Annotated in this window: 52 protein-coding genes (2 of these 52 cut by a window edge); 21 read left to right on the top strand and 31 right to left on the bottom strand. The window is 63.6% G+C overall.

Annotation, left to right across the window (positions count from 1 at the left end):
• The 10 genes from G3N59_RS20260 to G3N59_RS37085 all read right to left on the bottom strand — a co-directional run.
• Positions 1-637, bottom strand: partial view of an FAD-binding oxidoreductase gene (locus tag G3N59_RS20260; RefSeq protein WP_205984411.1) — the 5' portion only. 656 nt of this gene lie to the left of the window's left edge; 637 of the gene's 1293 nt are visible here — the first part of the coding sequence; its start codon is at positions 635-637; the stop codon falls past the left edge of the window.
• A gap of 71 nt (positions 638-708) precedes the next feature.
• Positions 709-2316, bottom strand: a complete 1608-nt coding sequence (locus tag G3N59_RS20255; RefSeq protein ID WP_205984410.1) for a DUF3138 family protein — start codon at positions 2314-2316, stop codon at positions 709-711.
• Positions 2317-2469: 153 nt separating this feature from the next.
• Complete coding sequence (locus G3N59_RS20250; RefSeq protein WP_205984409.1) at positions 2470-3381, bottom strand: ABC transporter permease subunit; 912 nt, start codon at positions 3379-3381, stop codon at positions 2470-2472.
• Positions 3378-4346: an ABC transporter permease subunit gene (locus tag G3N59_RS20245; RefSeq protein ID WP_205984408.1), complete on the bottom strand. Its 969-nt coding sequence runs from the start codon at positions 4344-4346 to the stop codon at positions 3378-3380. The genes G3N59_RS20250 and G3N59_RS20245 overlap by 4 nt, the downstream gene beginning before the upstream one ends.
• Before the next feature lie 16 nt (positions 4347-4362).
• Complete coding sequence (gene potA, locus G3N59_RS20240; protein WP_205984407.1) at positions 4363-5514, bottom strand: polyamine ABC transporter ATP-binding protein; 1152 nt, start codon at positions 5512-5514, stop codon at positions 4363-4365.
• 308 nt (positions 5515-5822) lie between these two features.
• Complete coding sequence (locus G3N59_RS20235; protein WP_205984406.1) at positions 5823-6938, bottom strand: polyamine ABC transporter substrate-binding protein; 1116 nt, start codon at positions 6936-6938, stop codon at positions 5823-5825.
• Between the two features lie 79 nt (positions 6939-7017).
• Positions 7018-8460: an aspartate aminotransferase family protein gene (locus tag G3N59_RS20230; RefSeq protein WP_205984405.1), complete on the bottom strand. Its 1443-nt coding sequence runs from the start codon at positions 8458-8460 to the stop codon at positions 7018-7020.
• A gap of 18 nt (positions 8461-8478) precedes the next feature.
• Positions 8479-9813, bottom strand: a complete 1335-nt coding sequence (locus G3N59_RS20225) for a glutamine synthetase family protein (RefSeq protein WP_205984404.1) — start codon at positions 9811-9813, stop codon at positions 8479-8481.
• A 31-nt stretch (positions 9814-9844) separates the two neighbouring features.
• Entirely contained in the window at positions 9845-10651 is an 807-nt protein-coding gene (locus G3N59_RS20220; RefSeq protein WP_205984403.1) for a gamma-glutamyl-gamma-aminobutyrate hydrolase family protein, read from the bottom strand.
• A 295-nt stretch (positions 10652-10946) separates the two neighbouring features.
• Positions 10947-11171: a hypothetical protein gene (locus G3N59_RS37085; RefSeq protein ID WP_224013171.1), complete on the bottom strand. Its 225-nt coding sequence runs from the start codon at positions 11169-11171 to the stop codon at positions 10947-10949.
• A gap of 427 nt (positions 11172-11598) precedes the next feature.
• Here G3N59_RS37085 and G3N59_RS20215 point away from each other — a divergent pair, with 427 nt between their 5' ends.
• The 3 genes from G3N59_RS20215 to speB all read left to right on the top strand — a co-directional run bounded on the left by G3N59_RS20215 (position 11599) and on the right by speB (position 14856).
• Positions 11599-12168, top strand: coding sequence for a cupin domain-containing protein (locus G3N59_RS20215; RefSeq protein WP_205984402.1), 570 nt, complete (start codon positions 11599-11601; stop codon positions 12166-12168).
• 127 nt (positions 12169-12295) lie between these two features.
• On the top strand, positions 12296-13786 hold the full coding sequence (locus G3N59_RS20210; RefSeq protein WP_205984401.1) for an aldehyde dehydrogenase: 1491 nt from the start codon (positions 12296-12298) through the stop codon (positions 13784-13786).
• Positions 13787-13893: 107 nt separating this feature from the next.
• Positions 13894-14856 carry an agmatinase gene (gene speB, locus G3N59_RS20205; protein WP_205984400.1) on the top strand — a complete coding sequence of 321 codons (963 nt, stop codon included), beginning with the start codon at positions 13894-13896 and terminating at the stop codon, positions 14854-14856.
• A gap of 39 nt (positions 14857-14895) precedes the next feature.
• On the opposite strand, the gene G3N59_RS20200 is transcribed toward speB, so the two are convergent.
• Positions 14896-15339 carry a MarR family transcriptional regulator gene (locus tag G3N59_RS20200; protein WP_205984399.1) on the bottom strand — a complete coding sequence of 148 codons (444 nt, stop codon included), beginning with the start codon at positions 15337-15339 and terminating at the stop codon, positions 14896-14898.
• A 179-nt stretch (positions 15340-15518) separates the two neighbouring features.
• Here G3N59_RS20200 and G3N59_RS20195 point away from each other — a divergent pair, with 179 nt between their 5' ends.
• The 3 genes from G3N59_RS20195 (at position 15519) to G3N59_RS20185 (ending at position 18364) form a co-directional block, all read left to right on the top strand.
• Positions 15519-17066, top strand: coding sequence for a DHA2 family efflux MFS transporter permease subunit (locus G3N59_RS20195; RefSeq protein ID WP_241023636.1), 1548 nt, complete (start codon positions 15519-15521; stop codon positions 17064-17066).
• Between the two features lie 71 nt (positions 17067-17137).
• Positions 17138-18079: an AEC family transporter gene (locus tag G3N59_RS20190; RefSeq protein WP_205984398.1), complete on the top strand. Its 942-nt coding sequence runs from the start codon at positions 17138-17140 to the stop codon at positions 18077-18079.
• A gap of 81 nt (positions 18080-18160) precedes the next feature.
• Positions 18161-18364, top strand: coding sequence for a glycine zipper 2TM domain-containing protein (locus G3N59_RS20185; protein ID WP_205984397.1), 204 nt, complete (start codon positions 18161-18163; stop codon positions 18362-18364).
• 78 nt (positions 18365-18442) lie between these two features.
• On the opposite strand, the gene G3N59_RS20180 is transcribed toward G3N59_RS20185, so the two are convergent.
• From G3N59_RS20180 to G3N59_RS20170, 3 genes are all read right to left on the bottom strand, one after another.
• The gene (locus tag G3N59_RS20180; RefSeq protein WP_205984396.1) at positions 18443-19288 is read right to left on the bottom strand and encodes a carbohydrate ABC transporter permease; all 846 of its coding nucleotides are present in this window, start codon (positions 19286-19288) and stop codon (positions 18443-18445) included.
• Complete coding sequence (locus tag G3N59_RS20175) at positions 19285-20208, bottom strand: sugar ABC transporter permease (RefSeq protein WP_205984471.1); 924 nt, start codon at positions 20206-20208, stop codon at positions 19285-19287. The genes G3N59_RS20180 and G3N59_RS20175 overlap by 4 nt, the downstream gene beginning before the upstream one ends.
• A gap of 174 nt (positions 20209-20382) precedes the next feature.
• Positions 20383-21615 carry a sugar ABC transporter substrate-binding protein gene (locus G3N59_RS20170; protein WP_205984395.1) on the bottom strand — a complete coding sequence of 411 codons (1233 nt, stop codon included), beginning with the start codon at positions 21613-21615 and terminating at the stop codon, positions 20383-20385.
• A 287-nt stretch (positions 21616-21902) separates the two neighbouring features.
• On the opposite strand from G3N59_RS20170, the gene G3N59_RS20165 reads away from it, so the two are divergent.
• The 4 genes from G3N59_RS20165 to G3N59_RS20150 all read left to right on the top strand — a co-directional run bounded on the left by G3N59_RS20165 (position 21903) and on the right by G3N59_RS20150 (position 27091).
• Positions 21903-22676, top strand: coding sequence for an SDR family oxidoreductase (locus G3N59_RS20165; protein WP_205984394.1), 774 nt, complete (start codon positions 21903-21905; stop codon positions 22674-22676).
• A 52-nt stretch (positions 22677-22728) separates the two neighbouring features.
• Complete coding sequence (ugpC, locus tag G3N59_RS20160; protein ID WP_205984393.1) at positions 22729-23793, top strand: sn-glycerol-3-phosphate ABC transporter ATP-binding protein UgpC; 1065 nt, start codon at positions 22729-22731, stop codon at positions 23791-23793.
• 87 nt (positions 23794-23880) lie between these two features.
• Positions 23881-24753, top strand: coding sequence for a MurR/RpiR family transcriptional regulator (locus G3N59_RS20155; protein ID WP_205984470.1), 873 nt, complete (start codon positions 23881-23883; stop codon positions 24751-24753).
• Positions 24754-24889: 136 nt separating this feature from the next.
• The gene (locus tag G3N59_RS20150) at positions 24890-27091 is read left to right on the top strand and encodes a tetratricopeptide repeat protein (protein WP_205984392.1); all 2202 of its coding nucleotides are present in this window, start codon (positions 24890-24892) and stop codon (positions 27089-27091) included.
• A gap of 7 nt (positions 27092-27098) precedes the next feature.
• Here the strand turns inward: G3N59_RS20150 and G3N59_RS20145 are convergent, their stop codons facing one another.
• The 3 genes from G3N59_RS20145 to G3N59_RS20135 form a co-directional block, all read right to left on the bottom strand.
• On the bottom strand, positions 27099-28565 hold the full coding sequence (locus G3N59_RS20145) for a cytochrome P450 (RefSeq protein WP_205984391.1): 1467 nt from the start codon (positions 28563-28565) through the stop codon (positions 27099-27101).
• A 109-nt stretch (positions 28566-28674) separates the two neighbouring features.
• A complete protein-coding gene (locus G3N59_RS20140) occupies positions 28675-29514 on the bottom strand; it encodes an IclR family transcriptional regulator (protein ID WP_205984390.1) in 840 nt (279 codons plus the stop codon).
• Between the two features lie 2 nt (positions 29515-29516).
• Entirely contained in the window at positions 29517-30341 is an 825-nt protein-coding gene (locus tag G3N59_RS20135; RefSeq protein ID WP_205984469.1) for a helix-turn-helix domain-containing protein, read from the bottom strand.
• Between the two features lie 334 nt (positions 30342-30675).
• Between G3N59_RS20135 and G3N59_RS20130 the strand changes: the two genes are divergently transcribed.
• The 7 genes from G3N59_RS20130 to G3N59_RS20100 all read left to right on the top strand — a co-directional run bounded on the left by G3N59_RS20130 (position 30676) and on the right by G3N59_RS20100 (position 37844).
• Positions 30676-31635, top strand: coding sequence for an MBL fold metallo-hydrolase (locus tag G3N59_RS20130; RefSeq protein WP_205984389.1), 960 nt, complete (start codon positions 30676-30678; stop codon positions 31633-31635).
• Positions 31636-31663: 28 nt separating this feature from the next.
• A complete protein-coding gene (locus G3N59_RS20125) occupies positions 31664-33376 on the top strand; it encodes an FAD-dependent oxidoreductase (protein ID WP_205984388.1) in 1713 nt (570 codons plus the stop codon).
• Positions 33377-33472: 96 nt separating this feature from the next.
• A complete protein-coding gene (locus tag G3N59_RS20120) occupies positions 33473-33712 on the top strand; it encodes a DUF2783 domain-containing protein (RefSeq protein ID WP_205984387.1) in 240 nt (79 codons plus the stop codon).
• 129 nt (positions 33713-33841) lie between these two features.
• The gene (locus G3N59_RS20115; RefSeq protein WP_205984386.1) at positions 33842-34735 is read left to right on the top strand and encodes an Mrr restriction system protein; all 894 of its coding nucleotides are present in this window, start codon (positions 33842-33844) and stop codon (positions 34733-34735) included.
• Positions 34736-35026: 291 nt separating this feature from the next.
• On the top strand, positions 35027-36241 hold the full coding sequence (locus G3N59_RS20110) for a cyclic nucleotide-binding domain-containing protein (protein WP_205984385.1): 1215 nt from the start codon (positions 35027-35029) through the stop codon (positions 36239-36241).
• Between the two features lie 89 nt (positions 36242-36330).
• Positions 36331-37131: a flagellar motor protein gene (locus G3N59_RS20105; protein WP_205984384.1), complete on the top strand. Its 801-nt coding sequence runs from the start codon at positions 36331-36333 to the stop codon at positions 37129-37131.
• Positions 37132-37151: 20 nt separating this feature from the next.
• Complete coding sequence (locus tag G3N59_RS20100) at positions 37152-37844, top strand: OmpA family protein (RefSeq protein WP_205984383.1); 693 nt, start codon at positions 37152-37154, stop codon at positions 37842-37844.
• 9 nt (positions 37845-37853) lie between these two features.
• On the opposite strand, the gene hydA is transcribed toward G3N59_RS20100, so the two are convergent.
• The 5 genes from hydA to G3N59_RS20075 all read right to left on the bottom strand — a co-directional run bounded on the left by hydA (position 37854) and on the right by G3N59_RS20075 (position 45033).
• Positions 37854-39311 carry a dihydropyrimidinase gene (gene hydA / locus G3N59_RS20095; protein ID WP_205984382.1) on the bottom strand — a complete coding sequence of 486 codons (1458 nt, stop codon included), beginning with the start codon at positions 39309-39311 and terminating at the stop codon, positions 37854-37856.
• Between the two features lie 50 nt (positions 39312-39361).
• The gene (locus G3N59_RS20090) at positions 39362-40867 is read right to left on the bottom strand and encodes an NCS1 family nucleobase:cation symporter-1 (protein ID WP_205984381.1); all 1506 of its coding nucleotides are present in this window, start codon (positions 40865-40867) and stop codon (positions 39362-39364) included.
• A 54-nt stretch (positions 40868-40921) separates the two neighbouring features.
• Positions 40922-42199, bottom strand: coding sequence for an NAD-dependent dihydropyrimidine dehydrogenase subunit PreA (preA, locus tag G3N59_RS20085; RefSeq protein WP_205984380.1), 1278 nt, complete (start codon positions 42197-42199; stop codon positions 40922-40924).
• A 64-nt stretch (positions 42200-42263) separates the two neighbouring features.
• On the bottom strand, positions 42264-43658 hold the full coding sequence (locus tag G3N59_RS20080; protein ID WP_205984379.1) for an NAD(P)-dependent oxidoreductase: 1395 nt from the start codon (positions 43656-43658) through the stop codon (positions 42264-42266).
• A 109-nt stretch (positions 43659-43767) separates the two neighbouring features.
• Entirely contained in the window at positions 43768-45033 is a 1266-nt protein-coding gene (locus tag G3N59_RS20075) for a Zn-dependent hydrolase (protein WP_205984378.1), read from the bottom strand.
• Between the two features lie 445 nt (positions 45034-45478).
• Here G3N59_RS20075 and G3N59_RS20070 point away from each other — a divergent pair, with 445 nt between their 5' ends.
• A complete protein-coding gene (locus tag G3N59_RS20070) occupies positions 45479-46198 on the top strand; it encodes a TetR/AcrR family transcriptional regulator (protein WP_205984377.1) in 720 nt (239 codons plus the stop codon).
• A gap of 18 nt (positions 46199-46216) precedes the next feature.
• Here the strand turns inward: G3N59_RS20070 and G3N59_RS20065 are convergent, their stop codons facing one another.
• Positions 46217-46699, bottom strand: coding sequence for an Lrp/AsnC family transcriptional regulator (locus tag G3N59_RS20065; protein WP_205984376.1), 483 nt, complete (start codon positions 46697-46699; stop codon positions 46217-46219).
• 394 nt (positions 46700-47093) lie between these two features.
• Between G3N59_RS20065 and G3N59_RS20060 the strand changes: the two genes are divergently transcribed.
• Positions 47094-47726, top strand: a complete 633-nt coding sequence (locus G3N59_RS20060) for a LysE family translocator (protein WP_205984375.1) — start codon at positions 47094-47096, stop codon at positions 47724-47726.
• A 22-nt stretch (positions 47727-47748) separates the two neighbouring features.
• Here the strand turns inward: G3N59_RS20060 and G3N59_RS20055 are convergent, their stop codons facing one another.
• Positions 47749-48903 carry a DUF2242 domain-containing protein gene (locus G3N59_RS20055; RefSeq protein WP_205984374.1) on the bottom strand — a complete coding sequence of 385 codons (1155 nt, stop codon included), beginning with the start codon at positions 48901-48903 and terminating at the stop codon, positions 47749-47751.
• A gap of 399 nt (positions 48904-49302) precedes the next feature.
• Complete coding sequence (locus G3N59_RS20050; protein WP_205984468.1) at positions 49303-50457, bottom strand: branched-chain amino acid ABC transporter substrate-binding protein; 1155 nt, start codon at positions 50455-50457, stop codon at positions 49303-49305.
• 416 nt (positions 50458-50873) lie between these two features.
• Here G3N59_RS20050 and G3N59_RS20045 point away from each other — a divergent pair, with 416 nt between their 5' ends.
• A complete protein-coding gene (locus G3N59_RS20045; RefSeq protein ID WP_205984373.1) occupies positions 50874-51545 on the top strand; it encodes a GntR family transcriptional regulator in 672 nt (223 codons plus the stop codon).
• Between the two features lie 116 nt (positions 51546-51661).
• On the opposite strand, the gene G3N59_RS20040 is transcribed toward G3N59_RS20045, so the two are convergent.
• On the bottom strand, positions 51662-53017 hold the full coding sequence (locus G3N59_RS20040; protein ID WP_205984372.1) for an APC family permease: 1356 nt from the start codon (positions 53015-53017) through the stop codon (positions 51662-51664).
• 310 nt (positions 53018-53327) lie between these two features.
• The gene (locus G3N59_RS20035) at positions 53328-54158 is read right to left on the bottom strand and encodes a carbon-nitrogen hydrolase family protein (protein WP_205984371.1); all 831 of its coding nucleotides are present in this window, start codon (positions 54156-54158) and stop codon (positions 53328-53330) included.
• 208 nt (positions 54159-54366) lie between these two features.
• Here G3N59_RS20035 and G3N59_RS20030 point away from each other — a divergent pair, with 208 nt between their 5' ends.
• Positions 54367-55218 (top strand): helix-turn-helix transcriptional regulator, encoded by an 852-nt coding sequence (locus G3N59_RS20030; RefSeq protein WP_205984370.1) that lies wholly within the window; start codon positions 54367-54369, stop codon positions 55216-55218.
• 34 nt (positions 55219-55252) lie between these two features.
• Here G3N59_RS20030 and G3N59_RS20025 read toward each other — a convergent pair whose 3' ends face one another.
• The 4 genes from G3N59_RS20025 to G3N59_RS20015 all read right to left on the bottom strand — a co-directional run.
• Positions 55253-55675: a rubredoxin gene (locus G3N59_RS20025; RefSeq protein ID WP_205984369.1), complete on the bottom strand. Its 423-nt coding sequence runs from the start codon at positions 55673-55675 to the stop codon at positions 55253-55255.
• Positions 55676-55732: 57 nt separating this feature from the next.
• Complete coding sequence (locus G3N59_RS37335; protein WP_277397925.1) at positions 55733-55864, bottom strand: hypothetical protein; 132 nt, start codon at positions 55862-55864, stop codon at positions 55733-55735.
• A gap of 277 nt (positions 55865-56141) precedes the next feature.
• A complete protein-coding gene (locus G3N59_RS20020; RefSeq protein WP_205984368.1) occupies positions 56142-56699 on the bottom strand; it encodes an FUSC family protein in 558 nt (185 codons plus the stop codon).
• A 102-nt stretch (positions 56700-56801) separates the two neighbouring features.
• A protein-coding gene (locus G3N59_RS20015) for an aspartate aminotransferase family protein (RefSeq protein WP_205984367.1) crosses the window boundary here: on the bottom strand, positions 56802-57046 show its 3' end. It continues 1117 nt past the right edge of the window; only the last 245 of its 1362 coding nucleotides appear in the window; its start codon lies beyond the right edge, outside the window; it ends in the stop codon at positions 56802-56804.

Below are 57046 nucleotides of genomic sequence, written 5' to 3'. Positions count from 1 at the left end.
CGGCGCTGTCTTCGAAAATCTGCACGCCAGCTTCGCGTGCCGCGCGTGCGAGACCCAGCGTGTAATTGAGCGGATGCAGATGGCCGCTATCGAGATCGTAAAGACCGCCGGGATAGCGCGCCGATTGCACGTACTGGCCCACGCCATCGCCATCGACGTAACGAAAGCGGTCATAGCCAAAGCGCTGCGCGGCTTCGTCGCGCCAACGCTTGAGATCGTCGACGTCGCGCGCCTTGTTGGCGGCGGTGAAATAGCCTTCGGTGAGTGCGCAGTCGATATTGTGCTTCGCCACGCGCGACTTCACGATGTCGAGCGTTTCGAGCCCCATCGCCCACATCTGTTGCACTTCGCTTTCGTTCATGAACTGCCTGAACGTGTCGATACCGCAGGCGAAGCCGCCAATCAGCTGTCCGCCGTTGCGCCCGCTTGCCGCCCATCCGACCTTCGACGCTTCGAGCAGCGCCACGCGATAGCCGCGTTCGGCAAGATTGAGGGCGGTCGAGACGCCGGTAAGGCCCGCGCCGATCACGCAGACATCGGCGTCGAGCGTGCCTTGCAGTGCGGGATGGCGGGTGGCGTCGTTGGCCGTGGCTGCGTACCAGGACGGCGCGTGAGACTGATTGGCGAATTTGAGCATAGAAAAGACGTATGAAATAAAGCGGGCGGCGATGCGGAAGTTCCGCAGGCGCGCCGCCCGCTCTCCACTCCTTAGAACGAGTAGATGAACTGCGCTCCCAGCAAGTCATTGCTCTTGCTGTACGAGCCGTCGTTACGCAGGAACACGTTCTGCGAAGCCCAGTCGTGGCGATATTCGACCTTCACCGTGATCTGCTGGGTCGGGTAGAACAGCAGGTCGAGCGCTACGTCCTGACGCACGGCGCCCTTGCACTGGAAGCCCAGGCCGCCATTGGCTTCCGAATTTGCCAGGCAGTCCGCACCAATGCCGAAGCCGTTGTACGGGTCCATACCGTTGCCGTTGAGCGCCACGCCACCACCGCCGCCGCCGTTCTTGCTATCCACGAGCAGGTCGTAACGGGCGGTTACGCCCATACGGCCCACCACCGGCGCATTGAACTTGCGGTGCGCGAGCAGCGAGAAGCCGTACCACTGCGCGTTGCCGCCGTTGTACGCCGCGCGCTGCTGCTGGCCGTAATCGACTTCGGCGTTGTACTGGATGTCGGCTGCGGTGTAGCTCGCGTCGACTTCGCCAAAGAAGAAGTAGCCGCCCGAACTCGTGGCCTGACCGCCCGGACCGTAGACCACCTGACCCGTCGTCGAATCGGTGGCGCTCGACAGCGTCTGACGACCGATATTGATCGAGCCGCCGATATCGAGTGCGCTCGACATCGTGTAATCCGCGCGCGCCGTGAAGGTCGGGATCTTGTTGCTCGTGGTGATCGGGTCGCCCAGCGCGTTCGTGCCGGTCTGCGTGACCGAGCCATACGTGCGGTATTGCTCGTTACCCAGCATGAACTTGAAGGCCCACTGGCTGCCGTCCGGCGTGTAATTCCAGCCCACGCCCACGTAGCTGCCCGGGTCCGAGAAGTCGTACAGCAGGTTGTGGGTGAGGGTCAGCATCTGGTTCGACTGCTGCACCTCGTAACCGCCGAAGCTCGGCATCAAACCGGCCACGAAGGTCTGCGTCGCGGTGATCGGCACCGTGACGACCGCCGTGTTCAGGATGTTGTTGCCGATGTCGCCATGCTCGTTGGCCAGCAGCGTGATGCCGTTGCCGCGGTTGGGCATGAGCGTGATTTCAGCCGACGGCGCCATCGGGCCGACACCGAACGTCTTCTTGATGTCGAGGTAGAGATCGCCGAACGTGCTGTTGAAGTAGTTGTACGAGCTTTCGTGGTTCGCGAACAGGAACGACGAAGAGCCTGCCGCGCGGTTATAGATATACGACGGGTCGATATAACCGGTGATCGACAGACCTGCGATCGGGCCGGTCGAGGCGGCATCCGAAAGCGAATCGACCTTCAATTGCTGGCTCGCGATCTGCTGCTTCATCGAGTCCACATCGTCGTTGGTCAGATGCGCAGGCGCCTTGCCGTAATCGGGCGAGGAGATGTCGACTTCAGGCGCGGCCGCCGTGGTCGTGGCTCCCGACGCTGCGGCGGCGGGCGCAATAGCCAGCTTCGACGAACCCTTTGCCGTGGTCTTCGATCCGGCGAGTTCGCTCTTGAGCGATTTCACCTCTTTTTGCAGGGCATTCAACTGCTGCTGCAGGGCCTTGATCTGATCGCTGGTCGAGTCCGCGAATGCGAGCCCCGGCAGTGCCCCGGCCACCAGCAGACAGATTAACTTCTTCTTCATCGACATTCTCCTTATGGGTCGGTATTGCAGGCGTTTCGACACGTAGTTCTTCTATTGCAATGGTGCTGTTCTGTACTGCTGGCCGTTTTATTGCGGCACGCGTCATCGCGACGCGTGCCGTATTTCTAGCTAGTCAGACTCGCGATTCAGCAATCACGCAGCGCGGCGGCCGATCGGCGCGCCCACTGCACCGGGCGGCGCGCCAGCCGTTGCGGTTTCGGCCGGGTCGGGCAGCGCAAACGCCATTTGCATATCGCGCATGCGTTTCTTTTCCCGCGCACTCATCAACTGATTCACGGCGATCACGCCAATCGTCACGGCCGAGATAAAGAGCGTGGCGAGCGCATTCATTTCCGGGTTCAGACCGAGACGCACACGCGAGAACACCACGAGCGGCAGCGTCGTCGAGCCCGGGCCCGAAAGGAACGCGGAGAGCACCAGATCGTCGATGGAGAGCGTGAACGAGAGCAGCCAGCCCGACAGCAGCGCTTGCGAGATCAGCGGCAATGTGATGACGAAAAACACCTTCAGCGGCGTGGCGCCCAGATCGAGCGCGGCCTCTTCGAGCGACTTGTTCATCTCCTTCACCCGCGACTGCACGATGATCGCCACATACGACACGCACAGCATCACGTGACCGATCCAGATCGTGAGAATGCCGCGCCCGGCGGGCCAGCCGATCATCTGCTGAAGGGCCACGAAAAGCAGCAGCAGCGAGATGCCCTGAATCACTTCAGGAATCACCAGCGGGGCGTTGATCATGCCGGTGTAGAGCGTGAAGCCACGGAATCGACCCATGCGGGCAAGCACAAAACCCGCCCACGTACCGATCACAACCGAAGCAAACGCCGTCATCAGACCGATCTTCAGCGAGAGCCACGCCGCCGAAAGCAGCTCGTCATCCTGCAGCAGCGCTGCATACCACTTGAGCGAAAAGCCCGACCACACCGTGACCAGTTTCGATTCGTTGAATGAATAAACAACGAGACTGATGATCGGGATATACAGAAACAGAAAGCCGAGTGTGAGAACACTGGTGGAAATCGCGCGATTGGGCTTGATCATTTGCTTTCCTCCAGTTCCTTGACCTGGTAGTACTGAAAGACGGCCATCGGCACGAGCAGCAGCAGCACCATGGCGACGGTGACGGCGGAGGCCATCGGCCAGTCCATGTTGTTGAAGAACTCGTCCCACATGACGCGGCCGATCATGAGCGTGTCCGCGCCGCCGAGCAGTTCGGGAATCACGTATTCGCCCACCGCCGGAATGAACACGAGCAGGCTGCCCGCGATAATCCCGTTCTTGGACAGCGGCAGCGTGATCTGCGTGAACGCCACCCACGGCTTCGCACCCAGGTCATACGCGGCTTCGAGCAGCGTGAGATCCATCTTGCAGAGGTGCGCGTAAAGCGGCATCACCATGAACGGCAGATACGAATAGACCATGCCGATATAGACACCCGCATCGCTGTGATAAAGGCGCAGCGGCGAATGAATCAGGCCGATGGCAATCAGCGCGTGATTGAGCAGGCCGTCGTCCTTGAGAATGCCGATCCACGCATAGACGCGAATCAGGAACGAGGTCCAGAAAGGCAGCATCACGCCCATCATCAGCAGATTGCGCGTGGCGGGATTCGAGCGCGCAATGTAGTAGGCGATGGGATAACCAATCAGCAGACAGAAGAACGTCGATACCGCTGCCATCTTCAGCGAGCTGATATAGGTGGCGATATAGAGGCTGTCCTGCAGCAGGAACGCATAGTGCGAAAGCTGCAGGGCGAGATGCACCATGCCGTCCTTCATCTCGACCAGGTTCGAGTAGGGCGGAATGCCCATGACCTGATCGGCGAAGCTGATCTTGAGCACCAGCACGAAAGGCAGCGCAAAGAACAGCGCGAGCCAGATGAACGGCACGCCGATCACAGTGCTGCGGCCCGACGGCACGAAGCGCGAGAGGATGCGCGCGAGCGCACCGCGCCGGGCTACGCCTTGCGGCGCGCCGGAAGAGGAAGTCGAGGGAACGGAACTCATTTAGTCATCCTCCTCATCATGCCGTGAGCACGACGCCGCTGGCCGGCGACCACGAGACGAAGACATCGTCGTTCCAGGCCGGTGCGCCATCGTTCATCAGTTGCGAGCTGGAGAGATTCGACACCACCACCTTGCCGCCCGGCAGGCGCACGTGATAGAGCGAATAGCTGCCCATATAGGCCACGTCCGAGACCACGCCACGCGCCCAGTTGTGCGGCGTACCCGGCTTCTCGCGCGTCACGCGCACGCGCTCGGGGCGCACCGAAATGCCCACCGGCATGCCCAGCGGCCCGGTCACGCCATGGCTCACATACATGCGCGTTTCGAGGTCTTCGCTTTCGACGAAAATATGATCCGGTTCGTCCTCGACGACCTTGCCTTCGAACAGATTGGTCGAGCCGATAAATTCGGCGGAGAAGCGGCTATTCGGAAACTCATAGACTTCGCTGGGCGAACCGATCTGCACGATACGGCCTTCGCTCATGACGGCGAGGCGGTTGGCCATCGTCATCGCTTCTTCCTGATCGTGCGTGACCATCACGCAGGTGACATCGACCTTCTCGATGATGTTCACCAGTTCGAGCTGGGTCTTCTGGCGGATCTTTTTATCGAGCGCGGACATCGGCTCGTCGAGCAGCAGCAGTTTGGGGCGCTTGACCAGCGAACGCGCCAGCGCAACACGCTGCTGCTGGCCGCCGGAAAGCTGATGCGGCTTGCGCTTCGCGTAGCGGCTCATCTGCACGAGATTGAGCGCATCGGCCACGCGTTCCTTGATTTCGTTCTTGGGCACGCCTTCCTGCTTGAGGCCGAAGGCGACGTTCGATTCCACGCTCATATGAGGGAAAAGCGCGTATGACTGGAACATCATGTTGACGGGGCGGCGATACGGCGGCAGCGTCGCGAGGTCTTCGCCATCGACAAAGATCTTGCCGGAGGTGGCGGTTTCGAGACCCGCGAGCATGCGCAGCAGCGTGGACTTGCCGCAACCCGAGCTGCCGAGCAGCGCAAAGAGCTCGTTCTTCGCGATGTTCAGGCTCACGTTATTGACGGCGACGCTGTCGCCGAACTTCTTGACGACGTTTTCGATGCGTACGAAAGCGTCGCGGGAGTTGGCCGTCGCGGCAGCGCGAGCGGCTTCGGAGGCGTTGACTTGGGACGTCGAATTCATGATGTAACTGGTTCCTTTCTGATCGCGGTACTGCCCGTTCTTGCGTGCCGCGTACAAACGCAGGCATGAGCCGTCCCGCACGGGGCGCTAAAGCGACTCGCGGACGTCAGTACTGCGAACGGAGCTCGTTGGAGACTGGCGCGTCGTCGTTAATCGGGGGCGGCGCGCTCAGCCGGACTTCGAACAGCGGACTTCTGGCGGAGAGGGGTCGAGCGATCCCTCATCCGCGCTTTGTCTCCTTCCATCTCCTGCGGGATTCAGCCGTTCGTCGACGGTTGTCTATCTGATATCCCGACGGGGTTAGGCGCTCAGTGGCCCGTCTTCAATTGCGACCAGAGACGGTTTTCGAGGCGCAGGATTTCGGCCGGCATTGGCTTCATCAGCGTCATCTTCTTGAGGACTTCGTCGCCCGGATAAACGGTCGGGTCCTGTGCCACGCCCGGCGTCACGAACTGGCGTGCGGCCTTGTTGGCGGTCGGGTAGAAGACTTCGTTGGTGATCGCGGCGTTGACCTTCGGGTCCGAGATGTAGTTGATCCACTTCATCGCGGCTTCGGGGTGCGGAGCGTCCTTCGGCACGACCATCACGTCGAACCACAGCAGGCCGCCTTCCTTCGGATTGGTGAACTTGATGTGATACGAACGCTTCGCTTCTTCGGCACGGCGGTGAGCGATGCCCACGTCGCCCGACCAGGCGAACGCGACGCAGATGTCGTTGTTCACGAGGTCGTTGATGTAGCCCGACGAATTGAACTGCGTGATGTACGGACGGACTTTCTTCAGCGTTTCATACGCGGCCTGATAGTCGGCCGGATTCGTGCTGTTGGGGTTCTTGCCCATGTATTGCAGCGTGGCGGCAAAGGCGTCGGCGGCCTGATCGAGGAACGAGACGCCGCAACCCTTGAGCTTCGAGAGATTGGCCGGATCGAAAATCAGCGACCAGCTATCGAGCGGAGCACTGGCGCCAAGGGCTTTTTCGACGGCTTCCTGGTTGTAGCCGATACCGTCGGTGCCGTACGCCCAGGGCACGCCGTACTGGTTGCCCGGATCGGCGTCCGCAATCATGTGCATCAACACAGGGTCGAGATTCGACAGATTGGGGATCTTCGACTTGTCGAGCTTCTGGTACACGCCGGCCTGAATCTGCTTGGCCATGTAGTTCGAGGTCGGCACCACGATGTCGTAACCCGAGCTGCCAGCCAGCAGCTTGGCCTGCAGCGTGTCGTCGCTATCGTAGTTGTCGTACTTGACGTGAATACCCGTCTGCTTTTCGAAGTTCGGGATCGTGTCTTTCGCGATGTAGTCGGACCAGTTGTAGACGTTCAATGAGTCGTCTGCGGCGCGAGCCGGCTGGCTCGCCGTGAGACCCGCGCAAACTGCGAGCGCGGCCAGTGCGACGGCATGACGAAGATGTCTGACACTCATGTTGATTTCCCCAGATGATGAAAGTCGGCGGGCGGCGCCCGCACCCCGTTGTGCGCCGCCGGCCCTAACAGAAGCAGCGTTACGAAAGTCCCAGTTGCTGCGCGGTTGCGTCGATGGCCTTTTTCGCCTTCGACACGATTTCGTCAATCTCGCCGCGCGTAATCACCAGCGGCGGCGAGAGCAGCATGCGGTCGCCTGTGGCGCGCATGATGAGGTTGCCGTTGAAGCAGAAGTCGCGGCAGATCGTGCCCACGTCGCCGCCATTCGCGAAGCGCTTGCGCGTCTTCGGATCTTCGGCGAGCTGCAGACCGGCCACGAGGCCCGCGCCCGAAATGTCGCCGATGATCGGATGATTCGCGAAGGTCTCGCGCAACTGCTGCTGGAAATACGGGCCCGTGTCCGTCTTCACGCGCTCGACGATCTTCTCGTCGCGCAGCAGCTTGAGGTTCGCCACGGCCACGGCGGCCGCCACCGGATGGCCCGAGTACGTGAGGCCATGATTGAAGTCGCCGTTCTCGATCAGCACCTTCGCCACGCGATCGTGCAGGCCGACTGCGCCCATCGGCACATAACCGCTCGTCAGGCCCTTGGCCATCGTGATGAGATCGGGCTCGAAACCGAAGTGCTGATGCGCGAACCATTCGCCGGTGCGCCCGAAACCGCCGATCACTTCGTCGGCGCACAGCAGAATGTCGTACTTGCGGCAGATACGCTGGATTTCCGGCCAGTACGTCGATGCCGGGAAAATCACGCCGCCCGCGCCCTGGAACGGCTCGCCGATAAACGCGGCGACGTTCTCTGCGCCCACTTCGAGAATCTTCGCTTCGAGCTGCTGCGCACGTGCGAGGCCGAATTCCTCCGGCGTCATGTTGCCTTCGGCTTCGCCGTAGAAGTACGGCTGGTCGATGTGCACGATGTTCTCGACCTTCGAGGGCATCTGCTCGTGCATATAGCCCATGCCGCCGAGCGTGCCGCCCGCAATGGTCGAACCGTGATAGCCGTTCTTGCGCGAGATGACGACCTTCTTCGAAGGCTTGCCTTGCGCGAGCCAGAATTGATGCACGATGCGCAGCACCGTGTCATTGCCTTCCGAGCCGCTGTTGCAATAGAAGAAGTGATTGAAGGGCTCCGGCGAAAGCTCCGCGAGCAGCGCGGAAAGCTCGATCACCGGCGGGTGCGTGGTCTTGAAGAAGGTGTTGTAGTACGGCAGTTCCTGCATCTGCGTGTACGCGGCATCGGCCAGTTCCTTGCGGCCATAACCCACGTTCACGCACCACAGACCCGCCATGCCGTCGATGATCTGATTGCCTTCCGAGTCCCACAGATACACGCCCTTGGCCTTCACGATCACACGGCTGCCGCTCTTGTTGAGCGAGCCCATGTCCGAGAACGGATGGATGTGGTGCGCCGCGTCGAGCGCGCGATATTCGGCCGTGCTGCGGGCGCCTTGCGTTGCTTGCGCGCGCAACGTCGTCGGCACTTCCTGGAGTGCGCTGGCGGGGGCGTCGATCCGATAGTTCATTGCTCTGTCTCCTTTCTATTACACGTGCAGCAGCAGGTGCTTGCGTTCCCACGAGCTGATCACGCGGAAATACGCTTCGTATTCGGTTTCCTTGAGCGCGAGGTAGGCGCGCACGAACTTCTCGCCGAGAATGTCGTTCAGCGGCTCGCAACCGCTCATCAGCGTGAGACCTTCTTCAAGGTTGCGCGGCAGTTGGTACGGCAGCGCGTAACCGTCGCTCACGAGCGGTTCGGTAGGCTTGAGATGCTGCGTCATGCCCAGATAACCGGCGGCCAGCGTGGCGGCAATCGCGAGGTACGGGTTCGTGTCCACGCCCGGAATACGGTTTTCCACGCGGCGCGCAGCCGGCGACGAATACGGCACGCGGAAGCCCACCGTGCGGTTGTCGTAACCCCAGGCCACGTTGATCGGCGCGGCCATGAAGCGCGACAGACGGCGATACGAATTGATGTACGGCGCGAAGATCGGCATCAGCGCCGGCGTGTACTTCTGCAGACCGGCGATATACGCATGGAACATGTCCGTGGGCTTGCCGTCCGCACCCGTGAAGAGGTTCTGGCCGCTTTCCGCCGAAACGAGGCTCTGGTGAATGTGCATCGCCGAGCCCGGCTCGTTTTCCATCGGCTTCGCCATGAAGGTGGCGTACATATGGTGACGCAGCGCCGCTTCGCGCACCGTGCGCTTGAACAGGAACACGCGGTCGGCCAGACCCAGCGGCTCGCCGTGCATGAAGTTGATCTCCATCTGCGCTGCACCGACTTCGTGAATCAGCGTATCGACTTCGAGATCCTGAATATCGCAGTACTCGTAGATGTCTTCGAACAGCGGGTCGAACTCGTTGACCGCTTCGATCGAATACGCCTGGCGGCCCGTTTCCGGGCGGCCCGTGCGGCCGATCGGCGGCGCGAGAGGAATATCCGGGTCCTTGTTCATATCGACGAGATAGAACTCCAGTTCCGGCGCGATGATGGGCTTCCAGCCCTTCGCTTCATAGAGTTCCAGCACGCGGCGCAGCACACGGCGCGGCGAGATTTCAACCGGCGAGCCGTCGAAGTGCACGCAGTCGTGGATCACCTGCGCGGTGGGATCGGTGGCCCACGGAATGATGCGGATGGTCGAAGCATCCGGCACGCAGACCATGTCCGGGTCGGTGACGCCGGTGAGGCTGCCGTCTTCCGGGTAGTCGCCGGTCACGGTCTGGATCATCACGGCCTGCGGCAGGCGCATGGATTCACCCGATTCGAACTTGCTGCGCGGAATGATCTTGCCGCGCGCGATGCCGGCCATGTCCGGGATGATGGCTTCGATTTCGGTGATGTGATGTTTCTTCAGGAATTCGTCGATGTCGTGCATGTTCGTTCTCTCTATTCTGTGTGGGCCGGCGTCAGACCTGCGCGGCGTGCGCGCGAGCGGGTTGGCGTGCGGCCCCGCCCGGCGCTCGGGCCAGCATGCGGGCGCGGCAGGCTTCGCCAAAGGCGCGGAAGATAGCGGTGGAAAGGGCGTTTTGCGCGTGCAGCCATTCGGGATGCCACTGAACGCCCAGCGCGAAAGTGCTTGCACCCGCAACGGTAATGGCTTCGACCAGGCCGTCGGCGGCCGTTGCGTCAGCAACGAGTCCGTGACCGAGTGTGTCGATACCCTGACCGTGCAGCGAATTCACCTGCGCTTCGCGTGCGCCGCCTGCGAGCTTGTGCAGCAGACCGCCTTCCAGCAGCGCGATGGTGTGCGCGGGACCGTATTGCGTCTCGAGCGGCTCGGCCTTGTTTTCACGGTGATCGTGCAGGCCTTCCACCGCGTGCACTTCCTGATGCAGCGTGCCGCCGAAGACCACGTTCATTTCCTGAAAGCCGCGGCAGATGGCGAGCACCGGCACGCCGGCGTCGATGGCTGCGCGCAGCAGCGGCAGCGTGGTGGCGTCGCGTGCGGGATCGTGCAGCGTGCCCGCAGCGCTTGCCGGGCCGCCGTAACGATGCGGCTCGACGTTCGAGTAGCTGCCGGTGAAGAGCAGGCCGTCCACGGCGTCCAGAATGTCCGCCGTAGCCTGCCGCTCGCCCAGCGCGGGCAGCACGAACGCGAGCCCGTCCGAACCGTCCACGGCGGCGGCGATGTACTTCTCGCCCGCCACGTGCGACGCGTGCGGCCCCATCATGGTGCGATCGGCAGTAACTCCAATCAATGGTTTGGTTCGCATGACTAACGTCTTATTTCTTCTTCCTGTCGCAACGCATTTGAATCGGTTTTCAGCGATGCTTCAGGCGTGACATGACCTTGCAACCGTGCAGGACACACGGCCGCAAACCTTGAGATGCGGAGCGCAGCGGCGCTAACGGATCGCGCTGCGCGTGGAGATCATGTACGCGGTTCGTTTCCTGCCGGTGTGGGGCGCGACGGTGTTCAGGCGTGCGCATCCACATCGTTCGCGCGCAGCAAGACAACTCGCAGGCGATCGACGGCGAATGAAACGAACGGCGCAGGAAGGAGAGGCGCTAGGGCAGCAGCGACGCGACTTCGTCGGTATGCACCGCAATGAAGGCGCGTGCAGAGACGGCGTTATGGCGACGGACGGACCGACGGGAAAGGATTGTGAAGACGGACAGAAGCGGACGAGAGGCAAGCCTGCCGCTACTGCCATCGGCGATGGCGGCGCAGTCACTGCGAAGACACCTCGCATGACTTCGATCCCATCTCACCAGAGGGCCACGGACTCTCACAATTACACTCGACTGGGTGTGTTGATCACGGTTGATTTGGATGCACGGCATGAAAACTGCGCTTGCCGGCATCACACATAGGTGTCGTTCGATGTATTGAGCATTGATTGCTTGCTGCTACGCAATGTATTGCGTTTTTCATCGTTCGATCGACCTGTGTTTCAGCATATACGAGCCAAAAAGGCCGTCAATTATTTTTTTACGTTTTTTATGTCAGCACTTTCCCCAAGACCCCTGCAAACGTCGCGCAGTACGAAATATGCAGCACTGTATTTATATTTCGAATAACTTACAGGGGTTAGTACTGACGCAAAAAAAAGCAAACTGATTAGAATATTCAACACGTCACCGCACCGCCGTGTTGTTGTCCGTCGTCTTTTCAGCGTGCGCTTTCACTGAATTTCCTGACCCAACCGGTTCATCAAACGTGTCCGAGTCCGTTTCTGTTTCCTCTGAAGTTGCCACGCGTCTGCGCTACGTACGCAAGCGTTATGGCTTGTCGCAACGCGAGCTGGCCAAGCGCGCGGGCGTCACGAATGGTGCGATTTCGCTTATCGAGCAAAGTCGCGTCAGTCCCTCGGTAGGATCACTCAAGAAGTTGCTTGAATGCATCCCGATGAGTCTCGCGGAATTCTTCACATTTGATCTCAACGAGGGCGCGAGCGTGGTCTCGCGCCGCGGCGAGATGCCGAACCTCGGCAACGACGCCATCGAGCTCTATCTGGCGGGCGCGAACGTGAAGGACCGCAACATGGGCATCCTGCGCGAGGTGTATCAACCGCTCGCCGATACCGGCCCCGAAATGCTCTCGCACGCGGGGCACGAAGGCGGCGTGGTGGTGGCGGGCCAGATCGAACTGACCGTGGACGGCACCACCTGGCTGCTCGACCCCGGCGACAGCTATTACTTCGAAAGTCGCTTCCCGCACCGGTTTCGCAATCCCAGCGCAAACGAGGTCTGCGAAGTGGTGTCGGCGAATTCGCCGCCTACTTTCTGACGCTTCGCATCCCGCGTTTCTGCGCATATCCGGTTCGTCGTGCCGCCTCAGCCTATCGTGTGCCGCTTCTCCAAAGCGGCGCGAAGCGCGGCGCGCAGGATGGATCGTCAATCATTGAGGCATCCTGATGGAAAAGAAAACTCTCGCTTATTGGCAGGACAAGGCCGCGACGCTGTCGATCGAAGGTCGCGCATTCATCGACGGCGCGTATCGCGACGCCTACTCGGGCCGCACCTTCGACTGCGTGAGCCCGATCGACGGCCGCGTGCTCGCCAACGTGGCCGATTGCGGCGCAGCAGATGTCGATGCAGCCGTTGCAGCGGCGCGCCGTGCCTTCGACGCAGGCGTGTGGGCGGGCCTGAATCCGCGCGCGCGTAAAGCGATTCTGCAGCGCTGGGCCGCACTCATGCGCGAGCACCTCGACGAACTTTCGCTGCTCGAAACGCTCGACGCCGGCAAGCCTATCGGCGATACCACTTCGGTGGACGTGCCGGGCGCGGCCTATTGCGTGGAATGGTTCGCGGAAGCCATCGACAAGGTGGGCGGCGAAGTCGCGCCGGCCGATCATCATCTGGTGGGTCTCGTCACGCGCGAGCCGATCGGCGTCGTGGCGGCTGTGGTGCCGTGGAATTTCCCGATCCTGATGGCGTCGTGGAAGTTCGGCCCCGCGCTCGCGGCAGGCAATAGCGTCGTGCTCAAGCCTTCGGAAAAATCGCCGCTCACGGCCATTCGCGTGGCGCAACTCGCGCACGAAGCGGGCATTCCTGCCGGTGTATTCAACGTGCTGCCTGGTGGCGGTGAACCGGGCAAGCTGCTGGGCCTGCATCGCGACGTGGACTGCATCGCCTTCACGGGTTCGACCAACGTCGGCAAGCAGATCATGCAGTACGCGGGTCAGTCGAACCTCAAGCGCGTGTGGCTCGAACTGGGCGGCAAGTCGCCGAACATCGTGCTGCCGGACTGCCCGGATCTCGACCGCGCGGCCAGCGCGGCAGCGGGCGCGATCTTCTACAACATGGGCGAAATGTGTACGGCTGGGTCGCGCCTGCTCGTGCATCGCGACATCAAGGACGTGTTCCTAGCAAAGCTCGTGGAAGCCGCGAAGGCGTATAAGCCTGGCAATCCTCTCGATCCGAACGTGTCGATGGGCGCAATCGTCGACAAGATCCAGATGGAGCGCGTGCTCGGTTATATCGAGGCGGGCCGCAAGGAATCGAAACTGCTGATGGGCGGCGAGCGAGTGAACGAATCGACGGGCGGCTTCTATGTCGAGCCCACCGTGTTCGAAACGCATCACGACGATCGCATTGCTCGCGAGGAGATATTCGGGCCGGTGCTCTCGGTCATTACGTTCAGCACGATCGACGAAGCCGTGCGTATCGCCAACGACAGCGACTACGGCCTGGCCGCAGCAGTGTGGACCTCGAACCTCACGAGCGCGCATGAGATTTCGCGCCGTCTGCGTGCGGGCACGGTTTGGGTCAACTGCTACGACGAAGGTGGCGACATGAATTTCCCGTTCGGCGGTTTCAAGGAATCGGGCAACGGTCGCGACAAGTCGCTGCATGCACTTGAGAAGTACACCGAACTAAAGTCGACGCTCGTGCGTTTGCGCTAAGTTTGCATTAAGTCTGCGCCAAGGCAGTCTGCGTGGCGGCGCGTGCAGGCGCGTCGCCACGTTCGCCCTTCAATACACGGGCCTGGCCCGATAACACTATCCCGCACATGAACGACACGATCCACGGCGACGGCGCGATCCGTCGCGGCGCGCTTTACGGCTCTTCCATCGAGAACACCTACGCAGGCGTGCTGTCGTTCATGCGCCGCAATTACACGCGCGATCTGAGCGGCGTGGACGTGGCCATTTCCGGCGTGCCGCTCGATCTCGCCACCACGTTCCGCTCGGGCGCACGACTTGGGCCGTCGTCCATCCGCGCGGCCAGTGTGCAGTTAGCGGAACTGCATCCTTATCCCTGGGGCTTCAACCCTTTCGACACGCTGGCCGTGACCGATTACGGCGACTGCTGGTTCGACGCCCACAATCCGCTCTCGATCAAACCCGCGATCATCGAGCATGCGCGCACGATCCTGCGCTCGAACGCGAAGATGCTCACGTTCGGCGGCGATCATTTCATCACCTATCCGCTGTTGATTGCGCACGCGGAAAAGTACGGCAAGCCGCTTTCGCTGATCCACTTCGACGCGCATTGCGATACCTGGCCCGACGATCATGCGGACAGCCTCAATCACGGCACGATGTTCTACAAGGCCGTCAAAGAAGGGCTGATCGATCCGAAGACGTCGGTGCAGGTGGGCATCCGCACGTGGAACGACGACTTCCTCGGCATCAATATTCTCGACGCGGCGTGGGTGCACGAAAACGGCCCGCGTGCCGCGCGCGAGCGCATTCTGGAGATCGTGGGCGAGCGCCCAACGTACCTCACCTTCGATATCGACTGTCTCGATCCGGCTTTCGCGCCGGGCACCGGCACGCCCGTGGCGGGCGGTTTGTCGTCGGCGCAGGCGCTGGCGATCGTGCGTGGTCTGGAGGCGGTGAACCTGATCGGCGCCGATGTGGTGGAAGTCGCGCCCGCCTACGATCAGAGCGAGATCACGGCGCTGGCCGCCGCGCATCTCGCGAGCGACCTGCTGTGCCTGTGGCGCCAGCGCAAGGTTGCGGGCAAATAAAAAACGCGCCGCCGCTCACAGCGCGGCGCGCCTTGCGATTCAGCGCTCGACCAGCAGACCGAGATTGGCGCGCACGCGCTGAAGCATCTCGCCGAACTGCTCGGCCTCTTCCGCTGTGAAGCCCGCCAGGGCTTCGTCCTGCACTTCGTCGCCCACCCGCCGCGCGGACGTGAGCACGCCCGCCGCCTTGGGCGTGAGGCTCACCCGCAACTCGCGGCGGTCGTCCGGGTTCGCTTCGCGCACCACCCAGCCGCTTTCTTCCATACGTTCCAGCAGCCGTCCGGCCGAAATCGGCGCGACTTCGAGCCGTTCGGCAAGGCTCGCCTGATTGATGGGGCCATAGTGGGCGAGGTAGGCAATCATGCGGCACTGCGCGCGCGTGAGTTCCAGCGATGACTTCGCCAGCTCGTCGTAGCGCTTGCCGTACAGGCGGCCCACGTCGACGATCAAGAAGCCGAAGCGTTGTTCGAGGTCGGTAGTCATGCCGCGATTATAAGTGGCGGGCTGGGTGGGCGTTTCACCGGTGGACGCACTGCAGCGCACGCGCATCCGCCGCGCAAAGGCCGGATTCTTTCCGATTGCGCAACAGGGGCCGATTCGTATAATAAGCATGCTTATCATTTTTCAGAATCCCGCTTTCGAACCCCTCATTCGAATCCACGATGACCGCAGTCCCGCATGGCACGGCCGCGCAACGTGAGGCCGCGCCCCTGAACCGCGGCATGATTACGCTGTCGATCATGCTCGCCACGCTGATGCAGACGCTCGACAGCACGATCGCCAATGTGGCGCTGCCGCATATGCAGGGCACGCTATCGGCGTCGCAGGACGAAATCACGTGGGTGCTGACCTCGTATATCGTCGCGGCGGCCATTGCCACGCCGCTCACGGGCTGGCTCGCGGACCGCTTCGGCGTCAAGCAGTTGCTGGGCGCGGCAATCGCGGGCTTCACGGTGGCTTCGGCCTTGTGCGGTTTGTCGGAGACATTGGGGGAGATCGTTGCGTCGCGGCTGCTGCAGGGCGTGTTCGGTGCGTCGCTGGTGCCGCTCTCGCAGTCGATCCTGCTGGACATCAACCCGCGCGAGCGTCAGGGACAGGCCATGGCGGTCTGGGGCATGGGCGTGATGGTCGGGCCGGTGCTGGGGCCCACGCTGGGCGGCTGGCTCACCGACAGCTACAACTGGCGCTGGGTGTTCTTTATCAACGTGCCGGTGGGCGTGTTCGCGTTCTTCGGCGTCTCGACCTTCCTGCCCGCGCGCGAACGCGCCGGTCAGACGCGTTTCGACGTATTCGGCTTCGCCACGCTGGCGCTGGCGATCGGCGCCTTGCAGGCCTTGCTCGATCGCGGCGAGCAACTCGACTGGTTCGGCTCGCTGGAGATCCGCATCGAGGCGCTGGTTTCCGTGCTGGCGTTCGCGTTCTTCGTGGTGCATACGGCCAGTTCCGGGCCGACCACCTTCTTCCGCTACCAGCTTCTCAAAGACCGCAACTTCGCCACCGGCACGTTCTTCATCTTCGTGATCGGCGCCGTGCTATACGCCACGCGCGCGCTGCTGCCGCCGATGCTGCAGAACCTGATGGGTTATCCGGTCGCCACCACGGGCCTCGTGACGGCGCCGTCGGGCGCGGGCACGATGATCGCCATGCTGATTGCGGGCCGCCTGCTCAAGCATGTCGATGCGCGCGCCATGCTGCTGTTCGGCTTTGTGGTTTCCGCCTACGCGCTCTGGCAGATGATGCAGTACACGATCGTGCTGTCGGAGTCGGATATCGTGTGGCCGGGCGTGGTGCAGGGCTTTGGTCTGGGCTTCGTGTTCGTGCCGCTTTCGGCGCTGACGTTCTCCACGCTCACGCCGCAATTGCGCGCCGACGGCACCGCCACCTACAGCCTGATGCGCAATATCGGCAGCAGTATCGGCATTTCGATCGTGCAGACCTTTGTGACGCGCGGCACGCAGATCGCGCATTCGGATCTCGCCGCCAACGTCACGCCGTTCAACCCGATGATGCAGCCGATGCTCGCCGCGGGTTCGCGCTACGATCTCGCCGTGCTCAACCAGTCGATCACCCAGCAGGCGACGATGATCGCCTACCTCAACGACTTCAAGATGATGTTTGTCGCGACGCTGCTCGTGATTCCGCTGCTCGTGCTGATCCGGCCTTCGGGCGGCGGCGCGGCCGTCGATACGAGCCACGCGGCGATGGACTGACCGCCACGCTTTCTTCACCGCTGCCGCGCCTTTCCGCAAGGAAGCGCGGCGCCGCTTTTACCGCTACGCCGATGCTCTCCGCTGTCTCTATCCTGCTTCCCGTTTTTGGCCTGATTCTGGCCGGTTTCGCCTGCCGCCGTTTTGGCGTGCTGGGCCCCGCGGCCGCCTCCGAACTCAATCGCTTCGTTGTCTGGCTGGCGCTGCCCGCGCTGCTGTTCGATATCCTTGCGCACGCAACGTGGCACGAGCTGTATCAGCCCGCATTTCTGGCGGCGTTCGGCATCGCGGGCCTGGTGGTGTTCGCGGTCGTGGTGGCCGTGCGCCTGTTCCTGCGCCGCCCGCTCGCCGATGCGAGTATCGACGGCCTCGCCGCCGCGTATCCGAACACGGGCTATGTGGGCTTTCCGCTGTGCATGATCGCGTTCGGACCGTCGAGCCTCACGCCCGTGACGATCGCCACGATCCTCGTGGTGTGCGTGCTGTTCGCCATCGCCATTGTGCTGATCGAAACCGGCCTGCAAAGCGAGCGCCGTCCGCACCGGTTGCTGATCAAGGTGGCGCGTTCGCTGATGCGCAATCCGCTGCTGGTGGCGCCCGCCCTGGGCGCGATTGCGTCTGGCGCACATCTGACGATGCCCGCAAGCGCCGAGACCTTCCTGAAGCTGCTGGGCGGCGCGGCCAGCCCTTGCGCGCTGGTGAGCCTGGGTCTATTCCTCGCCGAGCGCCGCGCGAAAAGCGATGCGCCGCCGGAATCGTCGTGGTGGATCACGCTGTCGAAGCTGGTGGCGCAGCCCGCGCTGACGTGGTGGCTCGCGGACCGCGTGTTCGGCCTTTCGCCGCAACTGGTGGAAACGGCCGTGCTGCTCGCCGCGTTGCCCACCGGCACAGGGCCGTTCATGCTCGCGGAGTACTACCGCCGCGAAGCACACGTAACGGGCCGCACGATCCTGCATTCGACGCTAGGCTCGCTCGTCACGCTCACGCTGATTTTGCTGCATCTGCACCACGGCTAGACGCGCGGTGTAAAACTGCCACGAGTGCGCGCGGCACGATGTTTGCGGTACGTGAGCCATGCATCGATCAGGAGAAAGGCGATGAGATGGCTTAAAAACAGCAGCGCCGCGCGCGCAATAGGAGTTGGCTTGCTCGCCGCGCTGACTTTGGGCGCGAGTGCTTGCACGTTAGGCGGTGCGGCGGCGGGCGGCTACGTGGGCAACAAGGCCACCAACGGCAGCGCAGTGGGAACGGTGGGCGGCGCGGTGGCCGGTGGCGTGATCGGCCACGAACTCAGCAAGTAATCTACGGATCAATGCGGCGTCAGCGGGCTTTTTCGTGGCGAAGTTTTGCGTGACGCATTGACGCCGCATTGTTCAGATTTATTTCACCGCGCCCAGCGCAAGCCCCTTCACCATATATCGCTGCAACCACGCGAACACCACCGAAACCGGCAGCGTAGCCGCGAGTGTCGCCGCCATCACCAGTTCCCATTCCACGGTGTATTTGCCGGCCACCATATCGGTGACCTGCACGGTGAGCGTCTTGTTCTCCGGCGAGCGGATCAGCGTGTACACCACGGCGAATTCATTCCACGCGCTGATGAACGTGAAGATGGCCGTCACCACCACGGCCGGAATCGCCAGCGGCAGGAACACGCGAAACACCGCGCCCGAGCGGCTGCATCCTTCGAGCCACGCCGATTCCTCCAGATCGCGCGGCACCGTCTGGAAATACGACGACAGCATCCACACGGCGAAGGCGATATTGAAAGCCGCATACGAAACGATCACGCCAATCTTCGAATCGACGAGATTGCCGTCGCCATAAGGAATCATGGCGGCGAGGCGGAACAGTCCCACCACCAGCAGGATCGGCGAGAGCATCTGCGTGACGAGCAGGAATTGCCGGTAGACGCCGCGTCCGCGAAACGGAAAACGCGCGAGCGCATACGCGGCGGGCAGGCTGACGGCCAGTGCGAGCGCCGTCGACAGGAACGAAATCACGATGCTGTTGCGCAGCGCCACGCCGAAATTCGCGGCCTGCCACATATCGACGTAATTTTCCCAGCGCCAATGCACGGGCAGCCAGCGCGCCGGATAGACGAACACTTCGTTGGCCGGTTTGAACGAGGTGAAGAACATCACGGCGAACGGGAACAGCACGGCCACCACCAGCGGCGACAGCGCGAGCCAGCACCAGAGCGAGCGTTTGAGCTTGCGGTTCATGCGAGGTCTCCTTCGGCGCCGCCGCGTTTGGCCTGCACGCGCAGATACGCCACCGAAAACGCGAACAGGATCAGCAGCATGATCAGCGAGACGGCGGCCGCTTCGCCGGGACGGCCGAGCCGGAAGCCGAGTTCGTAGAGATACGTCACGAGGATGTGCGTGCTGTCGTCCGGGCCGCCTTGCGTCATCACCCAGATGATCGGGAACGAGTTGAACACGTAGATCACGTTGAGCAGGATCGCCATGTTGATGAAGGGTTTGAGCAGCGGCAGCGTGAGTTGCCGGAACTGTTGCCAGGCGCTGGCGCCGTCGATGCGCGCGGCTTCGTAGATGTCGCCGGGCACGGAAGACAGGCCCCCCAGGAAGATCGTCGTGGTGAAGGGAATCGACACCAGAATGCCCACGGCGATTTCAACGGGAAACGCGTATTCGGGCGTGGCGAGCCAGTGAATCGGCCCGGCGATCAGGCCGAGCTTCTGCAGCGTGACGTTGACCATGCCGTAATCGTCGTTGAAGGCCCAGCGCCAGACCACGGCAGTCATGGTGAGCGAAACGGACCACGGCAGCATGACGATCGTGCGTGCGATGCCGCGTCCATAGAAGTCCTGATTAAGTACCAGCGCGACGGGCACGGAAACGCCCACCGTGCCCACCACCACGCAAAACGTCCAGATGAGGGTGTTTTTTAGCGCGCTCAGAAACACCGGGTCGCCGAACACGTTATAGAAGTTCTGCAAGCCGCTGAAATCGCGGATCTGCCCGAAGCGCGAGACATCGTGCAGCGATTGCCAGACGATGTTGAAGATCGGATAGCTGATGATGAACAGCGCGAGCACGAGGCTCGGCACGATCAGCAGCCAGGGAGCGCGGGGCACGGCGATATTGCGCTCGGCGCGGGTGGGGCGGCTTGGACGGCTCATGCGGGTGCTTGCGCGTGTGAGGTCGGTCGCGGCGCCTGGCGCCGGAGTGGCGGGCGGCGTCTGCTTCAGGGGACCGGTAGTCATGTCGTGATGCGTCCGGTGTGGCGTGAGGTAATCCGGAAAAAACGGTGCGTGGCAGCGCTTCGCGCCATGCCACGCACCGGTTCGGCTACGTCATTTGCCGAGCGACTTGTTCGCTTCCGTCGCGGCCTGGTTCAGCGCATCGGCGGGTTTGGCCTTGCCGAGGTAGATCGACTGCATGGCGTTGCTCACGGCCTTCGCGGTGTCTTCCCAGCCGGTGACCGTGGGCGCGAACTTCGCGTGCGGCAGCAGCGCGACGAAGGCCTTGGTGTCCGGGTCCTGGAAGGCCGGGTCGGTCGCTTCAGCCTTGGTGGTGGGCAGGAAGCCTTCCGTGCTGGTGAATTCCACGCGCGGCTGCTTCGTGAACAGGAAGTCGAGGAACTTCCAGGCGCTCTTCTTCACCTTCGAGTTCTTGAACATCATGATCGAATCGGTGACCGCGTAGGTGGCGGGCGTGGTCGCAACCGGAATCGGATCGATGCCGTACTTGATGTTCGGTGCTTCCTTCTTCAACTGCTTGGCGAGGAACGGCGCGGAGATCATCATCGCCACGCGGCCCTGCTTGAAGAGGTTCTGCACGTCTTCGCGGCTGTAGCCGGTCACGCCCGGTTCCGTGAGACCTTCGTCGATCATGGTCTTGTAGAGCGTGGCGGCCTTCACGCCGGCGGCCGAATTGAAGGCGGCCTTGTTGTCCTTGCCGACTACGTCGCCGCCGTTCGTCCACAGCGCGTAGTAGAAGTACACGTCGGTTTCGATTTCCTTGCCTTGCAGGCCGAAACCGGCGATGCCCTTGGCCTTGAGCTTCTTCGACGCGTCGATCACGTCGCTCCAGGTCTTCGGGCCATTCGGATAGCCCACCGAAGCGAGCATGTCCTTGTTGTAGTACAGCGCGCGCGCCGAAGCGGCGATCGGCAGGCCATAGATCTTGCCGTTGATTTCACCGGGCGCCAGGAACGGGCCGATGAAACGGCCCTTGAAATTGGCGTCCATATAGGGATCGAGCGGCTCGGCGATGTCATCCTTCACGAAGTCCAGCAGCCAGCGCGTACCGATGATGGCGAGGTCGGCATTCGCGCCGCCCGAGATATCCGTCTGCAGTTTCTGTTGCAGCGAATCCCAGTTCACGTCTTCGATCTTGATGGTGGTGCCGGGATTGGCGGCCTCGAACTGCTTGGCCATTTTCTCGAAGTACGGGGCGGTGGCGTCGCTGTAGTGGGCGACGGTCACGCGAACGGTATCGGCATGCGCCGCGACGGTAATACCCGCGAACGCGAGTGCGACGGCGAGCTTGCCGAGCGTGGTGGATGCACGTGCCTTAAACGCCATTCTGTCTCTCCTAACGTGGTTATCTGGCTGGCCTTGCGTTGTTTGAAAAAATCCTACAGGATGAAAAAAGCGTTGTCACCTGGGAATCGCGATATTGTTTTCGGCTCCTGAATTTGCATAAGATGCCGTAAAACATGGGGAAATTCGCGTATTCCAATATTTGGGATGCCTGCGTGTCAATTCATTTGCCGCGCTAGTCAAACGATTGAAAACGTAACGCTGTTGGAAATTTACAGGCCCGGCTTGCATCTGCGCCGCGCCGGAAATCATCAAGCGGAGAGTTGGCCATGAGTCGGGTGGTGCTGGTGACGGGCGCGTGCGGCGGGATTGGCCGCGCGTTGTGCAAACGATTCGTCGATGCGGGCGACACGGTGCTCGCGCTCGATCGCGAAGCCGCGGCGGTGCAGCAACTGGCCGATGAATTCGGCGCCGATCGCATGGAGGCGCTGGCCGCCGACGTGAGCGACGCGAGCGCGCTGGCGCACGCCGTGGCGCGCGCCGTGGCCGCGCGCGGGCCGGTTGATGTTGCCGTGGCGAACGCGGGCGGCGCGCTCGGCACCACGCTCGCGCACACGGACGCGGCAAGCTGGCGGCGCGACGTCGACCTGAACCTCAACGGCACCTTCTACACCGTGGAAGCGGTGCGCGCATCGATGATCGAGCGCCGGCGCGGCGTGCTCGTGCTGATCGGCTCCGTGAACGGTTTGAGCGCGCTTGGCCATCCCGCGTATAGCGCGGCGAAAGCCGGTCTCGTGAGCTACACGAAAGCGCTCGCGATGGAACTCGGCCCGCACGGCATACGCGCGAACATCGTTTGTCCCGGCACGGTCAAGACGCCCGCGTGGCATTCGCGCGTGGCGCAACATCCGCAAATATTCGAAGAACTAAAGAAGTGGTATCCGCTAGGCGATGTCGCCACGCCCGACGATATCGCCGATGCCGTGCAGTTTCTCGCCTCGCCGCAAGCGCGCGTGATTACGGGCGTCGTGCTGCCGGTGGATGCAGGGCTGATGGCGGGCAATCGCCTGATGGCGAACGAACTCACGCTCGACGAAATCTGACGAAAGAACGTACACGCGAAAGCACACACGCACGCACACGCACGAGGACAGCATGGCAGCGGTACAACTGAACGGCATCTACAAGCGCTACGGCGATACCCAGGTCGTGCATGGCGTCGATCTCGACATCGAGGACGGCGAATTCGTCGTGCTGGTCGGGCCTTCGGGTTGCGGCAAGACCACGCTGATGCGCATGATCGCGGGTCTCGAAGATATCAGCGGCGGCGATCTCACCATCGGCGGCACGCGCGCGAATGCCTTGCCGCCGCAGCAGCGCAATATTTCGATGGTGTTCCAGAGCTACGCGCTGTATCCGCATCTTTCGGTGTACGACAACATTGCGTTCGGGCCGCGCATCCGCAAGGAACGCGAGGACGGCTTCAAGCCGCGCATCGAAGCCGCCGCGAAGATGCTCAATCTCTCGAACTATCTTGAACGTCTGCCGCGCGCGCTATCGGGCGGCCAGCGCCAGCGCGTGGCGATGGGCCGCGCCGTGGTGCGCGAGCCGTCGCTGTTCCTGTTCGACGAACCGCTTTCGAATCTCGATGCCAAGCTGCGAGTGCAGATGCGCACGGAAATCAAGGCGCTGCATCAGCGTTTGCGCAATACGGTGGTGTACGTCACGCACGATCAGATCGAAGCGATGACGATGGCCGATCGCATCGTCGTGATGAATTCCGGGCGTATCGAACAGATCGGCCGGCCGCTCGATCTCTACGACAAGCCCGGCAATCTGTTCGTGGCGAGTTTTCTGGGCTCGCCGTCGATGAACTTCGTCGCGGGCAGCGTGATGAGCGACGCGCGCGGCACGGCGCTGATACTCGACGACGGCGTGCGTATCGCGCTGCCCGAAGGACGCGCGCAGCCCGGCGCGCACGTGACGCTGGGCATTCGCCCGGAGCACATCGAAACGGGCAGCGGGGACGTGCCGTTCGCCGTCGACGTGATCGAGCCGACCGGCGCGGAAACGCACTTGTACGGGAAAATCGGCGGCAATTCATGGTGTGTGACGACGCGCGCGCGTCCCGGTATCGAACCGGGCCAGCGCATGACGCTGGGCTTGCCGCTCGCGCACCTGCATCTGTTCGACACCGAAAGCGGCAAGCGGCTCGATTGATGTGGTGAGCGCCGGGCCTGTGCCCGGCATGCAGCGGCGTTCGCATTTTCCATGGCTTATCCCTCGGCCTACTCCACGGAATACAGCTTGCCGGTCTCCAACCTGATCCATCACATCCGCAATGTCGCGGAGTCGCTGCGGCCCGCCGAACGCAAGGTCGCGGAGATGGTGCTCGCCGATATCGACTTTGCGATGCGCGCGAGCATCACCGAACTCGCGCTGCGCGCCGATGTGTCCGAGCCCTCGGTCACGCGCTTTTGCCGCGCGGTGGGCGCGCACGGCCTGCGCGACTTCAAGATGCGCCTTGCGCAGAGCGCGGCGGGCGGCGTGCCGTTCCTGGCTGCTCAGGAGATCGCCAGCGGCGACGTCACGCAGGTGGGCACGCTGCTCGACAGCGTGGCGGAAGCCGTGGCGCAAGGCGTCAAGCATGCGCGCGCTTCGCTAGATCCGGCGGTCTTCGAAGCGGCGGCGACGGCGCTGGGCAGCGCGCGGCGCGTCTATTTTTTCGGCGTGGGCGCGGGGTCGGGACTGGTGGCGCAGGACGCGGCGCTGCGTTTGCTGCGCCTGGATATTGCGGCGAGCGCGTTTGCGGACGCGCATCTGCAACGCCTTTACGCCGGTCTGCTCGAACCCGGCGACGTGGCGTTCGCGATCTCGCAGTCGGGCCGCAGCGTCGAAGTCAACGAGAGCATCCAGATCGCCAAGGAGCGCGGCGCGACCACCATCGCGCTGACCAATGCGGGTTCGCGGCTCGCGTGGGTTGTCGATATTCCGCTGCTGCTGCGCGTGCCGGCCGCGGAAGAACCGCATGCGCCGGGCGTGGCGCGCATCGCGCATCTCGCGATCATCGACGCACTGGCGATGGCCGTGGCGCTCGGTCTCACGCCGCGCACGCTCGAAAAAGTGCGCGATGCGCAGGTGCGCAGCGGCTCGGATAGCGTGGGCGAAGTGAAGGAATAAGGGCGCGTGCGCCGCCGTCAGAAAAGCAGCCGGACATATTGAGACGTCCATAGACTTGCGCGTTATTCGCTTTGCGGTCTATGCCGTCACGTCGCGCTTCAATAAACGGAGCGCGGTGCGTGACAGGTTTTCAATCATGTCGACTCTCCAAGCTCCCGAACTTCACGCCATAACCTTCGCCGATGCCGAATCCGCCTGGCAACGCGGCGACGCCGCTACGGCGCGCGCGCTCTGCGCGCAGCGAATCGATGCCAATCCGCACGACGCGCACGCGCTGCATCTCGCCGGCGTGATCGAACTCGGCCGCGACCGGCTCGCGGCGCGCGCGCTGATCGAACGCGCACTGGCGGTGGACGAAGCGCCCGGCTTTCTCGTGAGTTACGCGATGACGCTCGGCCCGGGCGAGCGGCCCATCGCCATCCGCGCCTTGCAGCGCGCGCTCGAATTGCAGCCGGATTCGCCGATCGCGCTCAACAATCTCGGCCATTTGCACGGCGAGGCGGGCGACAGCGCCGCAGCAACGCTGTGCTTCGAACGCGCGATTGCGCTCGCGCCCACGTTCGCGGCCATCCACTTCAATTACGGCACGATGCTGTCGCAAGCGGGCGAACTGGCCCGTGCGAAGACGGTATTGCAACGCACGCTGGAACTCGCGCCGGAGCACGTGAACGCCTGGAACAATCTGGGGCAGGTGCTGCTGAATCTGCGCCAGCACGCCGAAGCGCTCAAGGTTTTCGAACATGCGCGCACGCTCGCGCCGGATTCCGTCGATGTGCTGACGAACCTCGGCTCGATCCTCACGGGCGCGGGGCGTATCGACGAAGCACGCGCCACGCTCGAACGCGCGCTTGCGCTGGAGCCGGGCCGCGTTTCCGCGTGGAATAACCTCGGCAATCTGCAGCTGAACGTGGGCGACGTGGATGCCGCGCACGCCGCCTTCGCGCGCGCCATCGAATTGAAGCCCGACTTTGCCGCCGCGCATATCAACCTCGGCAACGCGACCAGCAAGATGGGCGATATCGACGCGGCGATTCACTGCTATCGGCGCGCGCTGGCCTGCAACCCTGCGCATAGCGGCGCGCATAGCAACCTGCTGTTTTCGCTGATGTTCGCAAACGACGACGGCCATGCAGTGCGCGCGGAAGCCGAGCGCTTTGCCGCGCAGCACGAAGCGCCGTTGCTGGCCGAGAGCGCGGGCGCGCGTTACGCCAATGCGCCCGATCCCGCGCGACGCCTGCGTATCGGCTATGTTTCGCCGGATTTTCGCAACCATTGCCAGTCGCTGTTCACGACGCCGCTGCTGCGCCACCACGATCACGCGGCGTTCGAGATCGTCTGCTACGCGTTGGGCAGCCAGCGCGACGACATCACCGCGCGCCTCAAGCAGCACGCCGATCTGTGGCGCGACGCAGGCGAACTGGACGACGCGCGTCTCGCACAGCAGATTCGCGACGACGGCATCGATATCCTCGTCGACCTGACGATGCATATGGATGGCGCGCGCCGCCTGCTGTTCGCGCGCCGGCCCGCGCCGGTTCAGGTGGCGTGGCTTGCCTATCCGGGCACGACGGGCAGTCCGTCGATTAGCTGGCGGCTGACCGATCCGTGGATCGACCCACCCGATACACCGCATATCGACGATCAATACACCGAGCGTTCGCTGCGCCTGCCCGATACCTTCTGGTGCTACGACGCGCTAACACCGGGCGCTGAAATCACGCCGCTGCCCGCGCTGACGAATGGTTATATAACATTCGGATGCCTGAATAATCCCTGCAAGCTGACCGATGCAACCCTCGCGCTCTGGGCGGGCGTGTTCGCGGCGTTGCCCGCTGCGCGTCTCGTGCTGATGGCGCCGCCGGGCAAGGCGCGCGAGCGTCTCGGCGCGCGTCTGCGTGCGCAGGGTATCGACGCGGCGCGTGTGCGTTACGTGGGTTTCCAGCAGCGCGAGGCCTATCTGGGCACGTATGCGCAGATCGATATTGCGCTCGACACCTTTCCGGCGAACGGCCACACCACGAGTCTGGACGCCTTCTGGATGGGCGTGCCCGTGCCCACGCGCTATGGGCGCACGGCGGTGAGCCGCGCCGGGCTTTGCCTGCTGTCGAATCTGGGACTGCCCGATCTGGCGGCCGACAATGACGCCGATTACGCCGCCGCAGTGGTCATGCTCGCCCGCGATCTGCCGCGCCTTGCGGCGTTGCGCGCGGGATTGCGCGCGCGCATGCAGGCGTCGCCGTTGATGGATGGGGCGCGCTTCGCCCGCAACATGGAAGCGGCGTACCGCCAGATGTGGAGCGAATGGTGCGCAGCGGCCCGCGAAGGATGCGGGCCTTAAAGCCGGGCTACACCGCCGCCCGCACGCGCTTTTTAAGCTTCACCGGCATGGTGTCAGGCACCATCGTAAACGCCGACACCTCGTTGATCTTTGCCGGATCGATGGCCATTTCGATCGTGAATTCGTTCATCAGCATCGACAGCGCGAGTCGCATTTCCACGGTCGCGAGATGGCGGCCCGGACACACACGCGGCCCCGCGCCAAACTGCAGATAAGCGCGCACGTCATGCGCGCCCGCGTGTTCAGCATGTTCGGCGTGCTCGCCTTTGCGCATCCAGCGCCACGGATCGTAGCGCTGCGGATCGACGAAATTTTTCGCATCGACCATCGCTGGGCGCGCGACGAAGAACATGCGCGTGCCTTTGGGCAGCGCGACATCGTCGAGCACCACGTCTTCCAGCGGCTCGAACGAATGCACCGCCGCGACCGGGCGCAGACGCGTCGCCTCGATGCAGATCGCCTCGAAAATATCGAGTTCCTTGAGCGTCGCGTAGTCGGGGCAAACCGGCGCATTGCCGATCACGCGCTGCGCCTCTTCGCCCAGATGCGTCTGTAGGGCCGGATCGGCGGCCAGATACGGCAGCGTCCAGGCGATCGAATCGGCGGTGGTGTCTTCGCCGGCGAGCAGGATCGTCAGCACGTTGGCGCGGATCTGCGCGTCGGTGATGGGCGCGCCGCCGTGCTCGCCGGGTTGCTGCTGCTGCACCAGCATCGCTTCCATCAGATTGCGCGGCATCTCCGAGGGATCGTCGCGCATGCGTTCGCGGGCGCGCGCCATCATCGCATCGACGTAGCGGTGCACGGCCTCCAGTGATTCATCGAGCTTGCGGTCCGCAGGCAACTTGAAGTAGCGCCAGTACGGAAACAGCGCGTTGATGCGGCCCATCACGCTCGGCAGGATGCGCTCCAGATGCTCCTGGATCACGCCATGATCGCGCTCCAGCGTGCGCGGATCTTCGCCGAAGGCCAGCGCGCAGGTCACGTCGACGGTGTAGCGCTTGAGATCGTCGGTCATCTCGACGGTCTCGCCGCGCTCGGCCGCGCGCAGCCAGCGCGTGCGCAGACGCTGCGTGATGTCCGAGAGCGTTGCGTAGAACGCCTTGATGTTGGGAATCGACAGCGCCTGCATGACGAGACGCCGATGCGTTTCCCACGCCGCGCCTTCGGCGGAAAAAAGGCCGTTGCAGCCCATTTCCTCGAGCACGGCTTCGATCGGCTGATAGCGGCGATAGCGGTGCGGACGCTCGCGCATGATCTGCTGGATCAGCTCGGTATCGGTCCAGATCGTGATGGGAATGCTGCCGACCTGGAAGCGATACGGCGTGCCGAGTTCTTCGGCCCAGCGTTCGAGGATCAGGTGCAGGCGGGTGGGCGAAAGCTGCAGCAGATTGCCGAGGAGCGGCAGGCCGCGTGGACAGGGCAGATCCGCGACCTGGCGCAGGGCAATGCGGGAACCGGTGGAGGCCGTGCTCATGAGCGCTTCCTTGTGGTCAGGGTGACGCGGCGGCGCGCTGGTTCGACGATCCATGCGCCGCGCTGGAAGGCGATTATAGCGGCGGATAAAGCTGAAGATATCGCGCCGCTTACAGGGGCGGCATCGCCGCGCCCGGCACGTAGCCGAAGCGGCGCGACAGGCGCTCGGCGGCGGCCATCAGACGCTGCGCGCTGCTGCCTTCGCGCGTGACGTCGAGGTGGCCCGACGGGCCCATCAGCGCCAGCACGAGGCAGACGCTGCCGGTGTGGTCGAACACGGGCGCGGCCACCGTGCTGATGCCGGGAATCGGCTTGTCGAGCGCGGTGTCGAGACCGTGCGCGCGGATGGTGGCGAGGCGTTCGGTGTGCCGTGCATCGTCGCTCGGCGATGTTTCGACGCCTGCGAGGCGCAGCGCGTCCTGCGCCATCAGCGCCGCGCGTACGTCGTCGTCGAGCCACGCGGCGAACACGCGGCCGATCGCCGTGTTCACCAGCGACATCACCGTGCCGGGCCGCAGGCTCACATGCAGCGGCCGCGGCGATTCTTCGAGGCGCACGACGGTCGGCCCGAGCGGCCCCGGCACCGCGAGCGCGACGCTCATGCCGGTGGTGGTGGCGAGATCGACGAGTTCGGCATCGGCTTCGCGCACGGGCGACAGACGCGCGAGACCGAGCAGGCCGAGTTCGAGGCTCAAGGGGCCGGCTTCGTAGCGGCCCGCTTCGTCGCGCGCGAGCAGGCCGGTTTTCAGCAGGCTCACCAGATGGGGAAAGGCTTTCGCGCTGGGCATGCCGGCCGCCGCCGCGAGGTCGCGCAGCGAAAGCGGCGTGCCCGCGGCGACCAGCGCGGCCAGCAGATCGCCCGTGGCGTCGAGCGCCTGGATGCCGCGCTGCGGTTTGTCGGCGGCTTCGGGCGCTTCGTTGAGGTCGGCAGGCGTAGAGGCTCGGGGCATGGTCAGGTCGATGGGAAAGCGGTTTGCGCGATCTGGTGGGCGGCGTCGCGCATCGCGCGCACGAGCGTGCCTGCAGGGCGCACGTCGAGCGCACCGCTCGCGCCGATGGCGGTCAGCGTCACGCGCAAGATGTTCTGCGCGTCGAGCACCGGCATGCACACGCTGCTGACGCCTGGGCTCGGCACATCGACGCCGGTTTCGAATCCGCGCGTGCGGATCGTGTCGAGCGTGGCGGTGAAGGTGGCGTCGTGCTGCGCATGGCTGGCGGACTCATCCGCTGCGGCTGTGCCGCGCCACACGGGCTGCGCGCTCTGGTTGGCCCACATCGCGCGCAGCGTGGCGTCGTCGAGGAACGCGCAGAACACGCGGCCCGTGGACGTGGCTGGCAGCGACATCACGGTGCCGACGTGCAGGTTCACATGCAGCGGCAGGCTGGCGTGCTCGTAACGGACGATGGTCGGGCCCTGCGGCCCGGCGATGCAGAGCGCGACGCTGCAGTTGTAGGCCTGTGCCAGCGCCGCCGCGTGCGGTACGGCGGCGCGCAGCGCGGGTTGCTGCGCGAGGTGCAGCAAGCCCAGACGCAGCGCGAGCGGACCGGCTTCGTAGCGCCCGGAAAGCGCGTCGCGCTTGATCAGGCCGAGGCGCGTGAGGCTCACCAGATACGCGTGCGCCTGGCTCGATGCGATTTCGCCGGCGGCGGCGAGGTCGCTGGGCGCGAGCGGCACGCGCGCATCGGCCAGCGCGCGCAGCAGGCGCGCGCCCACTTCGACGCTCTGGACGCCGCGCTGCGACTTGCCGGCGGCGGCGTTATCGACATCGATAGCGATAGCGGCATCGACAGCGGCTGGGTCCTTGAGGCCGGACGGCGGCGCGTTGCGAGGGGTCTTCACTCGTTGTTCCGGGCTGAAAAAGGGTCCATGTTAACCGAATGGCAGGCGAATCCTGTGCGATCGAATATTTGCATATGACGAGTGTATTCGCCATTGACAAATAAATCTGCCGGGGCGATCATGGCCTCACCCCGGCAGAACAGCGGCTCAACCAGAACCAGACGGGGCGAGACAAAACCGGCTGGCGCGTGCGCGCCGGTCTCATCACATGCGCCCGCGGCGCATGCGTGCTGCCTCGCCTCGTCGCCCTCCCCAATACACGGAGACTCAGATGGCAAAGGCGTTCGCATCGCAGGCCGACCTCGAAGAAAAGCAGGTCACCTTCACCCAGCTCTCGGAAAACGCTTACGCGTACACGACGGAAGGCGATCCGAATTCGGGCGTCATCATCGGCGACGACGGCGTGCTGATCGTCGATACCACGGCCACGCCCGCCATGGCGCAGGATCTCATCGCGAAGATCCGCAGCGTCACGGACAAGCCCATCAAGTACGTCGTGCTCTCGCACTATCACGCGGTGCGCGTGCTGGGCGCATCGGCGTATTTCGAGGAAGGCGCGCAGCAGATCATCGCGAGCCGCGGCACGTATGAAATGATCGTCGAGCGCGGCGAGCAGGACATGAAGTCGGAAATCGAGCGCTTTCCGCGCCTCTTTGCAGGCGTCGAAACGGTGCCGGGCCTCACGTGGCCGACCCTGGTGTTCGAGAAGGAAATCACGCTGTACCTCGGCAAGCTCGAAGTGAAGATCGCGCATCTGGGCTCGGGCCATACGAAGGGCGATACGGTGGTGTGGCTGCCGCAGCAAAAGGTGCTGTTCTCGGGCGACCTGGTGGAATACGACGCGGCCTGTTATTGCGGCGATGCGCAACTCGCCGAATGGCCCGCCACGCTCGAAGCGCTGCGCGCGCTGGGCGCGGAAAAGCTGGTGCCGGGCCGCGGCCCCGCGCTGCTCAATCCCGCCGACGTGAACAAGGGCCTCGATTACACGAAGGATTTCGTTTCCACGCTGCTGGCGCAAGGGCGCAAGGCGGTCGAGCAGAAGCTCGATCTGAAGCAGTCGATGGCGCTCACGCGTGAAGCGATGGACCCGAAGTTCGGCCATGTCTTCATCTACGAACATTGCCTGCCGTTCGATGTGTCGCGCGCTTATGACGAGGCGAGCGGCATCACGCATCCGCGCATCTGGACGGCGCAGCGCGACAAGGACATGTGGGACGCGTTGCAGGATTGAGCGGTCGTAGACGAGACGGAGAGAGACAATGATCGACTACCAATCGCTGAGCTTCGACTACGCACGTTGCCATGAACAAGGCGACGGTGTCGAGAAAAGCGTGCGTCCCGTCGTGGTGGTCGGCGCAGGCCCGGTGGGCCTCGCCACCGCCATCGACCTCGCGCAGCAAGGCATCAACGTCGTGCTCGTGGACGACGACTGCACGCTGTCCACCGGCTCGCGCGCGATCTGCTTTTCGAAGCGTTCGCTCGACATCTTCGACCGCCTCGGTTGCGGCGAGCGCATGGTCGAAAAAGGCGTGAGCTGGAACGTGGGCAAGGTGTTCCGCAAGGACGAACTGGTTTACACCTTCAATCTGCTGCCGGAAAGCGGGCATCATCGTCCGGCTTTCGTGAATCTTCAGCAGTACTACGTGGAGGGCTTCCTGCTCGAACGCGCGCGGGAATTGCCGAACCTCGAAATCCGCTGGAAAAACAAGGTGGCCGGTCTTGCGCAACGCGGCACGCCCGGTTCGGACGATGCGCATGTGGCGCTGGAAATCGACACGCCCGACGGTCCTTATGAACTGCTCGCGCGTTACGTGGTGGCGTCGGACGGTTCGCGCAGTCCGGTGCGCAAGCTCATGGGTCTCGACAGCCACGGGCGCACGTTCAAGGATCGCTTCCTGATCGCCGATGTGAAGATGGAAGCGGATTTCCCCACCGAACGCTGGTTCTGGTTCGATCCGCCGTTTCATCCGAACCAGTCGGTGCTGCTGCATCGGCAACCGGACAACGTCTGGCGTATCGACTTCCAGCTTGGCTGGGACGCCGATCCGGTGCTGGAAAAAACGCCCGAACGCGTGATTCCGCGCGTGCGCGCGCTGCTCGGCCCCGACGTCAAATTCGAGCTGGAATGGGTGAGCATCTACACCTTTTCGTGCCTGCGCATGGATAGCTTCCGGCACGGCAACGTGCTGTTTGCGGGCGATTCGGCACATCTGGTTTCGCCGTTCGGCGCGCGTGGCGCGAATAGCGGCTTCCAGGACAGCGAGAACATCGCGTGGAAGCTGGCGATGGTGCTGGAGAACCGTGCGCCCGACGCGCTGCTCGACACCTACGCGAGCGAACGCGAATACGCCGCCGATGAAAACATCCGCAATTCCACGCGATCGACCGATTTCATCACGCCGAAAAGCGCGGTGAGCCGCGTGTTCCGCGATGCGGTGCTCACGCTGGCGCGCGAGCATGCGTTTGCGCGTCAACTGGTGAATAGCGGCCGTCTTTCGGTGCCGGCGGTGCTGCATGAATCGACGCTCAATACCGCCGATGAAGACCGCTTCTCCGGGCAGATGGTGCCCGGTGCTTCGTGCGCCGATGCACCGCTCGCCGATGCGCAAGGCAACGCGCAATGGCTGCTCAAGCAGTTAGGCGGACGCTTCACGGGGCTGCTGTTTTGCCGCGCGGGTTCGGTGCTCGATGGCGAAACGCGCGGCGCGCTCGACGCGCTGGCGAATGGCGCCGTGCCGCTGAATGTCGTGGCGGTGCTCGAAGGCGAGGGCGCAGCGCCCGAAGGCTTGCCGGCAGGCACGAAGGTGCTGCGCGATGTGCAAGGTCTCGCGACGCAGCGTTATGGCGCGCAGGACGGCGCGTTCTATCTGGTCCGCCCGGATCAGCACGTGAGCGCGCGCTGGCATCGCGTCAGTGCGCCGCGCGTGGAGCATGCCTTGAAGCGCGCGCTGTGCGTGGCAGGTACGGCTTGAAGCGATGAATCGGAAGACGCGCAGGCGTCTTTCGATTCAATTAAGCAGATCATTACGAATCGAATCAAGACAATGAAGATGGGACAGGAGACGACGATGCTGAACACCCAACCCAATCTCGCGCGCCCCGACGATTTTTACGAAGCGCTGATCGACATGCATCGCGATCTCGACGACGCGCAGAGTCAATCGGCCAACGCGCAACTGATCCTGTTGCTGGCGAATCACGTGGGCGAGCACGAGGCGCTGATGGATGCGATCCGCTTCGCGCGCGCCGGTGTGGTGGTGCCGCCCGCGAATGGAACGGTCGGTTCAGTCGGCAAGCTGGCGGCGTGATTAACTATAACTGAATCCTCTTTGATCGAATTCCGCTCGGGATTTTGGAGCGGACGTTATGATTTCTTATTGCTGAGGTGCGAGCTGCAACGCAACTTCGCTGGAAATGCATATTCGATAGGATCAGTTATGGCAGACATTACACGCCGTCGTACAGGCGAACTCTTGCGCGGACTCTTCGCGATTCTTTTAAATCATCCTGAGGGGTTGCCCGCCCGCGAAGCGCTTGTTCGGCTTGAGAAGAACGTCACCCTATCCGACTACGAGAAGGGAGAATATGACTCGGGCGGTCGCAGGTTCGACAAGATCGTGCGCTTCGCAACGGTTGACTGCGTAAAGGCAGGTTGGCTCCTTAAAAACAAGGGAGTCTGGGTTATCACGGAAGAGGGGCGCACAGCTTACGAAAAGCTTCAAGACCCCGAAGCCTTCTATCGTCTCGCAGTCAAGCTCTACCAGGAATGGCGAGCGACACAGCCTGATGCAGCGCCGAGCACACCGGACGAACCTGAAGACAATTCGAGCGGCAAGGCTGCAAGCATCACGCTGGAGGAAGCCGAAGAGCAGGCATGGGATGAAATAGCGCAGTATCTACATCACATGAATCCGTATGACTTTCAAGCTCTTGTCGGCGATCTGCTGCGGGCGATGGGCTATTACGTGGATTGGGAAGCACCTCCCGGCAGGGACGGCGGCCTCGATATCCTTGCGTGGCCCGACCCGCTCGGCACGAAGCCGCCTCGAATCAAGGTGCAGGTAAAACGGCAGACGTCGGCGGTGACGGTTGAAGGTGTTCGCTCGTTTCTCGCGGTTCTCGGTGACGAAGATGTTGGCCTGTTCGTTGCCCTTGGCGGCTTTACACGCGATGCCGTCGAGACTGCGCGCAACCAGGAGCGACGCAGGCTCACGCTAATTGATATTCGAAAGCTTCACGAGCTTTGGGTAACGTATTACAAGAACTTAAGCGACGAAGCGCGCAGACGTATGCCACTTCGCCCTGTATATTTTTTGTCGCCTGAGGGCTGATTAGAACCGCTCAATGCAAACGCGCGACTCAAGGAAAACTCGCATATAAAACTGGTGCAATCGTTTGCGCTGGCGATTTGTATCGATGACCGAAGCAATACATCAGTCTTGTGTCTGATCCGGCGGAGTGGCGATGCAACACACACGCAAACGCCATGCAAATTGATTCAAGAACCCCCTGAGCGAAGCCGTAAACGGCAGTAATACGAGAATCAGATCGATCGTCCCGGAGCCCGGCTTGAACCGCGCGCCGGAGACGGCCGGCAAAGACACCGCACACGGGGAATCACCTTGAATCGCAGTCAAACATGGTCGCGCACAGCAGCGCCGGGCGAAGTCATCTATTCGGAAGGCTTCGCGGGCGAACGCCTGCTCTTCGTCATCGCCGACGGCAAAGTCGAAATCTCCACCCGCTGTGAAGAAAAACGCGTCGTGACGGCCACGCTGGGCCGCGGCGAGTTCTTCGGCGAAAGCGCGCTGCTGGGCACCGAGCCGCGCCCGAGCACGGCCAAGGCGCTGTCGTTCTGCCAGTTGACCGTCGTGCCCGCGAACATCATCGAAGACGAACTCGAACGCGTGTCGCCGCTGCTGCGCCATGTCGTGCGCACCATGATCCGCCGCGCGAAAGCGAAGGACGATCAACTCGCCACTTACACGCACGCCGATTTCATGCCGGGCGTGCTGTCCTATGCGCACGTGCTGTCGCTGCTCGCGGGTGCCGAACGCGCCGAGCCGAAGAGCGGCTGGCTGCGTCAAGGCGCAGGATCGGGATCGGGCGCGGGCGAAGTGAGCGTCGCGCTCGCGGACGTCGTGCACAAATGCCGCGCGGTGGCGGGCCATTCGCGTCCGCACGTGATGGCCATGCTGCGTCGCATGGAAAAGCTCAACCTCATTACGATGGAATCGGGCCAGACGCCCACGCATCTGGCCGGTGCCGCAAGCGAAGGCGCGCTGGGCCGCCAGTTCGTCACCTTCGATCCGGTGCGGATCATCGACCGTGCGGGCCAGGTGGCCGATCACGATCTCGATGTGTCGATCAACAGCGAACTCGAACTGATCGAACTGAGCGATCTGGAAGCGCTGATCGGCGTGGAGCGCAAGCTGCTGCTCAACAAGCTCTCGCATGGCGAAATCGCCGACGAACTGTTCGCGTTCAGGAAGTCGAAGGTGCTGAACTTCGTCGAGCAGAAGGGCGTGGCGTACTTCACCAAGCGCGCGAATCGCGGCTCGGGCGATGTGAAGTCGCTCGACGATCTGCTGTTCGTCGATCAACGCACGCTTTTCGACGCGGTCAACGCACTCGATACTTACGATCTCGCGAAGCTGCTCGCGTCGCTCGAAGATCCGGCGGTGTCGGAGCGTTTGCAGTCGGTGCTGTCCGAGGCGCGCAAGAACGAGATTTCGTGGCTGATGCGCCGCGAGATCAAGTCCGATCCGATGGAGCTGGAAGGCATCGAGCAGCGTCTGATTACCGCTGTGCGCGAACTCAAGGCGCACGCCGCGTAATTCATCCACAGGCCGAACCGTTGGCGCGCCCGCGATAGTCGGGCGCGCCGGTTCCGCCTGCGTCACACATATTGAATATCGGAACACGCATGGATCTGCTTACTTTGTTCGGAGTCCTTCTGGGTGGTGCGGCCGTGGTGATCGGCTTTATGCTCGAAGGCGGTCACTTCGCTTCGCTGCTTCAGCCCGAAGCGCTGCTGGTCGTGCTGGGCGGCACGCTCGGCGCGGTCATGATCCAGAATACTTGGGCGCGTTTCTTCGACGCGATCCGCCGCCTGCGCACCGTATTTATCCGCGCGCAACAGGTCGATGAAGCCAGCCTCGCGGCGGTGCTCGAATGGGGCGATCAGGCCAAGCTCAACGGCCTGCTTGCTTTCGAGTCGATGGACTGGAACGGTATTCATCCGTTCGCGCGGCGCGGTCTGGAATTGCTGGCGGGCGGCGTGTCGACCGCGGTGCTCGAAGACGCGCTGCATCGCGAACTCGAAGCGTATGGCCGCGCGAATATGGCCGCCGCGCGCGTCTGGCAGCAGGCGGGCGGTTATGCGCCGACCTTCGGCATTCTGGGTTCGGTGCTTGGTCTGATTCAGGTGACCGCGCATCTGGTGGAACCTTCGCAGCTGGGCACGGGGATCGCGGTGGCGTTTGTCGCCACGCTTTATGGTCTCGCGCTGGCCAATCTCGTGTTCCTGCCGCTTTACGGCAAGATGCGCGCGCATATCGAAAGCGAACTGCGTCTGCGCAAGCTTTACCTCGATGGTCTGCTCGCGATTTCGCGCAAGGAAACGCCGCATATGATCGCGACGCGTCTTGCCGGCGAAGTGGGCGCGCGCGGCGATGCGAACGCCTGGGCGCGCCAGAACGCGCAGGCCGGCGCGACGGTCAATTGAGCGCGAGCGGACTCACAAGCATGCAAACGTCACCCGACAAGCACGCGGCGCGCGATTTCACGCTGGACATTCTCGATCACGACGAAGAAGAAAACGGCGAGCAGTCCGGCCGCTGGCTGCTTTCTTACGCCGACCTCATCACGACGATGATGGTGCTGTTCCTCGCGCTCTACGCGATGCAACTGGCGAAGCGTCATGAACAGGATTTGCGCGTTCAGACACAGACGCAAACGCAAACTCAGACGCAGGCGGTTCCCGCGAGCGCCGCCCAGCCTCAAGGCGTCGAACGCACGCTAATGGCCTCGCTCGATCCGCTGCGCGCACGCGGCGAGATCACCATCGCGCCGGTCGCGCATGGCGTGGAGATCGGCATCAATGCCAAGGTGCTGTTCAACGCAGGCGATGCCGCGTTGCTGCCCGATTCCTTCGACGTATTGAGCCGTGTGGCGGGCGTGCTGGCGCAAGTGCCCAACGGCAATATTCTCGTGGAAGGACATACGGACAGCACGCCGATTGCGAACGCGCGTTATGCGTCGAACTGGGAGCTGTCTTCGGCGCGCGCGGGCGCGGTGGTGCGCTATCTGGTGGAGCGCGGCGTCGAGCCGCATCGCCTCGCGGCGATCGGCCGGGCCGACAACTTCCCGCTCGTTGCCGGCACCGACCCCGCTAGCCGCGCCTTGAACCGGCGCGTGGCTATCGTCGTGCAGTACTGAACCCGGCCATCAGGCGACCTTATCGCCTTCGCGATGCACCGGCTCGGTTTCCTTCAATTGCTTTGCGAGCCGTGAAGCCTGCAGATAGCCAGGATTGGCGGGCCGCTTGAGATAGCGCCCCGCGCCGCGCCGCGCGCGCAGATCGCCGTCGGCCCAGACCAGTTCGCCCTGCGAGACCGTATGCGTGGGCACGCCGCGCACCGTCATGCCTTCGAAGACGTTGAAGTCCACGTTCTGATGATGCGTCTTCACCGAGATCGTGCGCGTGGCTTCCGGGTCCCAGACGACGAGATCGGCATCCGCGCCTACCGCCACTGCGCCCTTGCGCGGATAGAGATTGAAGATCTGCGCCGCGTTGGTGGACGTCACGCGCACGAATTCGTTCGGCGTGAGGCGGCCCGTATTCACGCCTTGATCCCAGAGGATCGCCATGCGGTCTTCCACGCCGCCGCATCCGTTAGGAATCCGAGTGAAATCGTCGCGTCCCATGGCTTTCTGCGAGGCGCAGAACACGCAATGATCGGTGGCCGTGGTTTGCAGCAGACCACCTTGCAGGCCGCGCCAGAGTGCATCGCGATGCTCTTTGGTGCGGAACGGCGGGCTCATGACGTGCGCGGCGGCGCGCGTCCAGTCCGGGTCGCGATACACCGCTTCGTCGATCACCAGATGCCCGGCGAGCACCTCGCCGAATACGCGCTGGCCTTCCGCACGTGCGCGCGTGATCGCCTCCAAAGCCTCTTTCGCCGATACGTGCACGATATACACCGGTACGCCCAGCACCTGCGCAATACGAATCGCGCGATTGGCCGCTTCGCCTTCGACTTCGGGCGGACGCGAAAGCGGATGCGCCTCCGGTCCCGTAAAACCGCGCGCCAGCAATTGCCGCTGCAACTGGAACACCAGTTCGCCGTTTTCCGCGTGAACGGTCGGCAGCGCGCCCAGTTCGAGCGCGCGCGTGAAGCTGTTCACGAGGATTTCGTCGTCGGCCATGATGGCGTTCTTGTACGCCATGAAGTGCTTGAAACTGGATACGCCGTGATCGTTCACGAGCAGGCCCATGTCGCGATGCACGCTTTCGTCCCACCACGTCACGGCCACGTGAAAGGCGTAATCGGCGGCGGCTTTTTCGGCCCAGCCGCGCCACTCGCGAAAGGTTTCCATGAGCGGCTGCTTCGGGTTCGGAATCACGAAGTCGATGATCGACGTGGTGCCGCCCGCGAGACCCGCCGCGGTGCCCGTATAGAAGTCGTCGTGCGCCTTCGTGCCCATGAAGGGCAGCTCCATATGCGTGTGCGGGTCGATGCCGCCCGGCATCACATACTGGCCACCCGCATCGACCACGGTGGCGCTCGCGGGCGCGTCGAGGTTTTCGCCGATCGCCGTGATCGTGCCGTTGTCGCAGAGCACGTCGGCGCGATAGGTCTTGTCCGCGTCGACGATGGTGCCGCCTCGAATCAGGATCGCCATGATGCTATGTCTCCTTCGGTTGAGCCTGCATTTCCAGTGTAGTTATGCGTTCATGCGTTCGCGATGCTCGGCCTGCGGCTCTTGCCGAGTTTCATCAGCACGCCATAGACGACGGCGGCAATCGCGAGGCCCACGAACCACGCATAGGTATAGAGTCCCTTGAACGCGTCGGGTACGGAAGGGAACGCGTTCGGAAAGGCCACGTTGAGAAAGCCCGGCAGATTCGGCAGCACGCCCGCAAGCAGCGCGATCACGGCGGCGGGGTTCCAGCCGTTCGAATAGGCATATTCGCCGCTTTCTTCGAAGAGCTGGTCGGTGTTCAGGCGCGTGCCGCGAATCAGGAAATAATCGACCATCAGAATGCCCGCGACCGGCCCGAGCAGCGCCGAATAACCCACGAGCCACGTGAAGATATAGCCCTGCGTGGTGGCGAGAATCTTCCACGGCATCATGACGATGGCGATGCCCGCCGTAATGAGGCCGCCCATCTTGTACGAAATGCCCTTGGGCCAGAGGCTCGAAAAGTCGTAGGCCGGGCCGACCAGATTCGCAGCCAGATTGCAGCACATCGTATCGAGCGTGAGGATCACCAGCGCGATGCCCACGCCGATGCCTTCCATGCGGCTCGTCAGATCGATCGGGTCCCAGATCGCCTTGCCGTAGATCACGACCGTCGCCGACGTCACCACCACCGATACGATCGACAGCAGCGCCATCGGAATCGGCAGGCCGATGGCCTGACCCACCAGCTGATCTTTCTGCGTTTTCGCGAAGCGCGTGAAGTCCGGGATATTCAGCGCGAGCGTGGCCCAGAAGCCCACCATCGCCGTGAGGCTCGGCCAGAACGTGGCCCAGAAGAGGCCGGCTTTCTTGCCGCCCGCCGCGAACTGCGAAGGCTGCGAAAGCATGCTGCCCACGCCGCCCGCCTTCGAGCAAGCCCACCAGACCAGCGCCACGCACATCACCACCTTGATCGGCGCGGACCAGCTTTCGAGCCAGCGGATCGAATCCGTGCCGTGCAGGATGAAGTAAAGCTGCAGCACCCAGAACAGCAGGAAGCACGCGCCCTGGCCGATGGAGATGCCGAGAAACGGCAGCGCATCGCCTACGAGCGCGTTGTGAAAGAGGATATTCGCGAGCGTGTAGATTGCGCTGCCGCCCAGCCACGATTGAATGCCGTACCAGCCGCACGCCACGATGGCACGCAGCATGGCCGGCAGTTTCGCGCCCTGCGTGCCGAACGACGAACGCACCAGCACCGCATACGGAATGCCGTATTTCGTGCCCGCATGGCCGATGGCGAGCATCGGCACGAGCACGATCACGTTGCCGAGCAAGACGGTGATCACGGCCTGCCACGGCGACATGCCCTGTTCGGTCAGGCCCGCCGCGAGCATATAGGAAGCGATATTCATCACCATTCCCACCCACAGCGCCGCGAAGTGATACCAGCGCCACGTGCGCTGCGCGACGCCCGTGGGCGCGAGGTCGTCGTTGTACAACTCGCTGGCACTGTGGCGCGCGCTCGCGTCACCGCTCATTGCTGGCTGGCTCATGATGCGGATTCTCCGGGTCTTGTCGTTTGGTTTATGTTGAATGACTGGCTAGGATCAGGCCGCTTTGGGATCGGCCACGCGCGCCGGATTGTTCGGATGCGTGGTCCAGTTCGAATAGCGGCCGTTGTCGACGCGCTCCATCGTGATGCATGCATCGACCGGGCAAACATGCATGCATAAATTGCACCCGACGCAATTCGCATCGACCACTTCGAAATGACGCTCGCCGTCCTTTGTCGCGGTGATGGCCTGATGCGAGGTGTCTTCGCAGGCGATATGGCAGAGGCCGCACTGGATGCAGCGGTCCTGATCGATACGCGCCTTGATGTCGTAGTTCAGATTCAGGTACTGCCAGTCGGTGACGTTCTGCACGGCGCGGCCGCGAATCGCGTCGAGGTTCGCGTAGCCCTTGTCGTCCATCCAGTTCGACAGACCGTCGATCATGTCGTCGACGATGCGAAAGCCGTAGTGCATCGCGGCGGTGCAGACCTGCACGCTGCCTGCGCCCAGCACCATGAATTCGGCGGCGTCGCGCCAGTCGGAAATCCCGCCGATGCCGGAGATCGGCAGGCCTTGCGTTTGCGGGTCGCGCGCGATTTCAGCGACCATGTGCAGCGCGATGGGCTTGGCGGCCGGGCCGCAGTAGCCGCCATGCGTGCCCTTGCCGTCGACGGTGGGCAGCGGCGCCATGACGTCCAGATCGACGCCCACGATCGAGTTGATGGTGTTGATGAGCGAAACGCCGTCCGCGCCGCCCTTGAGCGCCGCGCGCGCGCCGTGGCGAATATCCGTGACATTGGGCGTGAGCTTGACGAGGCAGGGCAGGCGCGTGCCTTCCTTGACCCAGCGCGTGACCATTTCGATGTACTCGGGCACCTGACCGACGGCCGCGCCCATGCCGCGCTCGCTCATGCCGTGCGGGCAGCCGAAGTTCAGTTCCACGGCATCGGCGCCGGTGTCTTCCACCAGCGGCAGAATCCATTTCCAGTCGCTTTCGGTGCACGGCACCATCAGCGAGACGATCAGCGCGCGGTCGGGCCAGTCGCGTTTGACCTGGGCGATTTCCTTGAGATTGACGTCGAGCGGGCGGTCGGTAATCAGCTCGATATTGTTCAGGCCCGCGATGCGCTGACCGCGCCACGTGGTCGCGCCGTAGCGCGAACTCACGTTGACCACGTGCGGATCGAGGCCGAGCGTTTTCCAGACCACGCCGCCCCAGCCCGCCTCGAAGGCGCGGTTGACGTTGTAGGCCTTGTCGGTGGGCGGCGCGGAGGCGAGCCAGAACGGATTGGGCGATTCAATACCGGCAATCGAGCAGCGCAGATCGGCCATGATGCGACTCCTTGTTTTATCGATGTGGGGCGTTTGCTTTTGCGTTGGCTTTAGTGCTTCTGCCTTAAGCGGCCTTGCCGGTTTGCGCGGCGAGATAGCGGTCGATCGCGCGGGCCGCGAGCTTGCCGTCCTGCACCGCCTGCACGGTGAGATCGGTGGCGCCGTGGCCCGCACAATCGCCGCCGGCCCAGACGCCCGCGAGCGAGGTCGCGCCATCGGCATCGACGGCAATGCGCACGCCGCCTTCGCTCAACTGCAAGGCTTCGAGCCCGGCGGGCAGCAACGTCTGGCCGATGGCCTTGAGCACCATGTCCGCCTCGATACGCTCGAACTCGCCGCCGCCTTGCAGCACGCCGTTCGCATCGAGCGCGGCGCGCTCGAACTCCACCGCCTGCACCACGCCATCGCCCACGATCCGCACGGGCTTCATCCACTCCACAATCGTCACGCCTTGCTGGCGCGCGAATTCCTGTTCGGCCCACGTCGCGCTCATCTGCGCGCTGCCCCGGCGATACGCGAGCGTGACGTGTTCCGCGCCCAGCTTGCGGCTTTGCACGGCGGCGTCGATAGCGGTATTGCCGCCGCCGATCACCACCACGCGGCGGCCCACGGGCAGCGTTGCAAGGTCGTCCGCTTCGCGTAGCCCGGCGATAAAGTCCACCGCATCGCGCACGCCTTCGAGCGCTTCGCCGTCGATCTTCAGCGCATGCGTGCCGCCCAGCCCGATGCCGATAAACACCGCATCGAATTTTTCACGCAGCGCGTCGAGCGTGATATCGCGGCCCAGTTGCTGCCCTTGCGCGAGTTCGATACCGCCAATCGAGAGCAGCCACGCAACTTCGCGCTGCGCGAAATCGTCCACCGTCTTATAAGCGGCGATGCCGTATTCATTGAGGCCGCCGGGCTTCTCGCGCGCATCGAACACGGTCACGTCATGTCCGGCGAGCGCGAGCGTATGCGCGCACGCGAGCCCCGCCGGTCCCGCGCCGATCACCGCCACGCTGCGGCCCGTTTCGCTCGTGCGGCGAAACAGCGGCGCGGCGCCTTCGCTCTCGCGCGCCATCTGGAAGTCGGTGGCATGACGTTGCAGCGCCCCGATCTGAACTGGTTCGCCATCCTGATGATTGCGCACGCAGGCGCCTTCACAGAGGATTTCGGTCGGGCACACGCGCGAACACATGCCGCCGAGCGGATTGGCGCTGAGGATATCGCGCGCGGCGCCCTTGAGATTGCCGTTGCCGATCTTGCGGATAAAGCTGGGAATGTCGATGCCGGTCGGGCAGGCCGCGACGCAAGGCGCGTCGTAGCAATAGTGACAGCGATCGGAAGCGATGACGGCAGCGCCCGCGGAAAGCGGCGGCGCGACATCGGCGAACTGGCAGCCCAGCTCTTCTGCGCTAAGCCGTGCTGCTGCGATGCCTTGCGTGGCACGCGTATTTTTGATGGCGGAGTGGGACATCCGGATGCTCCTTGCGAGGCAAAACACGGGTCCGCCGGCTGCGCGTTGCGCGGCAGCCGGTACGTGGGGAACAGCTTTGTTATGGCGCTATTCGACTAAACGCTCAGGCTCAACCCGGCTCGCTGGCGCGTTCGAGCATGGCATGCAGCAGCACGTTCGCGCCCGCTTCAATCCACTCCTGGGTCGCGTCTTCGATCTCGTTGTGACTGATACCGTCGATGCACGGCACGAACACCATCGAGGTTGGCGCAACCGTCGCCAGATAGCAGGCGTCGTGGCCCGCGCCGGACACGATGTCGCGATTCGAATACCCAAAGCGCTCGGCGGCGGCGCGCACCGATTTCACGCAGGCCTTGTCGAACGGCACCGGCGCGTAATAGAAAATCTGTTCGAGCTCGGTTTCGAGCTTGCCTTGTTCGGCGATCTTCGCGATGCCTTCGCGCAGTTCCGCGTCCATCTTCGCCAGCACTTCGTCCAGCGGATGGCGGAAGTCGATCGTGAAAAATACGCGGCCCGGAATCACGTTGCGCGAGTTCGGATGCACCTGCATCATGCCGACCGTCGCGCAGGCGAGCGGCGCGTGGCGCAGGCCGATTTCATTGACAAGCTGCACGACGCGCGAAGCGCCCAGCAGCGCATCGCGGCGGCGCGGCATCGGCGTGGGGCCGGCGTGCGCCTCCTGGCCCGTGAGCACGACTTCGTACCAGCGCTGGCCTTGCGCATCGGTTACGACGCCAATCGTCCTGTTCTCCGCTTCGAGAATCGGCCCCTGTTCGATATGCAGTTCGAACGCCGCGTGAATCTTGCGGCCGCCGCAGGGCAGATCGCCCGCGTAGCCAATGCGTTTGAGTTCCTCGCCGATGGTCTTGCCGTCCACGTCCTTGCGCGACAGACCGTAATCGAGCGTGAACACGCCCGCGAATACGCCCGAGGCCACCATGGCGGGCGCGAAGCGCGAGCCTTCCTCGTTGGTCCAGATCACCGTTTCGACCGGATGCTCGGTTTCGATGCCGTGATCGTTGAGCGAGCGGATCACTTCGAGACCGCCCAGCACGCCATAGATGCCGTCGAAGCGGCCGCCCGTGGGCTGCGAATCCGCGTGCGAACCCGTCATCACGGGCGGCAGATCGTTGTTGCGGCCGGCGCGGCGCATGAACACATTGCCCATCTGATCGACGCTTACCGTGCAGCCCGCTTCCTTCGCCCATTTGACGATGAGATCGCGGCCCTGCTTGTCGAGATCCGTGAGCGCGAGGCGGCACACGCCGCCCTTGGGTGTCGCGCCGATCTTCGCCATTTCCATCAGGCTGTCCCAGAGACGCTGGCCATTCACGTGAATCGCGGTGGTCAGCGCGGCTTCGCTTACTACGTTCATGCGTGCTCTCCTGTCAATGTTCGACTGGCGGTGCAGTGCGGCGCGGCGAGTTTTTTAAATGACCGCTGTGGGGACCGCGACTGCCTTGTCTGAATGAAGCGTGTTCATGAAGCGTGCATCGGTGCCATCGTCTGGGGCGTGTTGTGCATAAGTTGCGCGATTCCAGTGCATGCACCCGACGCTCGTTCGGGGCAGTGATTTCCCGCTCGCCGAATCCTGTCCGATTGGACAGGTTGTAGGCCATAAACTTTGGGAATTCAATGCGGTATTACGAGCGAAAAGCGTGCCATCGATGTTGCAGTGCGTGAAAAACACCGCGCGGCACGCAGGTTTACCCGTGGATTCGCAACGAGTGCGATCACCTTGTACGCGTCGCGTGTCTACAATGATTCCGGCGTCGCCTCGCGATGCCTTCCTTTTCGAACGCTTCGAACGGACCGATGCCATGCGCGACGACGACACCGACACGCCAGCCGCGAACCTTGCTGTGCGCCCAAGCGCAGGCCAGGCTGCCACCAAAGCCGACAAAGCCGATAAGCCGCGCCGCAAGGCTTCGATTCGCGCGTCGAACGAATCGCATCTGCTCGCCTGTGCCGAAGCCGTATTCGCCGAACGCGGTTTCGAAGGCGCGAGCACCGCGCTGATCGCCGAACGCGCGGGCCTGCCCAAAGCGAATCTGCATTACTACTTCCCGACCAAACTCGCGCTCTACTGGCGCGTGCTCGACGATCTGTTCGAGGAATGGAATGCGGCCGCCGATACCTTCGATGCGAGCAGCGACCCCGTCGCGGCGATTGGCGGTTATGTGCGTGCGAAGATGGAACTGTCGCGGCGCCGGCCGCTAGGCTCGAAGGTGTGGGCCAATGAAATCATCAGCGGCGCGACGCATATGCAGGACATTCTGTTGAAACGCGTGAAGCCGTGGATGGAGTCGCGCGTGACGCTGATCGAGCGCTGGATCGCCGAAGGTCTGCTCGCGCCGGTGGAGCCCAAAACGCTGCTCTTCATGATCTGGGCGACCACGCAGCATTACGCCGACTTCGAAGCGCAGATACGCGCGCTCGCGGGCAAGCGCGCCTTGTCGGCGGCCAGTTTCGAGGCGACCACCGAGGAAGTCGTGAAGATGATTCTGCGGGCGAGCGGGGCGCGCTCGCCCAATGCCTGATTTATTTCGTATGCCGAATCAAACCTGCATCGACGCGACATCCTTCATGCAGCGCAACGCGAACATCGACCGGCTATGGCGGATGCTGGAGATGCGATAAAGCTTCTCGCGCAGGAAACGCTCGTAGCCGGCCGTGCCATCGACCGCCACCTTGATCCAGTAGTCGTATTCCCCCGACACCAGATACGCCTCCAGCACTTCGGGCAGCGCCGCGAGTTCGGAGCCGAAGCGCGCGAGCGCGTCGTCCTCATGGCGATCGAGCGTGACTTCCAGAATCACGATATCGGCGAAACCCAGCTTGCGCTGGTTCACCAGCGCCACATAACCGTCGATATAGCCATCGGCTTCGAGCTGGCGGGTGCGGTTCCAGCACGCCGTCGTGGACATGCCGACCTGCTCGGCCAGCTCCGCGTTGGACAGCCGTGCGTTCTGCTGCAAGGCGCGCAGGATCTTGCGGTCCTGGTTGTCGAGGGTTTTGGGCTGCCGTTCGCGCGTGGTCATGGTGAAAAGAATCTTGTACAGGAAAACTGGATTCTATCGGAACAAGCTTCTGGTTTAGGACGGTTTGCACTGGAAAACAGGAAGCCTATCCCGCCCCAATCCCGGTATATTTTTCACATGCCTTCTCGCCTGGCACGACCCACGCGGCCACCTCCCCGCGTCGGGGCGCGCCGCCGCAGCCACAAGCCGCGGTGGACCGTCTGAGCCGATCCTCGCTGCACCCTGCGGCGGCTATCGGGCGCGGCACGCGACTATCTCGCGTCCAGCAGCGTCCGATCGGGCGGATGGCATTTGAAAACCGCGCTGTTGCGCGGTTTTTTATTGCCGAATTTCCGTTGCGCGCCTGTTGCCGGGCCGCATTTCCTCGATACGCCCTTAGCCAGAACTCCCGGACATGTCGCTCCAGTTGTATTTGTCGTTTCTCGCCGCCGCGCTGATCCTCGTCTACACCCCCGGCCCCGTCAACGTGCTCACCATGAGCCAGGCGCTGCAGGCCGGCTGGCGCCGTGCGCTGCCCTGCGTCTGGGGCGGCACGCTCGCGGTGCTGTTGCAACTGGGCCTGACCGCGCTTTGCCTGAATTCGCTGCTGTTGATCAGTGAGCACTCGCTCACGGTGCTGCGCTGGGTGGGGGCGGCTTATCTGGTGTGGCTCGGCTGCAAGCAGTGGCGCAGCCGCACGCTCGGCGGCGCGCAGGAGAGCGGCGCTGCGGAGCCCGCGCTCACTTCGCATCGCGATCTGTTCTGGCGCGGGTTCGCGACCTCGGGGCTCAATCCCAAGACGCTGCTGTTCTTTCCGTCGTTTTTCCCGCAGTTCATGAGCGCCGATGCGGCGTGGAGCGCGAATCGCCAGTATCTGGTGCTGGCGGCGACCTTTGCGGTGCTGTTTGCGGGCGGCGTGGCGTCGATGGCGCTGTTTTCGCACCGGCTGCGCCATGTGCTGCAACGGCCGCGCCGCCTGCGCGCGGTGAACCGGCTGATGGGCAGCCTGCTGGTGGGAATGGGCGCGATGATGGCGGGGCTGCGCTAGGCGCGTCCCCGCTGGAACGGCCTCAGGGCGAGGTCGTGGCGGTGGTCGTGACGCTCGAAGCCGCCGCCGCCGCCGCAGTCGTGGCGCTGGCGGTTGCGGGCGTTGAAGCGGCCGCGAGGGTTTCTGCGGCGCTGGCGGGCGCTGCTGCTGCCGCCTTCATGGGCGACGATGCCGCCGAAGCCGGCGCGGCTGCCGTAGCCGCTGCCGTAGTCGAGACACTCTGGCTCGCGCCTTGAACGGCAGCGGTAGCCGGCGCGCTGGCCGGGTTGGCGGCGCTGGCCACACCCACCGCACTCGCACCGCTTGCACCATTCGCACCGCTCGCCGTCGCTGCCACCGCAGCAGGCACGACCGGCGCGAGCAGCGTCGCCGTGGCGGCGGGCGCCACTGGCATCACCGCATGCACGTTGCTGGTCGGTTGCGTCGGCTGCATCGCGCTCAACACCGGCGTGGCCGCGAGCGAGTCCGGGTGAAGCGCCGCTGCGCCCGTTGCCGCAGCCGCCACGGCCGCGGCAGGGACGGCCGAGGTGCCCGGCGCCGCCACGCCAGGCGCACCGGAGTTAGCCAAAGCCGTGACCGGCTCCAGACCCGACGGCAGTGGCGTGATCTTGATCGATCCGCTACCCGGCACCGGTTCGCTCTTCGCGACCGTGTTCAGATACTTCGCGACCAGTTCGAAGAAACGCGTGTAGAACGCGCCCGACTGGATCGTCTCGCTCGACACCTTCACCATTTCGTCGCTATTCGAGCGGATCGGCAGCGACACCGACCCCAGAATCGACAAACCGACGCTCGCCGACGTATCGCTCTTCTTCAGCGCATAGCCGTTCTGCACGGCGTTCACGTAGACGATGCTGGTGTTGGTCGCGTCCGCCACGGTACAGACCACGTGCACTTCCACGACGATGTGCTGATCGCTGGTCGGCTGGAAGTTCTTGGTGGCGTCGACGGTGTCGTTGTGCGTCATCGTCGTCATGTAGCCCTGGCTCAGCAGTGCGCGGCGCGAGGCCTCGCAGGCATCGGCGCTGGCGTAGCTGAAGCTGCGCGAGAACGGGCTGGGCGCGCTGCTCAGCAACTGGTCATCCTGAAACTTGTTGGGTTTGGCGGATGAGCACGCGCCAAGAGCAGCAACGAGCGGAATCAGCAGGAACGGGGTAAGTCTGGAAAAACGGGGCATGTTCGGTGCAAACAGGACGGCGTTCGGGACACAAACACATATAACGAACGACCGGCAAACCAGTGGACGGCATGCATTGTAGTGCGGTTCGGGCTTGCACAACCGAACGCTCGTTTAACCCCGACCCTAAAAGGGCTCAAAGCCCCGTCTGACGGAGCATCGCGTATGGCGGCGAATTGCCGTCGCCGGAAGCGAAACCGCGCAAAAAAATTTTGATAGATCAAAAAAACGGACTCCCGCGTCGCGCGAGAGCCCGTGTCAACCCGGCGCGCGTGCCGGCGAGCGGAGAAGTGTGACCCGCCGGTTTGCGCGCCGCAGCCGGGTACCGCCGGCTGTCCCGTGTGCGCCGCGCGGCCCCGAAGGCGCGCGGCGTGAGCGTTCACTGACTTCGCGCTGGCTTTACTTCGTGCCGACCGTCGTGAGCGGCTGCCATTGGCCGTTGACGACCTTGTAGACCGTCACGCCGCCGTATTTCAGATCGCCGTACTGGTCGTAGCCGAGTTCGTTGGTGGTCACGCCCTTCATCGCCGTGCCCTTGAGCGAGGCCAGATAGATGTGCGGATCGGTCGAATTGGCCTTCTTCATGGCCGCGAACACCGCGCGCGTGCCGTCATAGGCGTACGGCGAATACAGCTCGACCGGCTTGTTGAAGCGCTTCGAATAGCGCTCGACATAGCTCTTGCCGCCCGGCATCTGGTCGAGCGGGCTGCCGCCCGACGAAGCCAGCGCGCCTTCGGCGGCCGGGCCGGCGATCTTGATCAGTTCGGCGGAATGCATCATGTCCGGGCCGATCAGCGTCGATTTGATTGCCAGCGATTTCATCTGCTTGAGCATCGGCGCGGCCTGCGTGTCGGCGCCCCCGTAGAAGATCGCGTCGGCGTCGGCCGACTTGATGTGCGTGAGGATCGAGCGGAAGTCGACGGCCTTGTCGTTGGTGAACTCCTGCGCGACCACCGTGCCGCCCGCCGCCTTGACGGCTTTGGCGAATTCCTCGGCGACGCCCTGGCCGTAAGCCGTGCGATCGTCGATCACGGCGAAGCGCTTGAGCTTCAGATCCTTCACGACGTAGGCGCCGAGCACGCTGCCCTGCTGCGCGTCGGAGGTCACGAGGCGGAAGGTCGTCGGCAGGCCCTGGCGCGTGTAGGCGGGCGCCGTGGCCGTGGCGATTTCGGGGATGCCGGCCTTGGCGTAGATCGGCGCGGCCGGGATGCTGGTGCCCGAGTTGAAGTGGCCGATCACGGCGGCGACGTTGTCATCGACGAGCTTTTGCGCGACGGTCGTGCCGGTGCGCGGGTCGGCCTGATCGTCGTAGGCGTCCAGCACGAAGTGCACGGGCTTGCCGCCGATGGTCGGGTTGGTGGCGTTTTCGTCCTCGATCGCCATTTCCACGCCGCTGCGGAAGTCCGCGCCGTAGTGGGCCTGGCCGCCGGTCAGCGGGGCCGCGAAGCCGATCTTCACATCGGTGGCCTGGGCGAACGCGCCGGCGCTCCAGAGGCCGGCCAGCGCCGCCAGCAGGGCGGGCGCGCGCAGGCTCGGGTTGCGGGTGGTGTTCATCGTATTGCTGCGGGTGTTGCGTGCCATCTTGGTTCTCTCCTCACGTTCTACGTTTTTCATGGCGCGAGCGGGCCCGCACCGCGTGCCGACACGCGGTGGACCTTCAAGCGCAGGGGTGAATCGACTGGAGCCGGGCAGCGTGCTCGACGCTGCGACCCTAAAACCGTTGCGCACGCAACGGCCTCGGGATGGCCGGGCGGATACGCTAAACTTGTTTGTTTTTCAGACGCTTACAACATCCCATAGGGTCTCCGGACAAGGATGCAGCAACAGTGAACGGACAGATTGACGGATACAACCGATCAAGCTGAATATCCATAACTGAGTGGATTGTATCCAATTCTGGCAGACGAAAAAAACGACGACAACAATTTTTCGTCGGCCTACGCTCGGCCGGCCAAAACGCTCACGAACACATGACGACAGTGCAGGGCAAGGAAGACCAACGATCGCTGCCTCAAACCATCCGCGATCAGTTGCGCGATGAGATCCTGCGCGGCGTGCTGCCGCCGGGCGCGCAGTTGCGCCAGGAGGGCCTGGCGGAGCGCTTCGGCGCGAGCCGCATTCCCGTGCGCGAGGCGCTGCGCCAGCTCGAAGCCGAAGGGCTCGTGAGCTATCAGCTCAACCGCGGCGCCGTGGTGATGGCGATGTCCACGCGCGAGATCTGCGAATTGCTCGACATCCGCGCGGCGCTGGAAACTTACGCGGCGAAGCTGGCGGTGCCGAATATGGTGGCCGCCGATATCGACGTGATGAAGCGCATCCTCGCCGCGTATGACGCCGCGACGTCGCCCGCCGACTGGGCCGAATACAACCGTCAGTTTCACCTCGCGCTGTGCGCGCCCGCGAACAATTCGCGGCTGCGCAAGATGATCGAGGAATACTGTTTGAGCACGACGAATCGCTATCCGCATCTGCGCATGTCGCTCGATACGGAAAAGGGCGACGTGCAGCGCGATCACTACGAGATCGTCGATGCCTGCAAGCGGCGCGCGGTGGATGACGTGGTCGCGTTGATCGAGCAGCATATTCTCGATACGAAACGCGAAGTGATGGCGGCGGCGCGGCTGGCGGGCTTATCGGATTGAGGTAGCGCGGCACGCGGCTTCGTTGCGCGTGCAACGAAAAACGGCGAACGCCCCTTGCGGGGCGTTCGCCGTTTTTTTATGTGTTGCGCGAGCCTGGCGCGCGGAAAACCTGCGGCTTAGACAGCCATTTCCGGCGGTGCGCGGCGGAAGCAGCGCGTGATCCAGCCGAGGTAGGCCAGACCCAGCACGAACCAGATCACGCCCAGCACGATCGCCGTCTTTTCGAGGCTGCACAGCAACCAGATGTCGGTGACCGCGCCGATCAGCGGGAACACCACGCCGCCCATGAAGCCGAAGCCGCGCGAACCGGCCGCGCCGTTGAAGTACTGGCGGATCACGCACAGGTTCACCGAGGTGAACGCGAGGAACGCGCCGAAGTTGATGAACGACGTGGACGTGGCGACATCGAGCTTCAGTGCGATCAGGCCGACGATACCGGCGATCACAATGTTGATTGCCGGCGTGCGAAAGCGCGGGTGAATGTAGCCGAAGATCGACTTGGGCAGCACTTCGTCGCGGCCCATCGCGTAGAGCAGTCGGCCAACGCTAGCCTGCGCCGAGATGCCCGAAGCGAATTGCGCGAGGATCAGGCCTGCGAGGAAGATCGTCACGAAGATATCGCCGCCCACCTTGCGGGCGATTTCGAACGCGGCCGAATCCGGGTCCTTGAACACGGCGCCGGGATGCGCGAGTTGCAGCGTGTACGCGGCGATCACGAAGATCGCGCCGCCCACCAGCGCGATCAGCACGATGGCGCGCGGGATGGTCTTTTCGGGCTCGATGGTTTCTTCGGTCAGCGTCGAAACCGCGTCGAAGCCGAGGTACGAATACGCAGCGATCGCGGCGCCCGCCATCGTCGCCGACAGCGGCACGTGCGGCTGGAAGAACGGCTGCGCGGTGAAGAGACCGCCAGGACCCGCAGCGGCCGAAGCGTAGTGGCAGCACAGCACGACGAACATCGCGGCGATACCGAGTTGCACGACCATCAGCACGATGTTGAAGCGTGCGGCCAGTTCGATGCCGAGCACGTTCAGGCCGCTCGTCAGCACGATGAACGCAACGATCCAGACCCACGCGGGCACGCTCGGGAACGCGGCGCCCAGATAGGCCGCGCCGATCAGCCAGATCACCATCGGCAGGAAGAAGTAGTCGAGCAGCGTGGCCCAACCGATCATGAAGCCCATGTGCGAGTTGAAGCTTTTGCGCGTGTAGGTGTAGGCGGAACCGGCCACCGGGAACAGACGCGCAAGCTTGCCGTAGCTCAGTGCCGTGAAGACGATGGCGACGAGCGCGATCAGGTAAGCGAGCGCGGCCGTGTCCTGGCTTGCACCGGCGAGCACGCCGTAGGTGCCGTAGACGATCAGCGGCGCCATGTAGGCGAGGCCGAACAGCAGCACGGAAGGCAGGCCGAGCGTGCGCTTGAGATGCGGTTCTCGTGCGCCGCTGGCGGCGGGCGGTGAAGATGGCTTCATGATGCAGGTGTCTCCAAAGTGCAGCGGGTGTGGGTTGCGCGAACCCGCGCGGCCTGTTTCGAGGCACGGCCGGGCGAATCCGTGTGCAAACGTGTGGCGCGCATTCTCCCTGCGTGGCGCGCCGGTCCTTCAATTCGACTTCGCGATTCGTTTCGGGGTCCGAATCACTGAGATTCGCTTGATCTGCCATCGCGAGCCCTGTCTTTCGACAAAGCCGGCGATGCGGCAATCAGCGGTTCAATACTGCGGGGGACCGGACCGGCCGGCACACATAGCGTGCTGTCGATCCGGGATAAAGCGATTACGGCGATTAACGCGCGCGTGCACGGATATTGAGCGAGCGGCGGCCTTGCGCGTCGTTTTCATCGGCGAGATTCAGCGCGATGCGCGCGTCATGCAGATAGCTGTAGTGCTCGCGGCTTTGCGCCAGCAGCGCGCGATCCACGGTCACGGGCAGCACGGCGTCTTCGCCCTTGAGTTCGGCCAGCACGTCGCCGAACGGGCTCACGAGCGCCGATTCGCCGGGGAACGTGAGGTTGTCGTCGCCATCGCCGATACGGTTCACGAGCGCCGCGAACATCTGGTTTTCCTGCGCGCGCGCGACGATCGCGCGGCGATGCACCGGACCGAACGGGTCCATGTTGCCGTTGGTGACGATCAGCATTTCGGCGCCGAGCGAGCCGACCGCACGCGCGGTCTCGGGGAACTCGATGTCGTAGCAGATCAGCAGACCGACGGTCATGCCCTTGAATTCGCAGACTTCGTAGCGATCGCCGGGCGTGAAAACGCCCACGTCCGTGGCCCACAGGTGCGTCTTGCGATAGCGCAGGGCGATGTCGCCGCGCTCGTCGATCAGCACCGTGGTGTTGTAGAAATGATCGCCGTCGCGTTCGGCGAGGCCCACGGCGACAGCCATGCTGGCGGCGCGCGCGGCGTCGCGCACGGCGGTGAGCGACGGGCCGGACAGCGTTTCGGCGATATCGCGCACGTTCTCGCGCGTGGGAAAGCCGGTGAGGGTGGCTTCGGGGAAGACCATCAGGTCGGTGCCCGCGCGGCGCTGGCCGATCGCGTCGATCGTGCGCGTCAGGTTCGGGGCGACGGCGCCGTCCACGAGGGGAATCTGCGCGAGTTCGAGTTGCATGTCTGTCTCCTGTCGACCGCCGCCGGCGCGTTCTTGCGCGCCGGATGCGGTCCCATACATCGTAAAAAGCGACTCAATCTATCAGGCTGGCGGCGGTGTTGCCTGGCTATTGCTTATTTGTGGCCGCGCCAGCGTCTGGAGCGGCTATTATCACCACGTTATTTTTGTCCAGGAATTACCCAGCAGGGGTACCCTGATCGGAGGAACCATGGAACACGACTGGCAGGACCGCGCGTTCCATCATCACATCGCGACGCTGATCGACGCCCTCGACGGCCCCGATTTCTGGACCCGCACGACGCGCGTCATCGAACGTTTCGCCGCCTTCGACAACTGGGTCGCGCTGGTCTTCGTGCGCGACCGCGCACCGCTCGTCTGCGCCGAGTCGCCGATGCCCGACGGCACCGTGGATCGCTTGTTCCGCGCGTATCTGGAGGGGATGTACCAGCTCGATCCGTTCTATATCAACGCATGCGAAAGACCGCGCGCGGGGCTGGTGACGCTGGCCGAAGTCGCGCCCGATAACTTCCGCATGACGGACTACTATCAGCGCTATTTCAAGAGCAACATCATCGGCGATGAAGTGCAGTTCAACGTGCCGTTCGACGCGCAGCGCACGCTGATTTTTTCGCTGGGTGCAAAGCACCATTACACGGAGCGCGATATTGCGCAGTTCGCATTGTTCGCGCCGTGGGTGATCGCGCTGATGCGCCAGCGGCTCGCTTACGAGCCGTTGATCGCGAGCGATACGATGACGGAAGTGCCGCAGTCCGAGGCGGTGGAGGCGAGCGCGGCCGGGGCGCTGCACGAGATCGACAGTGCGAGCCGTTTCGAGGCGGTCACGCAGCAAAGCGGACGCACGCCGCTGACGGCGCGCGAAATCGAGGTGGTGCGGCAGAGTTTGTCGGGCTTTTCGACGCGCGCGATCGCCGAACGGCTCGAAATCTCGTTCGAAACCGTGCGGGCGCACAAAAAGCACATTTACGCGAAGTTAGGCGTGAGTTCGCAGTCGGAACTGTTCGCGTTGTTCTACGAGCCGCGTGGGCGCGAGGGCGGCTGAGCGCCCTGCGGTTTTGCTGCGACGGTGCGCTGAATCAGAACTCGACGAGCGCGAAGTCTTCCTTACCCACGTCGCACAGCGGGCAGCGCCAGTCTTCGGGCACGTCGGCCCAGCGCGTGCCGGGTGCGAGGCCGTCATCGGGCGCGCCGGTCGCTTCGTCGTAGACCCAGCCGCAGATCACGCAGACCCATTGCTTGAAGGCTGCATCGTCGGCTGCGGTTTTTGCGGCTTCGGCTTCGGTCGCTGGTGCAGCCGTGGCCGGCGTTTCGCGCGGCGTGTCGAGCGCGACGACCAGCGGCGCCGACGTGCTTTCGCGCGCGGCGAGCTTCGTCTGCAAGGTGTCGAGCAGCGCAGCGGCTTCTTCGGCAGTGAGGTCGATCCAGTAGGGATCGCCTGCGCCGTCATTCAGACGCTCGGGGGAGAACTGGATTTCGAGGGCGACGCCTTTCTTGTACATAAACGGAAAAACAGGTGGCCAGGCGTCCCGCGCGGCGTGGTGTCGTCGTCTGGTCGCTTAGACGAAGAGACGGAGCACCAGCGAAGCCGCGATGCCACCGAAGGCGATCAGCGCAAGCATTTGCAGCAGCGTAATGGTCTTGCGCGGCGCAGCGTTCGTGGCGGGGACAGATTGGGGAGTCGTATTCATGGCGTGCGGCGTCGCGAAAAGCGTGTCGTTGGATCTCGTGCGCCAGGATTGGCGCGGCCGAGGAGTGTCGCACGATTTCGCGTTGGCGGGGGGCGTTTCGACGCTGCCCGCGCGCACCAGCCGCACCCGGCGATACCATTGCGCACGCCCGGATCGGGCGCTGTCGCATGGCGTGCGTCATTATCGCCGCTATTGCGCAGATCATTGCGCAGCAGCGGGAGATGGATTATTTCGCGAGGGTTGAGAGCGATAAAAAGCGCCGGATGAAAACGGCATCCTACCCATGCAACCACCGCCGCTCCACAAACGAAAACACCCAGCACACCGGCAGCGCGCACGCCATGCCGATGGCCACCTCCGCCACGCGGAACAGCGCGACGTCCCATACCGGGCCTTGCGTGGGCACGAGCAGCACGATGGTGGTCGTGATCGCACCCAGCCGCGCGGCCGTACTCACCCGCAGACACCAGCACGCGACGATCACCACGGCCACGGCCGCCAGATACGCCGGGATATTTTCCGCGCCCAGAGTCGCCGCCGCGAAGCCGACAATCCCGCCCGCAATCGCGCCGATGAACTGGTCGCGCGACTGCGAGAGCGTGTCGGCGTAATCGTGCTGCGTGACGGCGATGGCGGTGATCGCGGCCCAGAACGCCTGCTCGGTATGCAGGGCGCGGCCGATGCTGTAAGCGAGGCCCGCGCCGCACACGGCGCGCAGCGCCATCAAGGCGCCCTGCGCGGCGCGGCTTTTGAGCGGCAGGCGCTTGAGCGCACCCAGCGCCGCCTGCTGTAGCGAAGTGAGGTAAGCGTAAAGGTTGTCTTGCGGATCGTGCATCGGTTGCAGGCGGCCTGGAAAACGTATTCAAAAGCACGGCGCGCGCGCCGTCAGGCCGTCAAGCATATCAAGCGCGCCTTACCATTCGATGCCTGGCGCGCACTAGCCGCAAAGCTCCGCAAGACAGGCATCGAACGCGCCGAGCAGACGATCGACATCGGCTTCGCTTGTGTCCGGGCACACCAGCATCATGTTGTGGAACGGCGTGATCAGCACGCCGCGATTAAGCAGATACAGGTGGATAACGTGTTCGAGTTCGTCGTCCATCGCGGCGCGCGCTTCGGTGCCGTTACGCGGGGGTGTGGCGCAGAACTGGAATTCGCTGCGCGCGCCCACGCGTGTGACGC

Origin of the sequence: Paraburkholderia sp. Ac-20340, from assembly GCF_017104965.1 — a bacterium.
In the GTDB taxonomy this organism is placed as follows: domain Bacteria; phylum Pseudomonadota; class Gammaproteobacteria; order Burkholderiales; family Burkholderiaceae; genus Paraburkholderia.
The sequence above is the reverse complement of the archived record's forward strand: the minus strand, read 5'-3'. Positions and strand labels throughout refer to the sequence as shown.

Bases quoted from the DNA above. Each gene is read 5' to 3' on its own strand.
- G3N59_RS20230 (WP_205984405.1), bottom strand. From the start codon at position 8,460: ATGAACTATCGGATCGACGCCCCCGCCAGCGCACTCCAGGAAGTGCCG.
- G3N59_RS20115 (WP_205984386.1), top strand. From the start codon at position 33,842: ATGGCAGACATTACACGCCGTCGTACAGGCGAACTCTTGCGCGGACTC.
- G3N59_RS20255 (WP_205984410.1), bottom strand. From the start codon at position 2,316: ATGAAGAAGAAGTTAATCTGTCTGCTGGTGGCCGGGGCACTGCCGGGG.
- G3N59_RS20140 (WP_205984390.1), bottom strand. From the start codon at position 29,514: ATGCCCCGAGCCTCTACGCCTGCCGACCTCAACGAAGCGCCCGAAGCC.
- speB (WP_205984400.1), top strand. From the start codon at position 13,894: ATGAACGACACGATCCACGGCGACGGCGCGATCCGTCGCGGCGCGCTT.
- G3N59_RS20170 (WP_205984395.1), bottom strand. From the start codon at position 21,615: ATGGCGTTTAAGGCACGTGCATCCACCACGCTCGGCAAGCTCGCCGTC.
- G3N59_RS20080 (WP_205984379.1), bottom strand. From the start codon at position 43,658: ATGTCCCACTCCGCCATCAAAAATACGCGTGCCACGCAAGGCATCGCA.
- potA (WP_205984407.1), bottom strand. From the start codon at position 5,514: ATGAATTCGACGTCCCAAGTCAACGCCTCCGAAGCCGCTCGCGCTGCC.
- G3N59_RS20090 (WP_205984381.1), bottom strand. From the start codon at position 40,867: ATGAGCCAGCCAGCAATGAGCGGTGACGCGAGCGCGCGCCACAGTGCC.
- G3N59_RS20165 (WP_205984394.1), top strand. From the start codon at position 21,903: ATGAGTCGGGTGGTGCTGGTGACGGGCGCGTGCGGCGGGATTGGCCGC.
- G3N59_RS20060 (WP_205984375.1), top strand. From the start codon at position 47,094: ATGTCGCTCCAGTTGTATTTGTCGTTTCTCGCCGCCGCGCTGATCCTC.
- G3N59_RS20125 (WP_205984388.1), top strand. From the start codon at position 31,664: ATGATCGACTACCAATCGCTGAGCTTCGACTACGCACGTTGCCATGAA.
- G3N59_RS20180 (WP_205984396.1), bottom strand. From the start codon at position 19,288: ATGAACCGCAAGCTCAAACGCTCGCTCTGGTGCTGGCTCGCGCTGTCG.
- G3N59_RS20075 (WP_205984378.1), bottom strand. From the start codon at position 45,033: ATGAACGTAGTAAGCGAAGCCGCGCTGACCACCGCGATTCACGTGAAT.
- G3N59_RS20220 (WP_205984403.1), bottom strand. From the start codon at position 10,651: ATGCGAACCAAACCATTGATTGGAGTTACTGCCGATCGCACCATGATG.
- G3N59_RS20185 (WP_205984397.1), top strand. From the start codon at position 18,161: ATGAGATGGCTTAAAAACAGCAGCGCCGCGCGCGCAATAGGAGTTGGC.
- ugpC (WP_205984393.1), top strand. From the start codon at position 22,729: ATGGCAGCGGTACAACTGAACGGCATCTACAAGCGCTACGGCGATACC.
- G3N59_RS20020 (WP_205984368.1), bottom strand. From the start codon at position 56,699: ATGCACGATCCGCAAGACAACCTTTACGCTTACCTCACTTCGCTACAG.
- G3N59_RS20105 (WP_205984384.1), top strand. From the start codon at position 36,331: ATGGATCTGCTTACTTTGTTCGGAGTCCTTCTGGGTGGTGCGGCCGTG.
- G3N59_RS20120 (WP_205984387.1), top strand. From the start codon at position 33,473: ATGCTGAACACCCAACCCAATCTCGCGCGCCCCGACGATTTTTACGAA.
- G3N59_RS20225 (WP_205984404.1), bottom strand. From the start codon at position 9,813: ATGCACGACATCGACGAATTCCTGAAGAAACATCACATCACCGAAATC.
- G3N59_RS20190 (WP_205984398.1), top strand. From the start codon at position 17,138: ATGCTCTCCGCTGTCTCTATCCTGCTTCCCGTTTTTGGCCTGATTCTG.
- G3N59_RS20065 (WP_205984376.1), bottom strand. From the start codon at position 46,699: ATGACCACGCGCGAACGGCAGCCCAAAACCCTCGACAACCAGGACCGC.
- G3N59_RS20030 (WP_205984370.1), top strand. From the start codon at position 54,367: ATGGAACACGACTGGCAGGACCGCGCGTTCCATCATCACATCGCGACG.
- G3N59_RS20070 (WP_205984377.1), top strand. From the start codon at position 45,479: ATGCGCGACGACGACACCGACACGCCAGCCGCGAACCTTGCTGTGCGC.
- G3N59_RS37335 (WP_277397925.1), bottom strand. From the start codon at position 55,864: ATGAATACGACTCCCCAATCTGTCCCCGCCACGAACGCTGCGCCGCGC.
- G3N59_RS20145 (WP_205984391.1), bottom strand. From the start codon at position 28,565: ATGAGCACGGCCTCCACCGGTTCCCGCATTGCCCTGCGCCAGGTCGCG.
- G3N59_RS20200 (WP_205984399.1), bottom strand. From the start codon at position 15,339: ATGACTACCGACCTCGAACAACGCTTCGGCTTCTTGATCGTCGACGTG.
- G3N59_RS20245 (WP_205984408.1), bottom strand. From the start codon at position 4,346: ATGAGTTCCGTTCCCTCGACTTCCTCTTCCGGCGCGCCGCAAGGCGTA.
- G3N59_RS20150 (WP_205984392.1), top strand. From the start codon at position 24,890: ATGTCGACTCTCCAAGCTCCCGAACTTCACGCCATAACCTTCGCCGAT.
- G3N59_RS20195 (WP_241023636.1), top strand. From the start codon at position 15,519: ATGACCGCAGTCCCGCATGGCACGGCCGCGCAACGTGAGGCCGCGCCC.
- hydA (WP_205984382.1), bottom strand. From the start codon at position 39,311: ATGGCGATCCTGATTCGAGGCGGCACCATCGTCGACGCGGACAAGACC.
- G3N59_RS20045 (WP_205984373.1), top strand. From the start codon at position 50,874: ATGACGACAGTGCAGGGCAAGGAAGACCAACGATCGCTGCCTCAAACC.
- G3N59_RS20040 (WP_205984372.1), bottom strand. From the start codon at position 53,017: ATGAAGCCATCTTCACCGCCCGCCGCCAGCGGCGCACGAGAACCGCAT.
- G3N59_RS20175 (WP_205984471.1), bottom strand. From the start codon at position 20,208: ATGAGCCGTCCAAGCCGCCCCACCCGCGCCGAGCGCAATATCGCCGTG.
- G3N59_RS20100 (WP_205984383.1), top strand. From the start codon at position 37,152: ATGCAAACGTCACCCGACAAGCACGCGGCGCGCGATTTCACGCTGGAC.
- G3N59_RS20035 (WP_205984371.1), bottom strand. From the start codon at position 54,158: ATGCAACTCGAACTCGCGCAGATTCCCCTCGTGGACGGCGCCGTCGCC.
- preA (WP_205984380.1), bottom strand. From the start codon at position 42,199: ATGGCCGATCTGCGCTGCTCGATTGCCGGTATTGAATCGCCCAATCCG.
- G3N59_RS20130 (WP_205984389.1), top strand. From the start codon at position 30,676: ATGGCAAAGGCGTTCGCATCGCAGGCCGACCTCGAAGAAAAGCAGGTC.
- G3N59_RS20210 (WP_205984401.1), top strand. From the start codon at position 12,296: ATGGAAAAGAAAACTCTCGCTTATTGGCAGGACAAGGCCGCGACGCTG.
- G3N59_RS20025 (WP_205984369.1), bottom strand. From the start codon at position 55,675: ATGTACAAGAAAGGCGTCGCCCTCGAAATCCAGTTCTCCCCCGAGCGT.
- G3N59_RS20250 (WP_205984409.1), bottom strand. From the start codon at position 3,381: ATGATCAAGCCCAATCGCGCGATTTCCACCAGTGTTCTCACACTCGGC.
- G3N59_RS20055 (WP_205984374.1), bottom strand. From the start codon at position 48,903: ATGCCCCGTTTTTCCAGACTTACCCCGTTCCTGCTGATTCCGCTCGTT.
- G3N59_RS20050 (WP_205984468.1), bottom strand. From the start codon at position 50,457: ATGAACACCACCCGCAACCCGAGCCTGCGCGCGCCCGCCCTGCTGGCG.
- G3N59_RS20235 (WP_205984406.1), bottom strand. From the start codon at position 6,938: ATGAGTGTCAGACATCTTCGTCATGCCGTCGCACTGGCCGCGCTCGCA.